Source organism: Bacillus cereus group sp. BfR-BA-01360, from assembly GCF_022663595.1.
GTDB lineage: Bacteria > Bacillota > Bacilli > Bacillales > Bacillaceae_G > Bacillus_A > Bacillus_A cytotoxicus.
This window is the reverse complement of the sequence record NZ_JAKUFV010000006.1, coordinates 57,672-115,342: the sequence shown is the minus strand read 5'-3', so window position 1 is coordinate 115,342 and position 57,671 is coordinate 57,672. Positions and strand designations below refer to the sequence as shown.

The following is a 57,671-nucleotide window of genomic DNA, read 5'->3' as shown; positions in this document are numbered from 1 at the left end:
CTAACACTCGTAAACTTAAGAGCTGAGGTACGTAGTCACTACTTAAAGGGTTAGGACCTCTCTGGACTAACTTTCCCCCGTGGTAGTGGAGCAAGCCAAATTGCAAATTAGTTTTCAATTCGAACAGTTAGATTAAATTTATAAGGGGGAACTGTAGAATGGATACTATGGACACTATGGGTCGTCACGTAATCGCTGAACTTTGGGATTGCGATTTCGACAAGCTTAATGATATGCCGTTTATTGAACAATTGTTTGTGGATGCAGCGCTAAGAGCTGGTGCTGAAGTACGTGAGGTTGCCTTTCATAAGTTTGCACCGCAGGGTGTAAGTGGAGTTGTAATTATTTCGGAATCACACTTAACAATTCACAGCTTTCCAGAACACGGCTATGCGAGTATTGATGTTTATACTTGCGGGGATCGTATCGATCCAAATGTTGCTGCAGAATATATTGCAGAAGGCTTAAATGCGAAAACGCGCGAGAGCATCGAGCTTCCTCGAGGTACAGGTAGCTTCGAAATTAAGCAAAGAGAAACAAAAGCTCTTTAAAAAAGGACATAATTGATTTAAAATGTAAAGAGGTGTATAATACACCTCTTTTTTTAATTTATATAAAATAAGTTTAAAGTGGTAAGCACAGATAAATAAGTTATATAATGTGGATATATATTTACGTGTAGAGAAATGAAAAAGAGTAAAGATTATTTTGTAAGGGAGTGAATACGTTGCGTTGTCCATCCTGTTTTCATAATGGTACGAGAGTGCTGGATTCACGTCCAGTAGATGAAGGACGCTCTATTCGAAGAAGGAGAGAATGTGAAAGTTGTTTAAACCGATTTACAACATTTGAACGAGTGGAAGAACCACCTCTTATTGTTGTAAAAAAAGAAGGTACACGAGAAGAATTTAATAAAGAAAAGATTTTACGTGGCTTAATTAAAGCTTGTGAAAAACGACCGGTATCTTTAAAGCAATTGGAGGAAGTAACGCAAAATGTAGAGCGTGAGCTTCGGAATCTAGGAATATCGGAAGTAAAAAGCGATATGATTGGTGAAATTGTGATGGAAGCATTAAGGGATATCGATGATGTTGCTTATGTACGATTTGCTTCAGTATATCGCCAATTTAAAGATTTAAATGTGTTTATTGAAGAATTAAAAGATATACTGCAAAAAGAGAGAGAATAAGACGAGGTTTTCACCTCGCGCTGATTGGGTATTATGGCCCGTTATCTTCCTTGTTTCTCTCTAAATCTTAAGGTGGGAGTTTTACTGCCCTAAAATAGCGGGACAAAAATCTGATTTGCGAATAACGGGACAGGAGAGCTAGAAGCGTAAGCTAATAGCTCTTTTTCACTAAGAAGTTCTATAAGGTGAACACATGGTAGATGTTAGGGTAGAATGGATGAAAGAAAGGAATTTCAAGGATGGAAAAACAGTCATGGATGGAGCTATTGCCAATTGATCGTTATAAAGTAAGCGCAAAAGGGTTGTTGCATAGCTATGACCGGAAAGTATTAACCATGCTATACCAACCTTTAGTAGGTAGCAAAGCTTTTAGTTTATACATGACACTATGGGGGGAGTTGGAACAAGATCGCTTGTTTGGTAAAGAGAATACGCACCACTCTCTTATGGTAACCATGCAAATGCAGCTTCCTGAAATATATGAGGAACGAAGAAAGCTAGAAGCAATTGGGCTTTTAAATGTCTATATCAAAAAGGAAAAAGACATTCGTATGTTTATATATGAACTGCAACCACCATTATCTCCAAAACAGTTTTTTGATGATATTGTTTTAAGTATTTTCTTATACAATAGGTTAAGTAGAACGAAGTACAACCAAGTAAAAAAATATTTCTTAGAAGAAACGTTTGATTTTACTTCATATGAGAATATTACGCATTCTTTTAATGATGTATTTGGTTCGTTTAATCCAGAACAGTTTGAACATGTACAAGAAGAACTTCGTATTCCAAAGGTAACAGTGATGCCGAAAAATGAAACAGGAAATGCACCTGCAATTTGGAATGATTTCTTTGATTTTTCACTATTTGTTGAAGGATTATCGGCGCTTGTTCCTAAAAAATCAATTACAGAACAAGTTCGTGAATGCGTGATTACACTAGCTTATGTATACGGAGTGGATGTGTTATCCATGCAAAATATTGTTCTTGGTGCAATGACGGAAATGCAAACAATTGATATGGAACGTCTTCGTAAAGGGGCTCGTGATTGGTATCAATTTGAACATGGACAAGCACTTCCGGTATTAAGTGAACGTGTACAACCTCATTCAGCACGAACAATGGCGGAGAAAGAACCTTCTACGCAAGAAGAGTTGTTAATAAAACAATTAGAAGAAATTTCACCAAAGCAGTTATTAAAAGAAATTTCAGGTGGCGCAGAGGCAACAAAGGCAGATTTACAAATTGTAGAAGATGTTATGTTGAATCAAAAATTAGCACCGGGAGTTGTGAATGTTCTTATTTATTATGTAATGTTGCGTTCTGATATGAAACTTGCTAAAACATATGTTGAAAAGATTGCAGGTCATTGGGCAAGGAAAAAAGTAAGCACAGTATCAGAAGCGATGGCTTTAGCGAAAGAAGAAAATCGTCAATATCAAGAATGGGCGGAGACAAAGAAAAAGGGACGTCCATCGACAAAAACAGTACGAAAAGAAATGGTACCGGATTGGCTGAAAGCAGAATCAAAAGAATCATCGTCAGATAAGAAAAAGGCAAGTTCAAAACGAAAAACGAACAAGCTAGAAGAAGAACGAAAGAGATTAGAAGAAGAATTGAAAAAATATAAGCGTGATTAATAGAGGAGAATGAACGCTCTTTGAGGTGAAAGAATGGAGCATATTCAAAATTCATTTGCAAAATTAATGCAAAATGAAAACTTTAAAAATAGATATGAAATATTGAAAGCAGAAGTTATGGAACATCCGCGTGTAAAGGCATTTATTGAAGAACATAAAGATGAAGTAACAACTTCCATGATCGAGAGAAGTTTAGTGAAACTATATGAATACATTGGCCAAAGTGTTGGGTGTGCGGATTGTCCGAACTTAGAATCGTGTAAAAATATCATTCAAGGATATGAACCGAAATTAATTATTCAAGGTAAAATGATAGACATTCAATATGATCGCTGCGTTCGACAAGTGGCTTACGATGAGAGAAAGAAACAAGAAAAGTTAATTCAAAGTGTATATATGCCAAAGGATATATTGCAAGCTTCTATGTCTTCGCTTGATTTATCAGATGGAGATCGTTTTGAAGCGATACGTGCTGCCAATGAATTTTTAAATGCATATGAACCAGGGAAAAAGGTGCAAGCACTATATTTCTATGGGCCATTTGGTGTAGGGAAAACATTTATTTTAGGAGCAATTGCAAACGAATTAGCGCAGCGAAAGATAAGCTCGATGATTGTCTACTTACCGGAATTTTTACGCGAAATAAAAAGCTCATTACAGAACAATACAATTAGCGAGAAAATTGATGCGGTGAAATATGTACCGGTATTAATGCTAGATGATATTGGAGCAGAGGCGATGTCGAGCTTTGTACGTGATGATGTCCTAGGTGCGATATTGCAGTTCCGAATGCTAGAGAACTTACCAACGTTTTTTACATCTAATTTTGATTTTAAACAATTAGAACATCATTTAACATATACGCAACGTGGAGAAGCGGAAGAGATGAAAGCGGCTCGGATTATGGAACGGATTAAATACCTAGCAAAACCTGTTGCAATTGGTGGTAAGAACCGTCGTCATATGTAAACATATCTCATACCTATGATATGAGATTGCAACGATTCGGATCAAGAATACGAGTTGCGAAGCAAATCGTGACAAAAAGAGTAAGTGGATGCTTGCTCTTTTTTTTATTAAAGCAACCAAAATTCATATGAGCTTGTATCATTTTTTTCCCCTGCCCTTAATATATATAAAATTAGCAAGAAATATCGAGCGAAGAGTAAAAGCTTTCCGGATGGTAGACTCTTTCGCTTCTTCGTAAGAGAAGGCTTTGTTTGGAACGGGGATAAAAGGGGGGACAAAAGTGATTGAAATTTGTTTCGAAGAAAAAAATGAAGCTGTATATGTATATCGACAACTTATGAAAAGGACGGAAGCTTTATATAAAGAAACGAGTATTTATGTAAGTGAAAAGAAAGTAGTAATCCATATTCCGATATGTGAATCGAACTATATTAGAAAAGTTCTGATTCCAGTGCTTCTTTATTTTATTGTGAATATTAAACAAAATGAATGGCTCCGTACGATTTTGAAAGAGAAGTTTTTTTATGAGGATCAAGAAGAGTGTCGCCAAATTTTACATATGGCACATGAGATTTTAAAGGGGAAACGAAAAGGAGTCGCACAAGATTTAACGCAGAAAGAGATGGAGTCTCAAGTTGTTTCTTCGTTAAAAGATTGGCTAAGAGACCCTTTATCCTTTTCATTTTCATCCTACGTTCAATTTCGTCTTCGCGCATATAAAGAGAGGATCAATCGACTCGCTATAGTCGCGATTGATGAATATAAAATGGAGCAGGAATATCAAATGTTTATTGAAATGCTAAGGCAACAAGTAAGTAATAGAAAATCCCGATTGTCTTGTTTGCACCTTGTATTTGATGAAAGTTTTATTTTTTATAATGAAAAAGGAGTACGTTTAAAACAAGAGAAATTAGTGCAGTATATAGATGAAGATTTAGTAAATCAAAAAGATATCTATGTTGATACGAAGGTAATTGCACCGCTTTTGTCGATTGCACCAAAAAAGATTTATTTGTACGCAAAGGAACAGGATCACAATGTGATTATTACCCTGCAAAATGTATTTCAGGAAAGGGTGCAGTTGTATGCATTACATGAATTTGAGCACAATATGAAAAAAATAAAAAATAAGGGTGACGCCCTTGATTTTCTAAGTTTTTGAGCATATAATTACCTACATAAACGAAATATATTGAAATGTCACGATGAGGACATGAGTAATTTACTACGATTTTCAGAGAGGGAAGTATGAAGGTGTGAGCTTCCTAATACGGGTTTATTACTTACCACCTCTGAACTTTAGCAGTGAACGTTTGTCTAGTAATTGCTAACGGACAACACCGTTATGTTGAACTTGAGCAATTAACAGTTTAGTTAATTGGAACAAGGGTGGAACCACGAATTCAACACTCGTCCCTTTTATGGGGATGAGTGTTTTTTATTTTGAGAAGAAGAGGAGTGACCAGTGATGGCAGATGTAGTTAAAATTACTTTCCCTGATGGAGCTGTTAAGGAGTTTCCTAAAGGAATAACAACTGAAGAAATCGCAGCTTCTATTAGCCCAGGCTTAAAGAAAAAAGCTGTGGCTGGAAAATTGAATGATGAGATGCTTGATCTTCGTACACCAATTGAAAAAGACGGTGCAATTTCAATTGTTACATTAGATTCTGAGGATGGTTTATATATTTTACGCCATTCAACAGCTCATCTATTAGCTCAAGCGTTAAAACGTTTATATAAAGATGTGAAGCTTGGTATTGGACCAGTAATCGAAAACGGCTTCTATTATGATATTGATATGGAAGAAGCAATTACCGTTGAAGATTTCCCAAAAATTGAAAAAGAAATGCAAAAGATTGTAAATGAAAACTTAGAAATTGTTCGTCATGAAGTGCCTCGCGCCGAAGCTCTTCGTCGTTATGAGGAAATTAATGATGAACTAAAATTAGAATTGATTAACGACCTTCCAGAAGATGCTGTTATTTCAATTTATGAACAAGGCGAATTCTTCGATCTTTGCCGCGGTGTGCATCTTCCATCTACAGGGAAGATTAAAGTGTTTAAATTGTTAAGCGTTGCAGGTGCTTACTGGCGCGGTGATAGCAACAATAAAATGCTACAACGTATTTACGGTACTGCATTCGTGAAGAAAGCAGAATTAGATGAACATATGCGTATGCTTGAAGAAGCAAAAGAACGTGATCATCGTAAATTAGGTAAAGAGTTGAAATTATTTACAAATAATCAAAAAGTGGGACAAGGTTTACCTCTTTGGTTACCAAAAGGTGCAACAATTCGCCGTATTATTGAGCGCTACATTGTTGATAAAGAGGTAAGCTTAGGTTATAACCACGTATATACTCCAGTATTAGGAAGCAGAGAACTTTACGAAACTTCTGGTCACTGGAATCACTATCGTGATGGCATGTTCCCATCTATGCAGATGGATAATGAAGAATTAGTTCTTCGTCCAATGAACTGTCCTCATCATATGATGGTTTATAAAAACGACATTCACAGTTATCGTGAATTACCAATCCGCATTGCAGAACTTGGAACAATGCATCGTTATGAAATGTCTGGTGCGTTATCTGGACTACAACGTGTACGTGGAATGACTTTAAATGATGCACATATCTTCGTCCGTCCAGATCAAATTAAAGAAGAGTTAAAACGTGTTGTGAACTTAACTTTAGAAGTATACAAAGACTTTGGTTTAGAAAATTATTCATTCCGTCTATCTTACCGCGATCCAGAAGATACTAAAAAGTACTATGCGGATGATGAAATGTGGGAAAAAGCACAAGGAATGTTAAAAGAAGCAATGGACGAAATGGGACTTGAATACTATGAAGCTGAAGGTGAAGCGGCATTCTATGGTCCAAAACTTGATGTTCAAGTTCGTACTGCACTTGGAAAAGACGAGACACTGTCAACAGTTCAATTAGACTTCTTACTTCCAGAGCGTTTTGAATTAACTTACGTTGGTGAAGACGGAAAACAACATCGTCCAGTAGTTATTCACCGAGGTGTCGTATCTACTATGGAACGATTCGTTGCTTTCTTAATTGAAGAGTATAAAGGTGCATTCCCAACTTGGTTAGCACCAGTTCAAGTACAAGTTATTCCAGTTTCTCCGCAAGTGCACTTAGACTATGCGAAGAAAGTGCAAGAAGAATTGCAACGTGCTGGTATTCGTGTTGAAGTAGATACACGTGAAGAAAAAATTGGTTACAAAATCCGTGAAGCACAAATGCAAAAAATTCCATACATGCTTGTAGTAGGTGATAATGAAGTTGCTGAAAATGGCGTGAATGTACGTAAATATGGTGAACAAAAATCAGAAACAATTGCATTAGATGCCTTTGTTGATATGATTAAAGTTGAAGGGAAACGATAAGAAAGTCGCGGCATGCCGCGACTTTCTTGCTGAATACATATAGTAATGAAATGATACTAATCATAAAAAAGTATTGCATGTATTCGTGTTGTTTGTTACAATGTTTCTTGTTGTTAGGAAAACGTGTCTTCTTGACAGACATTATATCCTATGGTAAACTCATCAAGGATAATAGAATATTGTTTTGTAGAGCAAGTAGAAGCACCCGCTTCTCACCTGATTGACGCATTCGCAGTTAACAGGTAAATGTATTTCTTACGTAAGATAGTACAAGTGTGGGTGTCGTATGCCCGCACTTTTTTTGTTCGGGTTCTATGACTGCAAACATATTCTGAGAAAATCTTGGAGGTGGCTTACTATTAGCAAGGATATGATGATTAACGAGCAAATTCGTGCTCGTGAAGTACGTTTAGTTGGTGCAAATGGTGATCAACTTGGTATTAAGTCTCGTAATGACGCTTTAGATATGGCTGCAAATCTTAATCTTGATTTAGTATTAGTTGCTCCAAATGCGAAACCGCCAGTATGCCGCATTATGGATTATGGTAAATTCCGCTTTGAGCAACAAAAGAAAGAAAAAGAGCAGCGTAAAAATCAAAAAGTAATTAGCATGAAAGAAGTTCGTTTAAGTCCAACAATTGATGAACATGACTTTAACACAAAACTTCGCAACGCTCTTAAATTTTTAGGTAAAGGCGACAAAGTTAAAGCATCTATTCGCTTTAAAGGACGTGCCATTACTCATAAAGAAATCGGTCAACGTGTCTTAGATCGTTTCGCGGAAGCTTGTGCTGAAGTAGGAACAATTGAATCTAAGCCTAAAATGGAAGGACGTAGCATGTTCTTAATTTTAGCACCGAAAAACGATAAGTAATAGATAGAGGAGGAAATACCTATGCCTAAACAAAAAACTCATCGCGGCGCTGCAAAGCGTTTCAAAAAAACTGGATCTGGTAAACTTAAACGTGATCACGCTTATACTAGCCACTTATTTGCAAATAAGTCTACAAAAGCGAAACGTAAACTACGTAAAGCTGGTCTAGTAAGTGCTGGTGACTACAAACGTATCCGTCAAATGCTTGACAACTTAAAATAAGTTCGGTTGATATATAGAACACACTAGGAGGTAATATTATGCCAAGAGTAAAAGGTGGTACAGTTACTCGTAAACGTCGTAAAAAAATGATTAAATTAGCGAAAGGTTACTACGGTTCTAAACATACTTTATTCAAAGTTGCTAACCAACAAGTAATGAAGTCTTTATTATATGCGTTCCGTGACCGTCGCCAAAAGAAACGTGACTTCCGTAAATTATGGATCACTCGTATTAACGCAGCAGCTCGCATGAATGGTCTTTCTTACAGCCGCTTAATGCACGGTTTAAAACTTGCTGGTATCGAAGTTAACCGTAAAATGCTTGCTGACTTAGCTGTTCATGACGAAAAAGCTTTCGCTGAATTAGCAACAGTTGCAAAAAACAACTTAAAATAATTGCTTGAAAACCTTAGAAGATTTTCTTCTAAGGTTTTTTTATGTGTTCCTAAGATTAACCTATCTGGAAATGAAGAAAAGAAGTAGATATATGAAAAAGGAGCCTTAGTAGAGCTCGCAAAAAACTTGATGAGGAAGAAAAAGTAGAAGCGATGATAGAAACACGTCATCTTGATGGAATAAACGGAAAAATGTGTATAAATTTTATAATTATGTAATAAAACGTCAAGAGGGACTTCTCTAACTTTTTTATTGCTTCTGAAAGGTATCTTTTCTAGTAGAAACGACACTGTTATAATGTAAAGATAATATAGAAGTATTATCATATCATTTACTGATGATTGAAATGTATTCATGATTTAAGGACAAGATATTTCATAAGGGAATAGAAAGCGAAATAGGTAATAAGGGTAGGGCTTTTAGCTTATGTGAAATATGAGATGAAACAACATTGTCTTTGTGCGATGTTAGAGGAGGACGATGGAATGGATTTACTACAGCTATTTAAATTGCAAAAAGAATTAGATGATCATATTACAAAAGAACATGACTTACAGCCGAAGAAGCTATTAAAAGAAAAAATGTTAGCGCTCCTTGTTGAAATTGGAGAACTTGCAAATGAAACGCGTTGTTTTAAATATTGGAGTACAAAGCCAGCATCTGAACGTGAAGTCATACTAGAAGAATATGTAGATGGTTTACATTTTATTTTATCAATTGGTATTGATTTAGGAATTGATAAGAACTTTCTATTTTATAAATGTGCACAAACGAATAAAACACAGGTGGAAAGTTTCTTAGACACATATGCAAAAGTAATTCGTTTCACGGATCAACCGTCTATTACAAACTATATCGAATTATTTACAAGCTATCTTCGTCTTGGACAAGTTCTTGAATTTAGTCAAGAAGAAATTGAAAAAGCATATTTGGATAAAAATAAAGTGAATCATCAACGTCAAACGCAAGGATATTAATGGATGAAGGCTTATAATCAGTGGAGCATAAAGAAAATCTCCACTGATTAAAGTTTCACTTTGTTTTTTTGAATATTTCAATTTACTTATTATATAATAGGTTAAATGAAGAAAAAGGAGGGATTGACAATGCAAAAGTTAGATAAAACATTGACAATGCTGAAAGAACTAACAGATGCGCGCGGTATTGCGGGAAATGAGCGTGAGCCACGTGAAGTAATGAAAAAGTACATTGAACCGTTTGCGGATGAACTTTCTACAGATAATTTAGGAAGTTTAGTTGCTAAAAAGGTAGGAGAAGAAAACGGTCCGAAAATTATGGTAGCTGGTCATTTAGATGAAGTGGGCTTTATGATTACACAAATCGATAATAAAGGTTTTCTTCGTTTTCAAACGGTAGGTGGCTGGTGGTCACAAGTTATGCTTGCACAGCGTGTAACAATTATAACGTGCAAAGGGGATATAACAGGTGTAATTGGTTCAAAACCACCACACATTTTATCAGCAGAAGCTCGTAAAAAACCAGTTGAAATTAAGGACATGTTCATCGATATCGGTGCTTCTAGCAAAGAAGAAGCAATGGAATGGGGCGTACGACCAGGAGATCAAGTTGTACCATATTTCGAATTCCAAGTGATGAAAAATGAAAAACTGCTGCTTGCAAAAGCGTGGGATAACCGCATTGGTTGTGCTATTACGATTGATGTATTAAGACAATTAAAAGATGAAAAACATCCAAACATTGTATACGGTGTTGGAACAGTTCAAGAAGAAGTAGGACTGCGCGGTGCGAAAACGTCAGCAAACTATATTAAACCCGACATTGCGTTTGCAGTAGATGTTGGAATTGCTGGCGATACACCGGGAGTAACAGAAAAAGAAGCGCAAAGTAAAATGGGAGATGGGCCACAAATCATTTTATATGATGCATCTGTCATTGGTCATACTGGGCTTCGTAATTTCGTAGTGGATGTTGCTGATGAGCTAGATATTCCATATCAATACGACTTTGTAGCTGGAGGCGGAACTGATGCAGGGGCGATTCATATTTCTGTAAATGGTATTCCATCTATGGCAATTACAATTGCAACTCGTTACATTCACTCTCATGCTGCTATGTTGCATCGTGACGATTATGAAAATGCAGTGAAACTCATTGTAGAAGTGATTAAACGTCTTGATAAAGAGGCTGTACATAATATTACATTTGATTAAACAAAAAGCGAAGAGATGTCTCTTCGCTTTTTGTTATTTAAAAAGGGCGCTCTAATCCAGCTGCAGTATGTACTCCTAAAATGATTAAACGCGTTAATTGAAGTGCCATAAAGTGAGGTGTGTAAATCATTCCCTTTTTGAGCCAAGACATAATGATGCCAAGGTGAGCGCCAGTGATATAGCTAATAAGAATATCACGTGGAACGATAAGTTTTTCATCATTTGGCTGTGCGATGGATAAACTTAAAGTTAAATGAGTTTGAATGGTTTTCATCATTTTATATGCATAATTGCCAGCTGCTTGATCACCGAGCATAACGCGATAAAACTTTTCGTTTTTTGCGATATGTTCAAATAGAGCTAAAAAGCTTGGGTGTGGTGAATCAAATGTGAGCTGAAAATCTTCTTTATTTCGCTTTTTTGGTTTAATTGCTTCAGTTAGTGTTTCTAACATTTCAGTAATCGTTTTTTCAAGCAGGTCGTATTTATCATGATAATGACTATAAAAAGTAGCACGATTAACAGGAGCGCGTTCCGCAATGTGCTGCACGGTTACATTTTCAAAACCTTTTTCGCCTACTAAAGTAATAAAAGCATCCTGTATGAGCTGTTTCGTTCGTTTTACACGTGGATCATTTGTATTTTTAATAGACATTTTTGTTTCTCCTTGTTGAGTTTTATTTATTTAATCAACATATACATAATTAAATGTTGGGTAAACAACATATATGCTTAATTTGTCGGTTGTAGATTTGAAATAATTATTTATAATTATAAACGATATTCCTTTAGAAAACAGCACCACTCGTATGATGGATAGAAAAGCTTACTTTATCATGCAAAAGGTGTGCTTTTTTTGTTTAATTGTTAATATAATTAATAATTAAACAATATAAACAAAAGGATAGAAATCGTTTAGAGAAAAATTATATTCGATATAAGGAGAGAAAAGCAATGAATCAATTTCGAAGAATGGTGATGATCAACATCATCACATTAATCGTATTAGTTGGCGGCGGTATCGGTGGTTACTACTACTACAACCAATCCGAAAACTATTTAAAGACAGAGAATGCGAAAATTGATGGGAAAGTAATTCCAATTGCATCACCAGTAGCAGGGAAATTAACAGAATGGCAAGCAGAAGTAGGTAAAAGCTACAATGAAAATGATAAACTAGGTGCCGTTACGACATCAGGTTCAAATGGTGAACAAACAATGGATGTGACAATTCCACAAGGTGCAACAGTTGTACAATCTAATGCAACAACAAATGCTTTTGTTGGGGCAGGTAGCCCAATTGCATACGCATTTGATATGAATGATCTATGGGTAACAGCAAACATTGAAGAAACAGATATTGATGATGTACAAAAAGGACAAGAAGTAGATGTATATGTTGATGCGTATCCTGATACAACATTAACAGGAAAAGTAGAACAAATTGGTTTAACAACAGCAAATACGTTCTCGATGTTACCATCAAGCAATTCAACAGCAAATTATACAAAAGTGACACAAGTAGTACCGGTTAAAATTTCTTTAGACCACAGTAAGTCAGTAAATATTGTTCCTGGAATGAATGTGACAGTTCGTATTCATAAATAAGGGGGGGAGATAAAATGTCCTCATCTTTAATAGTAGGATATGCTATATTTTGTATTATCGTCTTCTTCCTGGTAAATCGTCTTTTTAGAAAGAAAAAAACAAACGCGGGAGAAGAGAAGGTCCCAGCCGTAAGTAAAATAGAAACGAAGCAACCGGAACAAAAAGCTTCCAATCTTGTAGAATTAGAAGCAGCTAAGAAAGAAGTACCCAAAAAGCATTTGCCAATAGAAAATGTAAATGTAAAAGCAGTTGTGACAGTATTGATTCTTGGCATGTTTGTTTCGATTTTAAACCAAACGATTATTAATGTTGCTTTGCCACCATTAATGAATGAATTTAATGTCTCAACTTCAACAGCGCAATGGTTAATTACAGGATTTATGCTTGTAAACGGGATTTTAGTCCCAATCAGTGCCTTTTTAGTATCGCGCTTTACGTATCGTAATTTATTTATAGCAGCAATGGTATTTTTTACAGTAGGTTCTATTATTTGTGCTATATCTGGAAACTTTACGATGATGATGATAGGCCGTGTAATTCAAGCAGTTGGTGCAGGTGTTTTAATGCCAATTGGTATGAATATTTTTATGACACTGTTCCCTCCCCATAAGCGAGGAGCTGCGATGGGATTATTAGGGGTAGCGATGATTTTAGCACCAGCTATTGGACCGACTGTAACAGGTTGGGTCATTGAAAATTACAGCTGGAACTTAATGTTCTATGTGATGTTTGTGATTGGCCTAATCATTACTTTATTATCATTAAAATTCTTTACACTAGCACAGCCAGTATCGAAAGCGAAATTGGATTTATTTGGTGTAATTAGCTCAAGTATTGGACTTGGTAGCTTATTATATGGATTTAGTGAAGCCGGCAATAATAGTTGGAGCAGTACAGAAGTTGTTGTTTCTCTGATCATCGGTACAATTGGTCTTGCATTGTTTATTTGGAGAGAAATGACGACGGATAATAAAATGTTGGATTTACATGTATTTAAGTATCCAACATTTACTTTCACATTGTTAATTAACGCAATTGTAACAATGGCGCTATTTGGAGGTATGTTATTACTTCCTGTCTATCTGCAAAATATTCGTGGTTTTACGCCAATTGAATCCGGTCTACTGCTTCTTCCAGGATCATTAATTATGGGGATTATGGGACCGATTGCAGGGAAACTATTTGATAAGTATGGCATTCGTCCCTTAGCAATCATTGGGTTAGCAATTACAACATATGCAACATATGAATTTACGAAATTAACAATGGAGACACCATATAGTGTAATCATGAGAGACTACATCATACGTTCAATCGGAATGTCGTTTATTATGATGCCAATTATGACAGCTGGTATGAATGCGTTGCCGATGAAATTGATTTCGCATGGTACAGCAACACAAAATACGTCAAGACAAGTCGCCGGTTCAATTGGTACAGCGATTTTAATTACAATTATGACGCAGCAAACAAACTATCACGTAGCAGATTACGGAAATATGTTAACAACGACAAATCCGATTTTAGTTGATAAAGTACACGGAATGGGACAAAGCTTAGCAGCTTTAGCTGGTTCCGCACAAGCTGGAGATGTGATGAGTACGCAACTATTATACGGACAAATTTCAAAGCTATCTGCAATTAACGGTATTAATGATGCGTTCTTAATTGCAACCATATTAGCGGGTATTGCCTGGGTATTATCATTCTTCTTGAAATCAGGTAATAAGCCAAATCGAAAAGCAGGGAATTAATGTCCCTGCTTTTTTATAGTTAATCTGTAACGAGAAGTTGATGAGCAATAACTGTAAACGATTCTGTTATATAGAGAATGAATTAGGTAGGGACATCAAATAATAGAAAATAGCACCTAACATTCCTGTAGAAAAAATAATGAATCCCATATTGCGTATACTTTTCACTTTTAATTGTATGCCATTGACTCCTGCTAACAAACCAGTTAAAGAGAATAGAATCCAATATAGAACGGTTGGAATACGAAGAAATTTATCACTATCAATCCCCATGCCCCAGAAAACAAAAGGGAGTACCACAAAGGAAAAAGAGAGCAATCCCATTAAGACCACGAGTAACTTCCGATAATTCACGCCTGCTATTATTAAAAACATTCCACCAATCACGCCTGACATTACGAGGATAGGCATAAAGAAAATCCATACAAAAGCCAAAATATCCATATAAAATCTCCTTCTAGTTAATAAGTTATATTTTACAATGTTAGGGTTATTTTAGATATGATTAAAAATAAATTTATTTTTATGATAAAAATGCTTGTAGCATTTCCAAGAGATTCATATAGAGTAATTGTCTTTTTATTTGAAATGCCTTCAGTATAAATCGCCAGTGGGAGTAATATAAATAAGCCGCTTAGTAGTCCTGTTCCAAAAAAGATAAAACAGGAAAATAATAAAAGAGGTATCGCTATGCAGTGATACCTCTTATTTATTGACAAATTTGCGCTATTTTTTTATTGGATTTCGTTTGTTGTGTTTGTAATTCACGCTCTACCATTTGATCTAATTGTTGAATAGCTTTCAATGCTTTTTCATAAGAAATTGTTCGGTAATGATGTGCTCCACCCGGCTCTTCATCTGCTTCATCCGCCCATTTAATAACCTGTTGAAGAGGTGTTCTTTCAATCTCTTGCTTTACTAGGAAAGAGTCTGTATGCAGAAGAATCGCAATGGAAATTTCTTTTGCAAGTCTAGGGTGTTCTCCTAATCGAATCAACAATTTATGAGCTCTTTCCGCTCCTTTAATTGCATGGATATCATTCTTTTTATATAATTCATAGTCCCATTTTCCATCGCTATACCATGTATGATGTCCGATGTCATGAAGAAAGCCAGCCTTTGTTGCCGCATCGACTGAGGCGTGATGCTTTTTCGCTAAGTGAAACGCATGATAAGCGACGGCAATCGCATGAACCATTCCAGAACGGCTTACGTACTTTTGTGTAATATGATGTTCGAAAATTTGTTCAAGTGTAACGTGGCGCATAAAACATTTACTCCTTTTTTAACCGATTAAAATATATTTTGAACATTGTACTCCATTAAGCAGTATTAGTAAAGTAGAAAGATTTAGAGGAAAGAGACGGGCTTTTATTATTTTTAGTAGTAATAAGATGACGGAATTTGTCGACTGGTCGATATCTTGTGTCGAATCGCCGATATATTTGAAAAATCGCCGATATACGATGATTTTGTATACAAGGTAAAAAACACCTGTCTCCAAAAAAAATTTTTTTTGGAGACAGGCTTGTGATATTACTTATTTTTTAATCCTTGTTCTAGTGTTTCGAGCATATCGTGCCTTTCATTTTCATCTGCATTTTTCCAAATTACTTCAAATAAAACACCAAGTCCCGGTAACATTTTTTCTTCGCCGCTTTGAATAGCGTCAACAATCGTTTCTTGTAATTGATCTTGTGTATTACCAGCTATATTTGCTAATACTGCCCCGCGTAAATTAAAGTTCATTTCAGTCACCTCATTTTCGGAATTGAAACTGCCATTAGTTTTTGTTCTTTTTTATGTAAATATGTATGAAAAATAGGCTATAATGAGAAGACAAGAAGAGAGGGAATGCATAGAATGAAAAATATTGATTCAGTAAAAAATCCGCGTGTGAAGCAGTGGAAAAAGTTACAAACAAAAAAAGAACGCGATAAGAAAGGACTATTCTTTGTAGAAGGATTCCATTTAGTAGAAGAAGCTTTAAAAGCAGACATTGTTACAGAACTTATCGTTTCAGATCAAACGGACCTTCCGAAAGATTGGATCGTTTCTGATGTCGAAATGTATATTGTCCCTGAACCGATTGTAAAGGTGCTTAGGGAAACAGAAACAACACAAGGTGTATTTGCAGTTTGCGAGAAACAAGAAAAAGAAGTAGAGCTTTCAAATGGGAAATTTCTTTTGCTCGATGGTCTTCAAGATCCAGGCAATTTAGGGACAATTATTCGCACGGCTGATGCAGCAGGTGTTCATGCTGTTGTACTTGGAGAAGGATGTGTAGACGCTTATAATAGTAAAGTGCTCCGCTCTACACAAGGCTCTATTTTTCATTTGCCAGTTGTCAAAGGGAATTTAGAAGAATGGATAGACAAGTTAAAAACACATAACGTTCCTGTATACGGAACAGCGCTAGAAAATGGTGTTCCATATGGCGAAATAACACCAACAGGAAGTTTCGCATTAATTGTAGGAAATGAAGGAAATGGTGTGCACCAAGATATTCTTGCAAAATGTGATCAAAACTTATATATTCCGATTTATGGCGGGGCCGAGTCGCTAAATGTAGCAGTAGCTGCTGGAATTTTAACGTATTATTTACAAAGCCCGGTTGCGAATCGTTAAAAAACTTCTTATAATAAGTTGAACATATAATAAAAAGAATAGAATGAAAAACATTGATAGAGAAGAGTAACTTTCAAAATCGCCATATAGGGAGAGAATGCCTTAGACTGAAAGCATTCTTATGGTAGACGGAAGTGAATTCACCTCTGGAGTTGACGCCAGGACCATGTATATGTAAAGGCGTTCCGGTCAGAATTGATCGTTATAACTAATGAAGTGGACAGACTTGTTCTGTCAATTTAGGGTGGTACCGCGAATTTACCTCGTCCCTTTTTGGGAGCGAGGTTTTTTTATTTTTAAAATTAGGAGGGTTCCAAATGGAAGCACGTTTAAAAGAGCTAAAGCAAAAAGCGTTAAAGCTTATTGAAGAAGCAAAAGAGCTAAAGAGTTTAAACGACGTACGCGTAGCGTATTTAGGTAAAAAAGGCCCGATTACAGAAGTATTACGCGGCATGGGGAAATTATCCCCAGAAGAGCGTCCACGTATGGGAGCATTAGTAAATGAAGTGCGTGAAGCAATTCAAACTCGTCTAGAAGAAAAAGTGAGCAACTTAGAAAAAGCAGTAATGGAAGCGAAACTAGCTTCTGAAACAATTGATGTTACACTGCCAGGTCGTCCTGTTGAAACAGGTTGTCACCATCCGTTAACAGCTGTTGTTGAACAAATTGAAGATGTATTTATCGGTATGGGTTATGAAGTAGCTGAAGGAACAGAAGTAGAAAAAGACTACTACAATTTCGAAGCATTAAACTTACCGAAAGATCACCCAGCACGTGATATGCAAGATACATTCTATATTACAGAAGAAACGTTACTACGTACACATACATCTTCTGTGCAAGCACGTACAATGGAAAACAATAAAGAAAAAGGTCCGATTAAAATTATTTGTCCGGGTAAAGTATATCGCCGTGATGATGATGATGCGACACACTCACATCAGTTCATGCAAATTGAAGGTCTTGTAATTGATAAAAATATTCGTATGAGTGATTTGAAAGGTACACTTCAAGTATTCGTGAAAAAGATGTTCGGTGAAGATCGTGAAATTCGTCTTCGTCCAAGTTTCTTCCCATTCACAGAGCCATCTGTAGAGATGGATATTTCTTGTATGATGTGTCATGGTAAAGGTTGCGGCACTTGTAAAGGAACTGGCTGGATTGAAATTTTAGGCGCAGGTATGGTTCACCCGAACGTACTTGAAATGGCTGGTTATGATTCAAAAGAATATCAAGGTTTTGCATTCGGTATGGGTGCAGAGCGTATCGCAATGTTGAAATACGGCGTAGATGACATTCGTCATTTCTATACAAATGATGTACGTTTCTTACAACAATTCAAACGAGCGTAAGGGAAGGAGAGGATAAGTATGTTCGTATCATATCGTTGGTTACAAGAGTATGTAGATATTAAAGATGTAACAGCACAAGAGTTAGCAGACAAAATCACGAAAAGTGGTATTGAAGTAGAAGGCGTTGAAGTACTAAATAAAGGTGTAAAAGGTGTTGTAGTCGGTCACGTATTAGAATGTGAAAAACACCCAGAAGCTGATAAATTGAGTAAATGTTTAATCGATATCGGTGAAGAAGAGCCCGTACAAATTATTTGCGGTGCTCCTAACATTGCAAAAGGATTAAAAGTACCAGTTGCGAAAGTTGGCGCTGTTCTTCCTGGTAACTTCAAAATTAAAAAAGCAAAATTACGTGGTGAAGCGTCTCATGGTATGGTTTGTTCTCTACAAGAGCTTGGCATTGATGCGAAACTAGTTGCAAAGGATTATGCAGATGGTATTTTCATCTTCCCAAGTGACGTTGAAGTGGGGGCGGATGCACTTGAAATTCTAAACTTACACGATGAAGTTCTTGAACTTGGTTTAACACCAAACCGTGCGGATTGCTTAAATATGTTAGGTGTTGCTTATGAAGTAGCTGCTATTTACGGTCGCGAAGTAAAACTTCCAGCTATTGATTTACAAGAGTCAGCAGAAAAAACATCGGATTATATTGCTGTGAGTGTAGAAGCAAAAGAAGAGAATCCATTATACATTGCAAAAATGGTGAAAAATGTAAAGATTGGTCCGTCGCCAATGTGGATGCAAACACGTCTTATGGCAGCTGGCATTCGTCCGATTAGCAATGTAGTTGATATTACAAACTACATTTTAATGGAATATGGTCAACCATTACATGCATTTGATTATGATAAATTAGGTTCAAAACAAATCGTTGTTCGTCTTGCAAAAGAGGGCGAGAAGATTCAAACATTAGACGATCAAGAACGTACATTACAAGCACATCACCTTGTGATTACAAATGGAAACGAAGCAGTAGGTATTGCAGGTGTAATGGGCGGGGCAAATTCTGAAGTTACCAATGGTACAGTCAACGTTCTAATTGAAGCTGCATACTTTACAAGTCAAACAGTGCGCCGTGCATCAAAAGATTTAGGTCTTCGCAGTGAATCAAGTGCACGTTTTGAAAAAGGAATTGACCCAACACGCACGTTTGAAGCGATTCAACATGCCGCTGCTCTAATGGTGAAATACGCTGGTGGTGAAGCGTTAGAAGGTGTAGTAGAAGTTGATAACCTACAAGTAAAAGAACATACAGTATCAATTACAGTAGAAAAAGTCAACCGTGTATTAGGTACAGACATTACTGCAAGTGAAATGGGGACAATTTTCACAAACTTAAAGTTTCCATTCACAGAAGTAGAAGGAGCATTCCATATAAATGTACCGTCTCGTCGTCCTGACATTACAATTGCAGAAGACTTAGTGGAAGAAGTGGGACGTCTGTATGGATACGATCATATTCCAGTAACACTTCCAAAAGGTACAATGACACGTGGGCAGTTAACAGAAGCACAAACAAAACGTCGTAAAGTGCGCCGCTTCCTAGAAGGGGCTGGCTTATACGAAGCAATTACGTACTCATTAACAAGTGCGGATCAAGCGAAACAATATATCGTTGAACCAAATGAAAAAACTCCTGTGAACTTGGCACTTCCAATGAGTGAAGAGCGTAGTCAGCTTCGTTTAAGTTTAGTACCACAATTGTTAGAAGCAGTTTCTTACAACCTTGCTCGTAAAAATGATAGCGTTGCTTTATATGAAGTAGGTTCTATCTTTTTACCGACAGCAGAAGGAGAGCTTCCAAAAGAAGAACAGCATCTTGCGGGTGTTATGACAGGTCTTGCTCTTCATCATGCATGGCAAGGTGAAAAGAAAGTGGTTGACTTCTTTGTTGTAAAAGGAGTATTAGAAGGATTATTTGACGTACTTGGCGTTACAAATCATATCACATATACACCAGCCAAACGTGAAGGTATGCATCCAGGTCGTACAGCTGATATCTTATTACATGGCGAAGTAATTGGTTTTATCGGTCAATTGCATCCAGAAGCACAAAAACAATTAGATGTAAAAGATACATTTGTATTCGAACTCTCTCTTGTAAAACTATTTAGTGCAGAGGTAGAAGAAACGTATTACTCAACAATTCCACGTTTTCCATCTATGACACGTGATATGGCTGTTGTTGTAGCAAAAGATGTAAAAGCTGGTGAAATGAAGAAAGTTATTGCAGAAGCGGGCGGAGAACTTCTAAAAGAAGTAACGTTGTTTGATCTATACGAAGGTGAAAAAATGGAAGAAGGTAAGAAATCACTTGCATTCTCTATGAATTACTTTGATCCAGAACGCACATTAACAGACGAAGAAGTAACAGAAGCACATAACCGTGTATTAGCAGTGGTAGAAGAGAGATTTGGTGCGGAGTTACGTAAATAATAAAAAAATTGCCGGAATCAATCCGGCAATTTTTTTATCTCGCTATTTTAGGGCAGTAACAGCCGGGTTGGTGAGAGCTCATCATCAATGGGGATGAAGCTCCCCGCTGATTAAAATTTTACCTTATATGAATGATGTTGGGCAGCTATTTTTCTATATCGAATCAACAATAGAAAAATAGCTGATATATTTTCTGACGTCTTGCATCTTTCCCGCGAATGTAGTACATTAATTTTAGTTTAACAAAATGAAAGACGATGATAAGGAAAAGTAGTATATACTATAATCCATAGCGAATCAGGGACGGTGAGAGCCTGGTGAGGCGGTATATATGAAGAACACCTTGGAGTTGCTAACCGAAATTGAATGTTACTGTTCAAGAGTAGACTTAGACGGGAGTCCGACCTGTTACAAATTGGAAAGTATGGATTACATACGAATGAAAGTTGGTCTTTATGACAAATTGGGTGGTACCGCGAAGTTTAACCTTTCGTCCCTTTATGGATGAAAGGTTTTTTTGTATTTAAATATTCGTAAAGGAGACATTCACTATGGAAAACACATTAGTAAAAAGTCTGTACAGAGAAACAGATAAATATGTAGATCAAAAAGTGCAAGTATCTGGTTGGATTCGTAACTTACGTGATTCAAAAGTATTTGGCTTTATCGAATTAAATGATGGTAGCTTCTTTAAAAGTGTACAAATCGTTTTTGATACAGAATTAGATAACTTTAAGGAAATTACAAAATTACCGCTTAGCTCCTCTATTAGAGTAGAAGGGAAGTTCATTGCAACACCTACTGCAAAACAACCATTTGAAATTAAAGCAGAAAAAATCGAAATTGAAGGCTTATCAGATTCTGATTACCCACTTCAAAAGAAACGCCATACGTTTGAATACTTACGTACAATCGCTCACTTACGTCCAAGAACAAATGCATTCTCTGCAACGTTCCGTGTGCGTTCTATCGCAGCTTACGCGATTCATAAGTTCTTCCAGGAGCGCGGCTTTGTCCATGTTCATACACCAATTATTACTGGTAGCGATACAGAAGGTGCAGGTGAAATGTTCCGCGTAACAACACATGACATGAACAACCTACCAAAAGGAGAAGATGGACAAGTAGACGATTCGAAAGACTTCTTCGGTAGAGAAACAAACTTAACAGTAAGTGGTCAACTTCCTGCTGAAGCTTATGCATTAGCGTTCCGTGATGTATATACATTCGGACCTACATTCCGTGCGGAAAACTCAAACACAACTCGTCATGCAGCTGAGTTCTGGATGGTGGAGCCGGAAATTGCATTTGCTGAACTGGAAGATGTAATGGATCTTACAGAAGATATGCTAAAATATGCAATGAAATACGTGTTAGAGCATGCACCAGAAGAAATGGAATTCTTCAACAAATTTGTTGATAAAACAGTTCTTGAGCGCATGAACAATGTCATTAACTCTGACTTTGGTCGCATCACATACACAGAAGCAATTAAGGTACTTCAAGAATCAGGTGCTGACTTCAAATACCCAGTAGAATGGGGCATTGATTTACAAACAGAGCATGAAAGATATTTATCAGAACAAGTCTTTAAACGTCCTGTATTCGTAACAGACTATCCAAAAGATATTAAAGCATTCTACATGCGTATGAACGATGATGGTAAAACAGTAGCTGCTACTGATCTTCTTGTTCCTGGCATCGGCGAATTAATCGGCGGAAGTCAACGTGAAGAAAGAATGGATGTTTTAGTAGACAGAATCAAAGAATTAGGCATGAAAGAAGAAGACTACTGGTGGTACTTAGAACTTAGAAAATACGGCGGTACAAAACACGCTGGATTCGGTCTAGGCTTTGAACGTTTCTTAATGTACATCACTGGTATGGGGAATATCCGTGACGTAATTCCATTCCCAAGAACGCCAGGTTCTGCGGAGTTTTAAAATATGAAAAAAGCGAGAGGAAGGCCCTCTCGCTTTTTCGTATAGATTTTTATTGAAAAGCAAAAAGTAACGTGAAGGGGTGAATAGGAATGAGTAAAAAGGTGAAAAAAGATCCTTCACGAGCAGTTTTAGGTTCTCCAGAAGTAGAAGGGCAAGGAACAACGACGCATGAAACAGGTGCTTATAAAGTACCTTCATCAAATAAGAAACAGAAGCGAAGTTAACATATAAAAGGAGTCATTCGTTCGAATGACTCCTTTTATATGTTTTTATTTTTATTTCTTTTATCATTTTATCTATGTCTTTGTCTAAGTGTTCAAAATAGAAAAACCATAATAAGCTAACGAACAAGCAATATATCGCCATAATGCATAGACTATCTGTTATATTTTCCGTAAGAGGTTTAGAAGTGAAAAGGATGCCTCAGATAAGGGAAATAATAAAGTAAGTAAGAGGACTGATAAAATGGACGAGTATGTATAGTGATTTTTTTACTTTCGTATGAGTCATTTCACATGGCTCCTTTTTATTCAAAATATCCATTTAAACTGAATAGTTTTTTATCGTTGCTGTCTTTCCTTAGTTGTTATCAAGATGTTATTTTTTAATAATATCTTCAAGCTCATTGCAAAATTTTTTAAGTTGTATTGGGTTATGAATCAATGTTTGGGCATCATATTTACTAATATGTTTTCTCACTCGGAATTTTAGTAAAACAGATCTTCCATATCGTTCCAATATTGAATTGAACTCGGGGTGTTCATTTAGTAATCGTATGTTCTCACGAATCTTTAATTGTTTTTCGTATGGATTTCCTATCAAAATGTTTAAAATTATTTGTAAAAATAGCAATGAAATCACCCTTTATATATGAGTTTAAAGTTGTGGGTATTTCTGTATATTCTAATTATAACAAAAAATAAAAGAGAAAAGAAATAAGACTTCTTTTCTCTTTGTTTAGTTCGTTTACATATTGTCGATACTAAAATATAGCTATTTTTTCAATAAACGAAACGCTTTTTCTGTATTAGCAAAGTGAAGCTTCACAAATTCAGGAAGACGCTCTTTTCCTAATTTTTGAATGAGTTTAGCGGCAGCAATATCCACTTGTTTGCCTGCACCTTTTGGAAGTTGCATACCTGCTTTTTTACTGAGTTCATCAAATTGTTTTACGAATGAATAACGAGCTAGAATAGATGCCGCTGCAACAGCTAAATGTATACTTTCGCCTTTGGTAGCAAAATAAACATTGTCACGCTGTACCTGTTTTTGGTTTGCTAAATATTTATAGTATGTATCAGGTTGTGTGAATTGATCGATTAAGATACCGTCTGGTTTTGTCGGTGCAATTTTCGCTAATAAGTTGATAATCGCTTTATTATGCAGTAAAGCTTTTAGTTTGCCCTGGTTGTTTCCTTTATCAAATAGCTCGTTATATTTTTCATTATGAAGCACGAGAGAGCTATAAGGAATGACGGTAAGAAGTTGTTTTGCAATGGCAGTAATTTGAGCATCATTTAAGTTTTTAGAATCTTTTACACCAAGTTCTTTTAAAAGTGGAATTTGTTTTGCATCTACATATGCAGCAACAACTGTCATTGGTCCAAAATAATCTCCAGTACCTACTTCATCAGAACCAATAATCGACATTGTTCCAATTAAAGCGGGCGGAGCGAATCGATGTGCGTGTACTGTTTTTTTTGCAGGAGATGCTGGTAATTGGACAAGATTTTTCCAGCGTGCTGCTTCTTCCATAGCACGTCCACCTTGAAACATAACTTTTCCTGATTTATAAGCAGTAATTGTACAAGATGGTACTTTCGCGATAAAGATACCGCCTTGCGGAACTGTTGGACTGATTGCTTGTTTGTATTGGTTTTTCATCTCTTCAATGACTGTAGAACTTGTTTGTAATACGATAGAATTTGACAAAATGGTCGCTCCTTTTTCAATAGTGTTATTTTTATCATATCGGATTATTCTTTCTGTTTCCATATTGGGAAAGTTCATGGTATGATAAACTTTAGGATTCTGTACGTGATTGGAGGCCGGTGAGTTGTCACAACAAAAGGGAAAGAAAAGTCGAATTAATGTAGAAATCTATGGTCAACAGTACTCAGTTGTTGGCGATGAAAGTACAAGTCATATCCGCATGGTAGCAGCGATTGTGGATGATAAAATGCGCGAACTCAATGCCAAGAATCCTTCGCTTGATACGAGTAGACTAGCGGTATTGACGGCGGTAAACGTCATACACGATTACATAAAATTAAAAGAAGAACATGAAAAACTGAAAGAAAGTATGAGACAAAAAGGAATGGAATAACATGATTGATATCATTATCATTTTATTGCTTGTTATGGGATTTTTCCTCGGTTTAAGAAGAGGATTTATTCTACAACTTGTAAAGTTAACAAGCTTTATTATCGCATACCTTGTTGCATACTGGTACTGTAAAGATTTAGCGCCAGCGTTGGCGAAAATGATTCCGTATCCGTTTGATAAAAATGTATCCGTTCCAGAATGGATTGATGCAAACAATATTGAGGCAGTATTTTATCAAGCAATTGCGTTTATTATACTGTTCATTGTTACAAAGATTGCACTTTCCTTACTTGGTAATTTGTTAAATATGTTTGCGGAAATACCAGTGTTAAAGCAAATTAATGCATTTGCTGGAGCAATTCTTGGTTTTTTAGAAGTATACATTATTTTGTTTGTTTTAATTATTATTGGCACGATTCTTCCGATTGAACAAGTGCAAACACCATTACAAAAATCATCAATTAGCAAAATAATTGTAGACGATACACCGATTCTTTCTGAAAAGGTGAAGGAACTATGGCAGACAGGTAGCAGAGTATAACTTCTCTTTTTCGGAAAGAGAAGTTTTTTTCTATGAAGGAAAGGCGGGGAACGTATGAAAGTAAATAAAAAACAAGTGATTAAATTATTAGAAACAATCGCCCTTTTTATGGAATTAAAAGGCGAGAATCCATTTAAAATATCCGCATTTCGTAAAGCGGCAGCAGCATTAGAAAGTGATGATCGCAGCCTTTCTGAAATTGAAGATTTCACAAAGATTCCAGGCATCGGAAAAGGAACTGCAGCAGTTATTCAAGAATATATGGAAGCTGGAACGTCCGAAGTATTGCAGGAGCTTGAAAAAGAAGTGCCTAGTAGCTTATTGCCATTATTAAAACTTCCAGGACTCGGTGGTAAGAAAGTGGCGAAACTTTACAAAGAACTGGGCGTTGTTGACATGGAAACATTAAAGCAAGCTTGTGAAGAAAAGAAAGTACAGGAGCTTGCTGGGTTTGGGAAGAAGACGGAAGAGAAAATATTAGAAGCAATTGCGCAAGCTGGTTCTCGTCCTGAACGTTTACCGATTGCAATGGTACTTCCTATTGCCGGGGAAATAGAAGAAAAATTGTCGAACATTGCAGAAGTCATTCGTTTTTCGCGCGCGGGTAGTTTGCGCCGCGTTCGGGAGACTGTGAAAGATTTAGACTTCATTATTGCAACGACAGAACCAGCAGCAGTACGTGAACATTTGCTGCAATTTGATAATATGATTGAAGTGATTGCAAGCGGTGATACAAAAGTATCTGTTCGCCTGCAATATGAATATGATATTTCAATTGATTTTCGCCTTGTGAAACCTGAGGAATTTATTACAACGCTTCATCATTTTACAGGTTCAAAAGATCATAACGTAAGAATGCGTCAGATTGCAAAAGATAACGGTGAAAAGATCAGTGAGTATGGTGTGGAAAATTTGGAGACAGGTGAAGTGAAAACATTCGAAACAGAAGAAGAGTTTTTTGCTCATTTCAACCTTCCGTTTATTCCGCCAGAAGTGCGCGAGGATGGAAAAGAGATTGAACTCATTAAGGAATATCCAAACTTAATTCAGTTCTCTGATATACAAGGTGATCTCCATATGCATACAACATGGAGTGATGGTGCTTTTTCCATTGAAGAGATGGTACAAGCATGCCGCGCGCGTGGGTATAAATTTATGGCAATTACGGATCACTCTCAATATTTGAAAGTAGCGAATGGCTTAACGAAAGAGCGACTTCGTGAACAAGCAAAAGAAATTGAGCGCATCAATGCGAAATACCCAGATATCACAATTTTACGTGGGATTGAAATGGACATACTGCCAGATGCGACATTAGATTTTGATGATGAGGTATTAGCGGAGCTTGATTATGTAATTGGTGCGATTCATTCCAGTTTCTCACAAGATCGTGAAACAATTATGAAACGTTTGCGCACCGCAATTGAAAATAAGCATGTAACAATGATTGCTCATCCAACAGGACGTCTTCTTGGACGCCGTGAGGGCTATGATGTAGATACAGATTTATTAATTGAGCTCGCAAAAGAAACAAATACTGTTTTAGAATTAAATGCAAATCCGAACCGTCTAGATTTAAGTGCGAAATTATTAAAACAGGCACAAGATGCTGGTGTGAAAATCGCAATTAATACAGATGCTCATACACTTGAGATGTTAGAGGATATGGAAACAGGTGTAGCGGTAGCGCGCAAAGGTTGGATTCAAAAAGATACTGTGATTAACACATGGGATATTGAACGTTTATTAGATTTTATTAAACGTAATAAGTAACACAAGGGGGACAGGCAACTTATGTTAGAACGAACGTTGCGTGTATTAGAATATGACAAAGTAAAAGAACAGTTACTTGAGCATACAGCTTCTTCGCTTGGCCGAGATAAAGTAAAGCGCCTTATGCCAAGCACAGATTTTGAAGAAATTGTGGAAATGCAAGATACAACTGATGAGGCGGCGAAAGTGATCCGTTTAAAAGGACATGCACCACTCGGCGGGATTTTTGACATTCGATCGAATGTAAAGCGTGCAAAAATAGGAAGTATGCTGAGCCCGCATGAATTACTGGATATCGCAAGTACGATGTATGGCAGCCGTCAAATGAAACGATTCATTGAAGATATAGTTGATAATGGCGCTCAGCTTCCGATTTTAGAAACTCATGTTGCGCAAATTGTCTCTTTATATGATTTAGAAAAGAAAATTACAGGCTGTATTGGAGATGGCGGCGAAGTACTCGATAGCGCCAGCGATAAATTGCGTGGTATTCGCAATCAAATTCGTACAGCGGAAAGTCGCATTCGTGAGAAGCTCGAAAATATGACGCGCTCTTCAAATGCGCAAAAGATGTTATCAGATGCCATTGTAACGATTCGTAACGATCGCTATGTAATTCCGGTTAAGCAGGAATATCGTGGCGTATATGGTGGCATTGTTCATGACCAATCTGCATCAGGACAAACGTTATTTATTGAACCGCAAGTCATCGTGGAACTGAATAACGCCCTGCAAGAAGCACGTGTGAAAGAGAAACAAGAAGTAGAACGTATTTTAATGATGCTTACGGAAGAAGTAGCAGCAGAAGCTGATATCGTACTAGCAAATGTCGAAGTGATTGCGAATCTTGATTTTATCTTTGCGAAAGCTTTGTATGCGAAACGAATGAAAGCGACAAAACCGATTGTCAATAATGAGCGTTATATGGAGTTACGCCAAGCACGTCATCCGCTTATCGATCCAAAAGTGATTGTGCCAAACGATATTGTGCTTGGTAAAGACTTTACAACAATTGTCATTACAGGTCCGAACACAGGGGGGAAAACCGTTACGTTAAAGACGGTTGGAATATGCGTATTAATGGCACAGTCTGGTCTTCATATTCCCGTACAAGAGGAATCGGAAATATGCGTATTTAAAAATATTTTTGCTGATATCGGTGACGAGCAATCCATTGAACAAAGTTTAAGTACATTCTCTTCCCATATGGTTAATATTGTCGATATTTTAGAGAAAGCTGACTTTGAAAGCTTAGTGCTATTTGATGAATTAGGTGCTGGAACAGACCCGCAAGAAGGGGCAGCTCTTGCCATTTCTATCTTAGATGAAGTACATAATCGCGGTGCACGCGTTGTTGCAACAACGCACTATCCAGAATTGAAAGCATATGGATATAATCGTAATCAAGTGATTAACGCAAGTGTGGAATTTGATGTGAATACATTGAGTCCAACTTACAAATTATTAATTGGTGTACCAGGACGTAGTAATGCTTTTGAAATTTCGAAGCGCCTTGGATTATCTGAACGCGTAATTAATCGTGCTCGCAATCATATTAGTACAGATACAAATAAGATTGAAAATATGATTGCGAAATTAGAAGAAAGCCAAAAGAATGCAGAACGTGATTGGAAAGAAGCAGAAGAGCTTCGTAAGCAGTCTGAAAAGCTTCATCGCGAATTGCAACGTCAAATTATTGAATTTAACGAAGAACGTGATGAACGATTATTAAAAGCGCAAAAAGAAGGGGAAGAAAAGGTCGAAGCTGCGAAGAAAGAAGCAGAAGCGATTATTCGTGAACTTCGTCAATTGCGTAAAGCGCAGCTTGCCAATGTGAAAGATCATGAATTGATTGAAGCGAAAAGTCGCCTAGAAGGGGCAGCGCCTGAGCTTGTGAAAAAGCAAAAAGTAAAAGTGAAAAATACAGCGCCAAAACAACAGTTAAGACCAGGCGATGAAGTAAAAGTATTAACGTTTGGCCAAAAAGGTCAACTTCTAAAAAAAGTAAGTGATAGTGAGTGGAACGTTCAAATTGGGATTCTGAAGATGAAAGTAAAAGAATCTGATATGGAATATATTAATACACCAAAGCAGCTTGAGAAAAAAGCAGTTGCAACAGTAAAAGGACGGGACTACCATGTTTCTTTAGAACTGGATCTTCGCGGTGAACGTTTTGAAAATGCGATGATGCGTGTTGAAAAGTACTTAGATGATGCACAGCTCGCTAACTATCCACGTGTATCAATCATTCACGGTAAAGGAACAGGAGCGCTTCGACAAGGTGTACAAGACTACTTGAAGAACCATCGCGGTGTGAAAAGTTTCCGCTACGGTGATATGGGCGAGGGAGGCCTTGGCGTTACAGTTGTCGAATTAAAATAGCAAAAAGCCAAATAAAGGGGTAAACCGTTATGTTTATGGACAAACTTGCAAAAGTATTGTTAGCATGTTGCGGCATATTTTTGGTGATTGGGGTTATTTATTTAATGGTTTTTGCAAAGTAAAGAAGTGTCAATCTCGGCATCATACTATGCTTTGAGATTGATGCTTTTTCTTTTTGGACAATCTATAAGAAAAAGGAATAGACAATGAAAATTAATCAATTTATAAGTGAAGCCCTCTCTTGTTCAAGGCGAGAAACAGATCGTCTTATTAAAGCTGGGCGCGTTGCAATGAATGATAAAGTTTGTACGCATGGTGTACTTGTAAAACCCGATGATGTTGTCACGGTTGATGGGAAAGTTATTGAAAAAGAAGAAAAAGAAAAAGTATATATAGCTTTCCATAAACCAGTTGGCATCACTTGCACAGCTGCGAAACATATCGAAGGGAATATTATTGCTTATATCAACTATCCCGAAAGAATCTTTCCAGTTGGCCGTTTAGATAAAGCATCAGAAGGATTAATTTTACTAACAAACGATGGGAAGATTGCCAATCAAATTTTACATGGAGATCATGGACATGAGAAAGAATATGTCGTAACTGTTGATAAGTCGTTTACGGATGGGTTTATTCATGGCATGAGTTGCGGTGTGAAAATTAAAGATGGAATGACAAAGCCTTGTAAAGTAACGCGAGTAGATGACTCTACATTTCGCATCGTTTTAACACAAGGAATGAATCGACAAATTCGGAGAATGAGCCGTGCTTTTGGTTATACAGTAACAAAACTAAAGCGCGTTCGAATTATGAATATAAAATTAGGTGAGCTTGAGGTTGGAAAGTGGCGCTATCTTACCGATGAAGAGTTACAAGAGTTACGAGGAGCATTATAGGGAGAGTTGTTTGCTCCGTATGTTTTTTGTCAGAAACAATAAAACTGTTGCTTTTTTTTAAAATACCCCATATAATAAAAAACAACAAGTTTCGACAATATATTTTGTAAAAGTAATGATGAGGACATGAGTTATTTTTTACGATTCTCAGAGAGGGAGGTCTTAGGCTGTGAGCTTCCTAATACGAAAAGATAAACTTACCACCTCTAAACTTCAAGAGTGAACTGCATGTGCATTGTAATTCTTGGCGGATAAAACCGTTATCAATTTACACGAGCTATAAAATGGATTTTTTTATTATACATTCATTTTATTAGAATAAGGGTGGAACCACGATTTCAACACTCGTCCCTTTGTTAGGGACGGGTGTTTTTTGCGTTCTTTTGTAAAGAAAGTACGATATGGAAAAGGGGATGTAATGAATTTTGTTTCTGAATATTCTGTTTATTTAGGGAGGTAAATGAAAGTGAAGTCATCTTTAAAGGTATCTGAAATATTTGCAATTAGTTTAATGTTATTTGCACTTTTCTTTGGTGCAGGAAATATGATTTTTCCACCAGCATTAGGACAAGGGGCTGGAACAAATGTATGGATTGCGTTATTTGGGTTTGTCATTACAGGTGTGGGACTTCCGTTATTAGGAGTCATCGCAATCGCCTTAAAGGGAGATATTAATAAACTGGCCGGTCGTGTACATCCTTTATTTGCACTTGTTTTCATTGTTGCGATTTATTTATGTTTAGGTGTATTTGTAAGTGTACCACGTACAGGCACAGTTGCTTATGAAATGGCAGTTGCTCCATTTTTGCCAACTGAAGTAGCTGGTGCACAGTATCCACTTGTTATATTTACATTTATTTTCTTTGCCGTTACATTTTATTTAGCATTGAATCCATCAAAACTAGTGGGACGCATCGGAAAAGTATTAACACCAATTTTATTAGCAATTATTGTGATTATTGTTGTGAAAGCATTGATTTCTCCAATTGGAGAGTTTCGTGCACCAACTGAAACTTATAAAGACCCACTTTTCAAAGGATTTATTGATGGATATTTAACATTAGATGGATTAGCGGCGCTTGTTTTTGGAAATGTCGTTGTGAATACGTTAAAAGGAAAAGGTGTTACAGATAAGAAAAGGATTGCACGAGTGACAATTATTGCAGGGATTGTTGCTGCGCTTGCCTTATTTCTTATTTACTTAGCGCTTGCTTATTTAGGAGCGTCTAGTGTTTCTCTTGGAATGGGGGAGAACGGTGGTGTTATTTTAACGAATATTGTTCATCATTTATTTGGTGAATATGGAACTTTATTACTAGGTGTAGCAATCACAGCAGCATGTTTAACAACATCTGTTGGAATCGTTGCAGCGTGCGGAGAGTTCTTTTCAAAACTATTACCAAAATTTCCTTATCAAACAGTCGTTTTTATTTTCTGTGCATTAGCATTTATGGTGGCAAATCTTGGGTTAACACAGCTCATTGCATTAGCATTACCAATTTTAATTACATTGTATCCAATTGGGATTGTGTTGATTATCTTATCTCTTGTGGAAAATTATATTCGGATTCCATTAGCGATGTACGTAGGAGGGATGATAGGAGCGTTTGCAATTAGTCTGTTCGATGGTTTGCACAATGCGAATATTGAGATTGCAACACTTGCACCTATTTTAGAAAAAATACCACTTTATAGCGTTGGAATGGGCTGGCTAATTCCAGGAATCATTGGTATGTTTGTCGGATATGTTGTGTCTATGTTTCAAAAGAGGGCAGTTGTGATAGAGGAGTAAGCGACGAGAGTATTCTGAAAAAGGAGCTCGTTGTACTTACAAAGTGATAATATGGTATAGTGAAACGAGGCTTTTTTTCAGCCTCGTTTTTCGTGCTTCCTAATCCATTAGAAAGCATTTAAGTAGAAAGGAAGTCATTATATGAGATCTGAAGTAGCTGTGAAAATAAAACCAAAATTTACAAAACAATTGAAAAGTGGCTATCCACTTATTCTAAAAGAGGCAATTCAAAATGTAAATGACATACAGGAAGAAGGAACGATTCTTAATATATTAGATGAGAAAAATCAATTTCTTGGAAAAGGATATTACGGTAAGCAAAATAAAGGGTATGGTTGGATTTTAACGAGAAAAGAGAAAGAACGCATTGACCAAGCTTTCTTTGAACGAAAAATAAAATCAGCGTTGCATAAGAGAAAAGGTTTTTATAAATCAAATGATACGACAGCATTCCGTGTTGTAAATGGTGAAGGTGATGGTCTTGGCGGTGTAATCATTGATTATTATGCTGGGTTTTATGTGATTAGCTGGTATAGCGAAGGGATATATTCCTTTAAAAATGAAATCATTGGAGCTCTTCAAAAGGTAGCAAATGTCAAAGGAATCTATCAGAAGAAGCGCTTTGATACAAAAGGAAAATATATTGAAGAAGACGACTTTGTAGTAGGAGAGCGTGGTGAATTCCCCCTTCTCGTCAAAGAGAACGGTGTAAACTTTGCGGTGTATTTAAACGATGGTGCAATGGTAGGCGTATTTTTAGATCAGCGTAACGTTCGAAAACAAATTCGTGATACGTATGCAAAGGGCAGAACTGTTTTAAATATGTTCTCTTATACAGGTGCTTTCTCCGTATTCGCGGCCCTTGGAGGAGCAATCAAAACAACAAGTGTCGATTTAGCAAATCGCAGTTTAAGTAAAACAATTGAACAATTTAGCGTAAATGACATTGACTATGAAACACAAGATATTATCGTTGAGGACGTATTCCATTACTTTAAATACGCAGCAAAGAAGCAGATGAAGTTTGATATGGTTGTACTAGATCCGCCAAGCTTTGCACGTTCGAAAAAATATACATTTAGCGCAGCAAAAGACTATAAAAACTTATTAAAAGAAACAATTGCCATTACAGAAAACAACGGGATTATCGTTGCTTCTACAAACTGTAGTACATTTGATATGAAAAAATTTAAAGGTTTTATCGATACAGCTTTTAAAGAGATGAATGGTAAGTATAAAGTTTTAGAAGAACATTCCTTGCCAGAAGATTTCCGTACAATCGATCAATTTAAAGAAGGTAACTATTTAAAAGTAGTCTTTATTAAAAAGTTTAAAGGATAATAATAAAAAAGAAGCTCATTTACAATTGAGCTTCTTTTTTATTGCACAATATGCTGCACGCGGCCAACTTGTCCGTCTTTCAATCGAACTTTAATCCCGTGTGGATGAGATGGTGCGTTTGTTAAAATATCTTTTACAATCCCTCGAGTGAGAGTACCAGTCCGTTGATTTTTCTTTAAAACAATATCTACTTCTAGATCAGGTGAAATATTCGCTCGTTTTTGTCCGTTCATTTATACACCTGTACGTCTACGTTGATTATTTGGCTTTTTTGTTTGTTGACTTTGTAACTTCTTTGTTGCTAGGTCTTTATTTTTCAGATTTTCTCCACCTTTATTTTCTTGCTTTTTCTTCGCAAGTTGCCCGCGCATTAAATCCGCCAAGCTTACTTTTTTATTCTCTGACATAGTGAGTCTCCTTTATATAAAGTACATTACAAACATGAGCTGTAAATTTCATCATATCATTGTTACAGAAGGAAAGGAAGTTGGTTTGCACATTCATATAATTCTTTCCACTTTATAACAGTTACGATACAATGAAATTGTTAATATTTGTAAAAAGGGGATAGGAGCATGTCACGTCATATTTTATTAATAGAAGATGACATTTCGATTCAAGAAATGGTCGAGAAATATTTATCAAAAGAAGGATTTCAAGTTACATTTGCTTCTGATGGAGAAGAAGGCGTTGCGAAATTTTTTCATGGATCATTTGACTTGATTATTCTTGATATTATGATGCCAAAGCTAGATGGTTTAGAAGTTGTGAGAATTATTCGCGAAAAAAGCGCTGTACCGATTTTAATGATGTCCGCAAAAGATACAGATATCGATAAGGCGGTGGGGCTAGGACTTGGTGCAGATGATTACATTTGCAAACCATTCTCTATGATTGAATTGGCAGCGAGAGCAAAGGCAAGTATTCGAAGATTTACAAAGTATTCAGCTACGGAGCAAAAAGAAGAAATGATTGAGATTGGTGATTTGAAAATAGATCCGATTAACTTCACTGTGTATAAAAAAGAAAAACAGTTAAAACTTACTTTAAAAGAATTCGAAATTTTGAAATTGTTCGCAAGGAATCAAAATCGTGTATTTACAAAAGCGCAAATATATAATCTCATTTGGAATGAAGAATACTATGGCGATGATAATGTTATTAACGTTCATATGAGAAGATTACGTGAGAAAATTGAAACAGATCCATCCAATCCAGAATATATTAAAACATTATGGGGAATTGGCTATAAGTTGGAAGTGATGTAGCATGTTTTCTCTGCTCATGATTGTTATTTTTATATTATTAGGTGTCATTTATTTTCAATATAGAATAGGGAAAAGCAAGAGTGCGAATATACGTTATACGTATGAAAAATTAGAGAATATTATAAAACAACAAACCGGTGAGAAATTATTAGTTGTAACGGATGATAAAGAACTACAACAATTATTAGTAGCAATTAATCATTTATTAGATGCGAAACAAAAAACGAATGCGAATCATGCGAAGGTTGAAATTTCGATGAGAAAGATGCTTTCTAACATTTCTCATGATTTGAAAACGCCGCTCACTGTTATTCTTGGATATACGGAAATGTTAAATAAAGATAAAACGATGAATAAAGAAGAACAACACATACTGTTAGAAAAGGTACATGTAAAAACGTTAGAAGTAATGGAACTTATTCATAAATTCTTTGATTTGGCGAGATTAGAATCTGGAGATAAAGCAATTGAAATAACAAAGGTGAATATGAATGAAGTGTGCCGAGAAAAAATTTTAACGTTTTATGATTTGATAACGACTAAAGGGTTTGAGGTACATATTGATATACCAGAGAAAAATATGTATGCATTTGGGAATACAGAAGTATTAGGTCGTGTGTTAAATAATTTAATATCCAATGCCCTTACGTATGGATATGATGGAAAAATACTTGGTATTACGTTAAGCGATGATGAACGATATGTATATGTTGATGTATGGGATCGCGGTAAAGGAATTAATGAATCACATATTGATAAAGTATTTGAGCGTATGTATACGTTAGAGGATTCAAGGAATCGACTATATCAAGGTAGTGGTCTTGGACTCACAATTACAAAACGACTGGTAGAAGCTTTAGGGGGAGAAATTCATCTTTTTAGTAAGCCATATGAAAAAACAGTATTTACGATTATGCTGAGAAAAATCGATTTTTAGCTTGTAGAAATAGGATTCTACAAGCTTTTTTAAGCGTAAGGAAGGGGTAAGAAAAAAGAGACCTTCATTGTCTATGCTAGAGATATAAAGGAGAAAATGAAATGACATATATATTAAGAACGAATCAGTTAACAAAGGTGTTTCAAGGAAAAGAAGTAATTTCGGACGTAAATATGCATGTGAAAAAAGGGGAAATTTACGGGTTTTTAGGACCAAATGGTGCCGGTAAAACAATGATTATGAAAATGATTGCAAATTTAATGAAACCAACGAGCGGAGAGATTGAAATTTTTGGCGAGAAGTTAACAGGTACATCATATGAAGTGTTAAAACGTATGGGAATGATGATCGAGTACCCTATTTTTTATGAAAAATTAACAGCTCAAGAAAATTTATATCTTCATTGTGAATATATGGGTTACTATGATAAGAATGGAATACAGCAGGCGTTACATCTTGTCAATTTACAAAACGTGGAGAATAAGAAAGTAAAAGACTTTTCATTAGGGATGAAACAAAGATTAGGAATTGCAAGAGCCATTTTAACGAAGCCGGAGTTACTAATTTTAGATGAACCAATCAATGGTTTAGATCCAGTCGGGATTAGAGAATTACGCGACTTATTAAAAATGCTTTGTAAAGAATATGGAATTACTTTATTAGTCTCTAGTCATATTTTAGGAGAAATGGAGCAAATGGCAGATACAATTGGGGTCATTCAAAATGGAAAATTGCTAAAAGAAGTTTCAATGAAGAGTATTAATGGAAAACAAACGGAGTATATTGAAATTTCGGTTCCAGATGTGAAGCGTGCAGCTTACATGTTAGAAAATAAACTTTACATAACGAATTACAAAATAATGAGTGGAAATGTGATTCGTGTGTATGAAATGACCGTGATGCAGCAAGAAATTTCTAAAACGTTAATTATGAATGATGTGGAAATTGAAAGTATAAACAAAAAACATAGTTCATTAGAAGAATATTTTTTAAATATTGTGAATGAAGAGGGGATTCGTGCTTCATTTAATGAGATTTGAACTTATAAAATTTAAGTTATGGCCGATTATAAGAGGGGCGTTTATTGCGATATGTGTTTTTTCTCTACTTGTAATATTACTTATGTTTGATGGTGAGTTTACACATTATGATGAAGTATTTAGATTCATTGATATTTTTATGAGAGGAATCTATATCATATTTGGCGCGAGTTTAATTGCAAAATTTATTCAAGAGTTTCAAACGAAAACAATGCCGGTTATGTTTATGTACCCAATTAATCGAAAGAAAATGCGGATGGCTAAAATATGTATTATTATGATCGTTACCTTGCTTCTTATTCTCATTTCTGAAGGGATTGTTTTTTGCCTTTTTTTATATATTGAATTTATATAAACCAGTTATTACAGAATCACTCACGCCAGCAATTGTTAGTAAAAACGCCATTATGCTATTTGTAAACGCAGTAGCAGTAACGGGAATTAGCTTAATTCCCGTTTACTTCGGGATGAAGAATTATTCAGTTCGTACAACGTTTATATCAGCAATCATCATTATGTGTCTTGTAACGTCAAGTATAAACGGTGAATATTCTTTGTTTCATATTATCGCGATTCCTCTTGCGCTAGCTTGTGTAGGATTGCGTATAGAGCGATAAGGAAAATTGAACAAGTAGATTTGTATAAATAAAAGAAGTGTATGAGAAAATCAGTGGTTTACTTTAAGTATTGTTTTGCTAGGAATAGGAGATGTGTTCAGAATAATAAATTGAAGCAAGGGGGCTGATTATGGATTTGTTGGTACTTAATCTAATAGGCGGGGTTATAGCCCTTTTAATCGGAGGAATTTTATATTACAGACGCCCTGAGCAGAAAGCTTTTTTACTTTTAATGGCGATAGGGGGAGTAGATATCATTATAACTGTAATGAGAATGCTTTTAAAATAGAAGCAGGGAGGGAAGAAAATGTTGCAACTTATGAAGCTAGAAATGAAGAAATGTAAGCTTGGGTGGTATGTGAAGGGGGCGATCATCGCAAATATAGTGATGGTTGCGATGTTGTTTCTTGCAAGCTATGTGTCACAAATTGAAGGAGATGTAGAACTAAGAAATTCTCAAATGATGCTTTCAATGGCTAGTGCAATGGTGCGAGGAACATTTATTGTCTTTGCAGGAGTATTAATTGCAAAACTAGTAATTGAAGAATATAAAAACAAAACAATATTACTTATGTTTTCGTATCCAATTAATCGAAAGAAAATCATTGCTAGTAAGCTATTAATCACGGCAACGCTAACGTTTGTAACAGTTTTATTATCCAATATTTTTGTAATAGGTGTCTTCTTTATTTTGAATCGTTATATGCTAGTTATTCCGAATACAATAACGGTAGCGGAGTTGATGCAAGAAGGGATAAAAGTGATTCCTTTTGCCATTGCAGCTGCAGGAACAGGTTTAATTCCATTGTATTTTGGTATGCGTAAATATTCTGTTCCAGCAACGATTGTGTCTTCCTTAATTGTTGTAATGATTGCATGTCAAAGTCAACCAGAGTTCTCATTAGCAACCTTTTTTCCGCTTCAATTCGCACTTGCGGCTATTGGCATTATGATTGCTTATTATGGAATTAGAAATATTGAGAATGAAGATGCGCTGTAAAGTTTCACATGAAACAAGTTACAGAAAAAGACAAGGTTCTCAATCGAGGCCACTGAAAAAGTGGTTACTTTGAGAAAATAACACGCATTTTATCAATATGTTGAAATTAAAAAGGATCCCATAACCTTTATATAGTAGGTGGTGGGATCCTCTTTCTTATGAAGTGGAGTTTTTCAGTGCCCTCTTCTCAATCCCTTGTCTTTTTCCATTATTACATTTTGGGAGCTTCCATTCCTGCAGCTGCCCATTCTTCCTTTGCAGGGCCGTAAATACCAGGAACTTTCAAATCGGCTTGGCGCATAAGTACAGTCATTTGACCACGATGATGATTTTGGTGGTTGATTAAAGTCATTAAAAAGATAGAATTAGGCATTGGACGCCCAAAGAAGTCATTTATTGTAGCTAAATCTTTATCAGTCCACTGTGTTTGAATCGCTTCAACAAATGATGCATTTACTTTACGATAATTCTCCGCAATTGCTTTTGCTGAAGTTGGTACAGGATAATCTTTTGTCTCCCCTTCAAACTGTAAACCTGTTCCTGATAGAATGACCGGAACGGCCGTAACGATATGCCAAGCAACTCTACCTAAAGTCCAATGATCAGGCGTAATTTCTTGTGTTAACGATTCATCAGTTAATGTCTCTAATACTTTTTGTGTAGAATCAGCCTCATATTTCCATGTTTTTAAAAAGCCCTCAATTGTTTGAAACATGTTATCCCCCCCTATGGTTATTTAAATGATAAATTCACGAGAGAAGACGTTTTTCCTTCTTTTTATTTTATCCTGTAAAAGCCCGATTGGTGAGGGCTCATAATCAGTGGGGAATGAAGAAAAACCCCACGAATTAAAGGTTCACTTTATGTCACTTTGCTACAGTGTGTACATACATTTAGGAAGCAATGTTGAAGAAGAGTGAATTCGTTAAAAAAAGACAAAAGTACAAGCAAAATAAAATTTGCTGCATGTAATAACTATTAGGATATGGGGAATAAAGTGTTGCGTATCAAAGATTGGTTGTAGACCGAATCAGTTAATGTTTTATTCGGTTACGAAAGTGTATGTTAAAGATAAAAAATGAAGGAAGGAATCACCATGTCTCAATGGTACAATCATTTTCATACAAATTGTGGTTGTAATAAAACAACATATATTCATTCGTGCTGTTTTAGCTGCGATGGGACGGTTCCTAAAATTGGTCCAACCGGTCCAACGGGAATAACAGGAGCAACCGGTCCAACCGGTCCAACGGGAATAACAGGAGCAACCGGTCCAACCGGCCCGACCGGTTCAACGGGAGCAACTGGCCCAACTGGTCCAACGGGTGTTAGTGTAACGGCAACGTACGCTTTTGCCAATAATACATCTGGTGGGGCTATATCTGTTCTTCTTGGCGGAACGAATGTACCGCTTCCAAATAATCAAAATATTGGTCTAGGTATTACTGTTTCTGGTGGGAATACCGTATTTACTGTTGCAAGTGCAGGGAACTACTATATTTCATATACAATTAATATAACAGCTTCGTTATTAGTAAGTTCTCGAATTACTGTTAATGGCTCACCGCTTGCGGGAACCATTAATTCCCCACTAGTGGCAACGACTTCATTTAGCGCGACAATTATTACAACGCTTGCGGCTGGTGACGCGATTAGTTTGCAGCTATTTGGAATATTGGCTGTTGCAACTTTATCAACTACTACCCCTGGAGCCGTTTTGACGATTATTAGATTGAGTTGATTTGAAATTAGAAATATTAGGTAATGAAGTTCCCTCTATTGTAATAAATGAATAGGGGAACAAGTACATAGAGGAAAAGTATTGAATAGTTGTATAAAAGTCAGAATATTATGATTGTAACGGAGTTATGGCTATAATATAATGAAAACAATCATCGTGAATGGGCATTCATTTTATAGTTACGAAAATGAAAGGAGGAGTAGGAATGGAAAAGCCTTGGTTAAAGAATTACCCAGAGGAAATTCCACATACAATTGCTTATGATACGCAGCCTCTTCATGTATATTTAGAGCAGATGTCTTCAAGATACCCAGAAAGGAAAGCGCTTCATTTTTTAGGGAAGGATATTACTTTTTCAGAATTAAATAGCAAGGTGAGGCAGTTTGCAAACTTTATTCAGAAACTGGGAGTGAAAAAAGGTGATCGAGTAGCGATTATGTTACCCAATTGCCCGCAAGCTGTCATTGGATATTATGGAACGCTACTTGCAGGGGGGATAGTTGTACAAACGAACCCTCTTTATACAGAACGGGAGCTAGAGTATCAATTACACGATTCTGGAGCGAAAGTAATTCTTTGTATGGATTTCGTATTTCCAAAGGTTGCAAGCGTTCAATCCACTACAAAACTTGAACATATTATTGTAACTCGCATTGCTGATTTCTTACCATTTCCTAAAAACCTTATTTATCCATTCATTCAAAGAAAGCAAACAAATCTCATCGTAAAAGTTGAAGAAAGTCATATGATTCACCTATGGAATTCAGTCGAAAAAGAGCGTGATACAGCGGTAGATATGCTTTGTGATCCTGAAAATGATTTAGCCCTTTTACAATATACGGGGGGGACGACAGGATTTCCAAAAGGAGTTATGTTAACGCATAAAAATCTTGTATCGAACACTTTAATGGGAATTCATTGGTTATATAATTGTGTAGAGGGGGAGGAAGTTGTTCTTGGTGTGCTGCCGTTTTTCCATGTATACGGAATGACTGCTGTGATGAATTTAAGTATTATGCAAGGGTATAAAATGGTACTCATTCCAAAGTTTGATATGAAAATGGTTTTTGAAGCAATAAAGAAGCATAAAGTTACACTATTTCCAGGAGCTCCGACCATTTATATTGCCCTTTTAAATAGTCCGCTTCTAAAAGAATATGATATATCTTCTATTCGTGCTTGTATTAGTGGTTCTGCTCCATTACCTGTAGAAGTACAGGAGAAGTTCGAAAGGATTACTGGTGGTAAATTAGTAGAAGGATATGGACTGACAGAATCATCACCAGTTACTCATAGTAATTTTCTATGGGAAAAACGTGTGCCAGGAAGTATCGGTGTTCCGTGGCCAGATACAGATGCCCGTATTGTATCGCTTGAAACAGGAGAAGTATTGCCACCAGGTGAAATTGGTGAGATTGTGGTCAAAGGGCCTCAAATTATGCAAGGGTATTGGAATAAACCTGAAGAGACAGCAGCAGTGTTGCAAGATGGCTGGTTGCATACGGGTGATGTTGGTTATATGGATGAAGAAGGTTTTTTTTATGTGAAAGATCGTAAAAAAGATATGATCGTTGCCAGTGGTTTTAATGTGTACCCACGCGAGGTAGAAGAAGTATTATATGAACATGATAAAGTACAAGAAGCGGTTGTAATCGGAATTCCTGATCCATATCGCGGTGAAACTGTAAAGGCTTATATTGTCTTAAAAGAAGATGAAGTTTGCTCCGAAGAAGAATTGGATCGATTTGCTCGTAAATATTTAGCTGCTTATAAGGTCCCAAAAGTATATGAGTTTCGAAGTGAATTACCAAAGACAACAGTTGGTAAGATTTTACGACGAGCTCTTATTGAAGAAGAGCAAAAAAAGAAAGAGGATGAACAAACGGGCTAAGGCCCTTTCTTTTTGAAAATATAGGATTGACAATGTTTCAAATAGTCAGTAATATTAAAATATGAATGACTACTCATTCAGTCATCTTCTTGAAGGGGACAGTAAAGTGAAAAAGAATAGACCAAAATATAATCAAATTATTGATGCTGCAGTAATTGTGATTGCAGAAAATGGATACCATCAAGCGCAAGTTTCTAAAATTGCAAAGCAAGCTGGCGTAGCTGATGGAACAATTTATTTATATTTTAAAAACAAAGAAGATATATTAATTTCCCTATTCCAAGAAAAGATGGGAGAATTTATCGAAACAATTCGTCAAAAAACAGCAGGAATTGAAAGCGCTGTAGAGAAGTTATTTATGTTGGTAGAAATGCACTTCTTGCTGTTATCACAAAATGATTCTCTTGCTATTGTTACACAACTAGAGCTTAGACAATCCAACCAAGAACTACGCCTTAAAATAAATGAAGTACTAAAAGGATACTTACAAGTCATAGATGAAATTTTAGAAACAGGTATAGGACAAGGAGAATTTAGAGCGAATTTGAATGTTCGTGTAGCAAGGCAAATGATTTTTGGAACAGTAGATGAGGTTGTGACCAATTGGGTAATGAGCGATCATAAATATGATTTGGTCGCACTTTCAAAAACGGTACATGAGCTACTTGTTTTAGCTTGTGGCTATCGTCAATAATGGGAGGGATCAAGTTGAAATTCCTATCTGTAACAGTTGAAGACCATATTGCAGTGGTAACGTTCAATCATCCACCAGCTAATGCAATGTCTTCGCAAGTCATGCATGACGTAACTGAATTAATTGATCAAGTTGAAAAAGACGACAATATTCGGGTTGTTGTTCTTCATGGGGAAGGTCGCTTCTTTTCTGCAGGGGCAGATATTAAGGAATTTACTTCTGTTGAGGACGCAAAGCAAGCGACAGAGCTGGCGCAGCTTGGACAAGTTACATTTGAGCGCGTAGAAAAGTGTTCAAAACCAGTTATTGCAGCAATTCATGGAGCGGCACTTGGCGGTGGTCTTGAATTTGCTATGTCTTGTCATATGCGTTTTGCAACTGAAAGTGCCAAGCTTGGTTTACCTGAGTTAACATTAGGATTAATCCCTGGATTTGCAGGAACACAGCGATTACCTCGTTATGTTGGAAAAGCAAAAGCTTGTGAAATGATGTTAACAAGCACGCCGATTACTGGCGCACAAGCATTAGAATGGGGTCTTGTAAATGGAGTGTTTTCTGAAGAATCCTTGTTAGAAGAGACGATGAAAATTGCAAAACAAATTGCAGGGAAAAGTCCTGCAACAGTTCGTGCTGTGCTAGAGTTATTGCAAACGACGAAATCACCCCAATATTATGAGGGTGTGCAACACGAAGCGCAAATCTTTGGAGAAGTATTTACAAGCGAGGATGGAAGAGAAGGTGTAGCGGCATTTTTAGAAAAACGCAAGCCTTCATTTAGCGGTAGGTAGTACATTATTTTTTTAATATAAATTAACAGAATATTTAAATTGATGAAATCTTTCTAAAAAATAAGGGGGTAAATGGAATGAACATCTACGTACTCATGAAACGAACATTTGATACAGAAGAGAAAATTGTAATTAAGAATGGTGCAATTTATGATGGCGAAGCAGAATTCATCATCAACCCTTACGATGAATATGCGATTGAAGAAGCCATTCAAGTAAGAGATGCACATGGCGGTGAAATTACAGTTGTAACAGTTGGTGGTGAAGAGAGCGAAAAAGAACTTCGCACTGCGCTAGCAATGGGTTGCGACAAAGCGGTATTAATTAATATTGAAGATGATGTGGAAAATGGCGATCAATTTACAACAGCAAAAATACTTGCGGAGTATTTAAAAGATAAAGAAGCAGATTTGATTTTAGGTGGAAACGTAGCGATTGATGGTGCATCTGGACAAGTTGGTCCTCGTGTAGCGGAAGCGCTAAATATGCCATATGTAACGACAATTACAAAGCTTGAAATTGATGGTACAAAAGTGAAGATTGAGCGCGATGTTGAGGGAGATACTGAAGTGATTGAAACATCGTTACCGCTTTTAGTAACTGCGCAGCAAGGTTTGAATGAACCTCGTTATCCATCACTGCCAGGTATTATGAAAGCGAAGAAGAAACCGCTTGAAGACATAGAATTAGATGATCTAGATTTAGAAGAAGAAGATGTGGAGGCAAAAACAAAAACAATTGAAATCTACTTACCTCCTAAGAAAGATGCAGGTAAAGTGTTACAAGGCGAGCTGCAAGATCAAGTAAAAGAACTTGTATCATTGCTCCATACAGAAGCAAAAGTAATCTAATAAAATACGAAATTATATATACAGGAGGGAAAATCTATGGCTCGTAAAGTATTAGTAATGGGTGAGGTTCGTGATGGATCACTACGTAACGTTTCATTTGAGGCAATCGCAGCAGCAAAAACAATTGCAGAAGGTGGTGAAGTAGTTGGCCTTCTTATTGGAGAAAGTGTTGCTAGTTTGGCAAGCGAATTGATTCATTACGGTGCAGATCGCGTTGTGACAGTTGAAAGTGATACATTAAAATCATATACATCCGATGGTTATGCACAAGCATTTTTAGCTGTACATGATGAAGAAAAACCAGAGGGGATTGTATTTGGACATACAGCACTTGGAAAAGACTTATCGCCGAAATTAGCTGCAAAACTAGAAGCAGGACTTGTGTCTGATGTAACTGCTTTAGAAATTGCTGGCGGTAATGTTGTATTCACTCGTCCAATTTATTCTGGTAAAGCATTTGAGAAGAAAATTGTAACAGATGGTATATTGTTTGCAACGGTGCGCCCAAACAATATTACGCCGCTTGAAAAAGATGAGTCGCGTACGGGAGATGTATCATCTATTACAGTTGATGTAAAAGATTTGCGTACGATTATTCAAGATGTTGTTCGTAAAACAGCAACAGGTGTAGATCTTTCAGAAGCGAAAGTAATCGTTGCCGGTGGACGTGGAGTGAAAAGTGAAGATGGTTTTAAACCGTTACAAGAATTAGCTGATGTTTTAGGAGGGGCTGTTGGAGCATCTCGTGGAGCTTGTGACGCAGAATATTGTGACTATTCATTGCAAATTGGGCAAACAGGTAAAGTTGTTACACCAGATTTATACATTGCATGTGGTATTTCCGGTGCGATTCAACATTTAGCTGGTATGTCTAACTCAAAAGTAATCGTTGCAATTAATAAAGATCCAGAAGCAAGTATTTTTAAAGTAGCTGACTATGGCATTGTTGGTGACTTATTTGAAGTTGTACCACTTTTAACAGAGGAGTTTAAAAAGTTAAAAGTACATTCTTAATTCGATGATCTTTGCGTTTCAAGTGAATGACCCTTATATATAAGGAAATGTGGGAGATTTCTTGTCTCTCACTTTTTTATATGTATTTCTATATTTTTGTATAGTATAAAGGCACATTTTTTTGTTACAATACATAACGATACATAATATTCGCCACGTATATAAGATAATGATATACTCTTGGTAGAATACACTTGAAGGAGGAAATGAAATGGCAATTGTAAACGCAACTGACCAAAGCTTCGCAGCCGAAATAAGCGAAGGTGTTGTATTATTAGATTTTTGGGCACCATGGTGTGGACCTTGTAAAATGATCGCTCCTGTATTAGAAGAAATTGATGCAGAATTAGGCGATAAAGTAAAAGTAGTAAAAGTGGATGTTGATGAAAACCAAGAAACTGCTCGTCAATTCGAAGTAATGAGCATTCCAGCTCTTTTCGTCTTAAAAGATGGTAAAGTGGTTGATCAAGCATTAGGTTACAAACCAAAAGAAGCGTTAGTAGAATTAGTTTCTAAACACTTCTAAAAAGAAAAGCGTTGCCCTGTTGGCAGCGTTTTTTTCTTTTCATTAAAACTATTTTCCATTCATTTGTTTTAAAAAGTTCGGTCATTTGAAAACCAAACCCTTCTCCTATAATAGAGTCCATGCCACAATGAGGACAAATAGCTGTATTGTTGTTATCCACAATTTCTATTGGGTGGAAATTTTTTAAACAATAAAAATAGCCACATATGCAATCCTTTTCTAAGTAAGTTCTATTATGAGAGGAAAAATAGTGAGCATTCATGAACTATTTTTCCATTTTTATTTTCATTCTCCTTCTTCTTCTTTTTCTTTTTCTGATATACTCATTACTTTATCTCGCTATTTTAGGGCAGTAAGACTCTCATCTCAAGATTTAGAGAGAAGTAAAGATAAAGAGAAGCCTTACAGCTCAATTGCTTCATCTAATAATGAGCGGAGGAGGAAGAAAGATCCACTCACTAAAGTTTTTCTTTATATGTGAATTATTTTTTAAATCCATTGTGTGTCAAGCAGAAGGAAAATTCAGCATCATTTGCATGTAACATTATAAATAGAAGAGATTTTCCTTTTTTCTTATTTTCCGTTACAATGAAAGAACGTATGTTGGGGAGTGACAGAGATGTTCCTCTTTATAAATAGCGATGATACATATGGAGAATGGAGGTATGAGAGTGCACGAACATTTAAAAGAGAAGTTAGCAATTTTACCAGACCAACCAGGTTGTTATTTGATGAAGGATAAGCAGGGAACGGTCATATATGTCGGAAAGGCGAAAGTATTAAAAAATCGTGTGCGCTCGTATTTTACCGGTTCACATGATGGGAAGACACTTCGTCTTGTTGGGGAGATTGCTGACTTTGAATACATTGTGACTTCTTCCAATTTAGAAGCACTTATTTTAGAATTAAATTTAATTAAAAAGTATGATCCGCGCTATAATATGAAATTAAAAGATGATAAAACATATCCGTTTATTAAAATTACTGGAGAGAAGCAGCCGCGTTTGCTAATTACGCGAAAGGTGAAAAAAGACAAAGGAAAGTATTTTGGTCCTTATCCAAACTCACAGTCTGCACATGAAACGAAAAAATTACTAGATCGTATGTATCCGCTTCGTAAATGTACAAAAATGCCGGACAAAGTATGCTTATATTATCATATGGGGCAATGTCTAGCGCCTTGTGTAAACGAAGTAACAGATGAACAAAATAAAGAAATCGTTGATAAAATTACAAAATTTTTAAATGGTGGGCATAAAGAAATTCGTTCAGAATTAGAAGCGAAAATGTATGAGGCATCTGAGAAATTGGAATTTGAACGGGCGAAAGAACTGCGCGATCAAATTGCTCATATGGATGCAATTATGGAAAAGCAAAAGATGATTATGAATGATATTGTAGATCGTGATGTATTTGGATATGCAGTAGATAAAGGGTGGATGTGCGTGCAAGTCTTCTTCATTCGAAAAGGGAAGTTGATTGAGCGCGACGTTTCTATGTTTCCGATTTATGATGAACCAGAGGAAGGGTTCCTAACATTTATTGGCCAATTTTATGAGCAAAACAATCATTTTAAACCGAAAGAAATCGCCGTGCCAGGAAGTATTGATCCTGAATTAGTAGAGCGTTTTTTAGAAGTGGATGTAACGCAACCAAAGCGTGGGAAGAAAAAAGAACTTGTTGAACTGGCAAATAAAAATGCGAAAATTGCTTTAGAAGAGAAGTTTTATTTAATTGAACGTGATGAAGAGCGTACAGTAAAAGCAATTGAAAATTTAGGAGAACGGTTAGGAATTGACACACCGTATCGGATTGAGGCCTTTGATAACTCAAATATTCAAGGAGTAAATCCTGTATCGGCAATGATTGTATTTATTGATGGAAAGCCTGCGAAAAAGGAATATCGTAAATATAAAATCAAAACGGTTCAAGGCCCTGATGATTATGAATCGATGCGAGAAGTTGTGCGTCGCCGCTATACAAGAGCATTAAAAGAAGGATTACCGCTTCCTGATTTAATTGTTATTGATGGCGGGAAAGGGCATCTTGCGGCGGCAAGTGATGTTTTAGAAAATGAGCTTGGATTATATATTCCGATAGCTGGACTTGTAAAAGATGAGAAGCACCGAACATCTCATTTAATCATCGGAGATCCACCAGATCCTGTTATACTAGAAAGAAATAGTCAAGAATTTTATTTATTACAACGAATTCAAGATGAGGTACATCGATTTGCGATTACATTCCATCGGCAGCTGCATGGAAAGTCAGTTATTCAATCTGCTTTAGATGGAATTCCAGGAGTGGGAGAAAAGAGAAAAAAAGTATTGTTAAAGCATTTTGGTTCCTTGAAAAAAATGAAGGAAGCTTCTGTAGGGGAATTTGTTGAAGCGGGAATACCGCAACATGTAGCAGAAACCATTTATTCTTATTTAACGAACAACAAGACATTGTAGTTTACAATGTCTTCTATTTTTTGTTATAATTCCGTAATATTCTGAAATATGTGAATGATATATAAATTGTAAAGCAGTCAACTAAACATATATGTCTAGCTGACTGTTAGTAGAGAGATTATACTTCAATGATGTCTTTTACATCCCATTTTACAAGGAATGTGATAGAATCCGAACGCTTCTTTTGCTCTTCATAGGATTCGGCAACAACATTTCGTTGCCTTTGAATTTGTTCAGCAATAAAGCCAGCTTCTAATTGATAAGAAGAATGGCGTTTTTGTTTTTCACGTTCTATGATAAGTGGGCCAGTTAGCTGAAAATGCATTTCTCGTCGTTTATGCTCGATGATACTTAAAGTACCCCAGCCAGCTTTTTCAAAAAAATGAATCATTTCTTCAATTGTTTCTAGTGGGTATTTTCTAGCTAAGTTTCTACCAGCCCAGTATAAAATTTCATTTAATTCTTTACCAATTAAATCAGATAATAATTCTTCGCGAAGTAGCTCATAAGCGAATGCGTTCAAAGAAATATCCTGTAAAGATTCTACATCGACTTTATTTTTGCTCACAATATTCCCCTCTTTCTATAGGGATTATTATATAACATTTCTCGCTTATAAAAAACAGCACTTTCTACGGGAAAATATGAATATATAGGAAGAAAAAAAGAATTGGCAAATTATATGCAAATTATGTATACGTTTTCTTGACGCTTCGACAAAAATAGGAGTAAAATGAACTTGGTATCAAATTATGCTGAAATATTTCGAATAATTTTTTCAGTTTTTCTTATAGCAGTAGTGAAAAAACATTATTGTTATAAACTATTCTGAAAGCAGCAGTCAAACATTCAAGGGGGGTAATGGGGACATGAAAGGCCGCGAGTATACGTTTCGTAAGTGGCACTCATTAATGGGAGTCATCCCGGTTGGTGTCTTTTTGACGCAACACTTAGTAGTAAATAATTTTGCAACAAGAGGAGCAGAGGCTTTTAACAAAGCTGCTCATTTTATGGAGCTCCTTCCATTCCGGTATGCGCTAGAGATTTTTGTCATCTTTTTACCGATACTGTACCATGCAATATATGGATTATATATTGCTTTTACAGCTAAGAATAATGCAATATCATACAGCTATTTCCGCAACTGGATGTTCGTTTTCCAAAGAATCTCAGGTGTTATCACTCTTATCTTTATCTCCTGGCATGTTTGGGAAACTCGTATTCAAGCTGCGATGGGACAGCAAGTGAACTATGATATGATGGCGAATATTTTAGGAAATCCTGTTATGTTTGGTTTCTATTTAGTTGGGGTTGTATCAACAATTTTCCACTTTGCAAATGGGCTATGGACATTCTGCATTAGCTGGGGAATTACAGTATCACCACGTTCGCAACGTATCTCTACTTATGTAACTTTAGCAATTTTCTTAGGTTTATCTTATGTAGGTGTGAGTGCATTATTAGCGTTTGTTGATCCGCAGCTAGCAAATCAGTAAGGAGTGGGAGATCATGAAAGGGAAACTTATAGTAGTCGGCGGTGGCTTGGCTGGCTTAATGGCAACGATTAAAGCGGCAGAAGCAGGAGTAAACGTGGAATTGTTTTCTTTAGTACCAGTAAAACGTTCGCATTCTGTATGTGCCCAAGGTGGTATTAACGGTGCCGTAAATACGAAAGGTGAAGGGGATTCTCCATGGATCCACTTTGACGATACAATTTATGGTGGGGACTTTTTAGCGAATCAACCACCAGTTAAAGCAATGTGTGAAGCAGCACCTGGTATTATTCATTTAATGGATCGCATGGGTGTTATGTTCAACCGTACAGAAGAGGGACTTCTTGATTTCCGTCGTTTCGGTGGAACGCAACATCATCGTACAGCATTCGCTGGTGCAACGACTGGTCAACAGTTATTGTACGCATTAGATGAACAAGTGCGTCGTCATGAAGTAGCAGGACTTGTAACGAAATATGAAGGTTGGGATTTCTTACGAGCTGTTATTGATGATGAAGGTGTATGCCGAGGAATCGTTGCACAAGATTTACAATCTATGGAGATTAAAAGTTTCCGAGCTGATGCCGTGATTATGGCAACAGGGGGCCCTGGTATCATCTTCGGAAAATCTACAAACTCTATTATTAATACAGGTACAGCAGCATCAGCTATTTATCAACAAGGTGCATATTATGCAAATGGTGAGTTCATTCAAATTCATCCAACAGCAATTCCTGGTGATGATAAATTACGCTTAATGAGTGAATCTGCACGTGGTGAAGGTGGCCGTGTTTGGACATATAAAGACGGTAAACCGTGGTATTTCTTAGAAGAGAAATATCCTGCATATGGAAACCTTGTACCTCGTGATATCGCAACACGTGAAATCTTTGACGTATGTGTGGAACAAAAACTAGGTATTAATGGTGAAAATATGGTATATCTAGATCTTTCTCATAAAGACCCGAAAGAACTAGATATTAAACTTGGTGGAATTATTGAAATTTATGAGAAGTTTACAGGTGATGACCCTCGTAAACTACCGATGAAAATCTTCCCAGCTGTTCATTACTCAATGGGTGGATTATGGGTAGATTATAAGCAAATGACCAATATTCCAGGTTTGTTTGCAGCAGGTGAGTGTGATTATTCTATGCACGGAGCAAACCGACTTGGAGCAAACTCTTTACTATCTGCAATTTATGGTGGTATGGTAGCCGGTCCAAGTGCAATTGAATATATAAAAGGTCTAACAAAAGCATCGGATACTGTTTCATCAGCTGTCTATGAACAAAATGAATTGATCGAAACAGAGAAATTTAACAATATTTTATCATTAGATGGTAATGAAAATGCTTACATTCTTCATAAAGAACTTGGAGAATGGATGACGGATAATGTAACGGTAGTTCGTGAAAATAAAAAACTACTAGAAACAGATGATAAAATTCAAGAGTTAATGGAGCGTTATAAACGCATTAACATTAACGATACAGCAAAATGGAGTAACCAAGGTGCTTCATTTACACGTCAACTTGCAAATATGCTTCAATTAGCACGTGTTATTACAATTGGGGCATATAACCGTAATGAAAGTCGGGGAGCACATTATAAACCAGAATTCCCAGAGCGTGATGACGTGAACTTCTTGAAAACAACAATGGCGAAATTTGATGGCGAAGGAAATGCACCAGCATTCCATTATGAAGATGTTGATATTTCATTAATCAAACCGCGTAAGCGTGATTACACTTCAAAACATGAAGTAGCTTCTAAGGGTGAAGAGAAGGGGGATAAACAACATGCCTGAGAAAACAATCCGCCTCATCATTACACGACAAGACGGACCGAATTCACAGCCATATGATCAAGAATTTGAAATTCCATATCGTCCTAATATGAACATTATTTCAGCGCTTATGGAAATTCGTCGTAACCCAGTTGATGCAAAAGGAAATCATACGACTCCAGTTGCATGGGATATGAACTGTTTAGAAGAAGTGTGCGGCGCTTGTTCTATGGTGATTAATGGTAGACCACGACAATCATGTACAGCGCTTATTGATAAATTAGAGCAACCAGTTCGCTTACAACCGATGAAGACATTCCCTGTTGTACGTGACTTACAAGTTGATCGTAGTCGCATGTTTCATGCGTTAAAACGGGTAAAAGCTTGGATTCCAATTGATGGTACATATGATTTGGGAGCGGGACCAAGAATGCCAGAGAAAAAACGCCAATGGGCATACGAACTTTCAAAATGTATGACTTGTGGAGTTTGCTTAGAATCATGTCCGAATGTAAATAGCAAATCTGATTTTATCGGGCCTGCACCATTGTCACAAGTGCGTTTGTTCAATGCACATCCAACTGGTGAAATGCATAAGGCAGATCGCTTACGTGCCATTATGGGTGATGGTGGACTTGCTAACTGTGGTAACTCGCAAAATTGTGTACAGTCATGTCCAAAAGGGATTCCGTTGACAACATCCATTGCAGCTTTAAACCGTGATACAACAATTCAATCATTTAAGGATTTCTTTGGTAGCGATAATAACTATTAATAAATATTGCCTCTTCGATTTGAAGAGGCAATATTTATATAGATGCTTTTTTGAACTGACTTTAAAATTTTCTGTTTATTCAAAAAGGAGAGTTGATTATGAAGCAAATTTCGTATATCGAAGATTTTGAGAAATGGGAATGTGGTTTTTCATTTTATATTCCTGTGAAAGTTCGTTTTGGTGAAACCGATATGTTTGGCCATATGAATAACAGTGTAGCGTTTACGTATTTTGAAGAAGCTCGGATTGAATTTTTTAAAGAGCTTGGTTTTATGCAAGAGTGGACGCATAAGTCATCTGAAACAATGATTGTAGTTGCGGATCTTCAGTGTAATTTTTTGAAGCAAATTTTCTTTGATGAACACTTAAAAGTATATGTAAAAGCTGGAGCAGTGGGAAATTCATCATTGGACTTACACTATATGGTGAAAAATGAGTCTGGAGAAATTTGTTTAGTGGGCCGTGGAGCAATGGTACAAGTGTCTAAGAAAACAGGAAAAGGAGAATCATGGTTTAAGGAATGGAAGCAAAAATTATTGCAAAAATAAAGAGAGCGATTTCGCTCTCTTTATTTTTTATCATCCATTGCTTCTTCTAATGTTAAGTGGTGTTTATATAAGTATGTAGCATACGGATTCCCAACATAGCGTAGATGCCATGGCTCATATGCGTATCCGGTTATATCTGTTTTATCTTCTAAGTATCGAATGACAAAGCCGAATTTATGAGCGTGTGCTGCAACCCATTTCCCTTCTTTTGTATCTCCGAAAATAGGTTCTAATTGGTATTTTGCTGATTTAGAACTAATATCCATTGCAAGCCCAGTCTGATGTTCGCTTGTTCCAGGAATTGCGCTAACAGCTTCAGCTTCAGCCTTTCCTTGGCGTTTAATATATGTGTTATGTAAAGATTGTTGCCGTTTATAAGAGCGATATCCTGAAACAGCTATTAGTTCTAATCCATCTTCTTTTGCAGCTTGGAACATGTTCTCAAGGGCGATGGCAGCATTTTTACGAAGTAATGTTTTTTCTTTATCTTTAGGAGAGGTAAAGGGAACATTTGGTTTTATTAAATCTTTCGGTATATGGCCATCTGGTAATTTGCGATGTTTATTCACTAAGACAAGTGGTGAATCTGGGTTTGTAACGAGAGAAAAAGTACCATCTATTTTTTGAGCTGTATGAGCTGCTTTTGGAAAGGAAGGAATTTCTTCATTTGAATGTTTCACATGCTTTTGATCATCGACTGCTTTCACTTCATTTCGCATGAATGAGTGAGAGCTGAAATAAGCGAAGGATGTGATGCCGATTATAGCGGTAGCGGTAGAAATAAAAACTATTTTTTTCATAAAGATGCTTATTCTCAGTCCTTTCTTCTTAAACTTATATTGTTTTTATTATAAATCTAGTTTGTAGAAAAAGAAATATAAGAGTCGTAACGTAATAGAATTGCAAAGAAAATGTCAGAAAATGTTTGAATATGTAGTTTTTTTTAGAATAATATTTCTAAAATCTTTCGTGAAATTGATTTTTTATGTAATATATATACATAAGAAGATGTAACGATTATTGAGAGTGGATAACTTCTTGGATAAGCTAGGAGTGAAAGGGAATGGATTTTGCAACAATTATTGGAATTATATTAGGTTTGGTTGCAGTAATAGTAGGGATGTTCTTTAAGGGAGCTGAGGTAGCAGCTTTATTAAACCCTGCTGCAGCACTTATTATTTTTGTTGGAACAATAGCAGCGGTATGTATTGCATTTCCAATGAATCAATTGAAAGGAGTTCCGAAGTTATTTAAAGTTCTTTTTGGTTCAAATAAAAAGGATTTAAGCTATGAACAATTGTTAGAGTCATTTGTTCAATGGACATCCGAAAGTCGGAAGTACGGTATTTTATCTTTAGAACAACAATTAGATGGCATTCAAGATGAATTTCTATTACGTGGTATGAAATTTGTTATTGATGGTGTGTCGGCTGAAGATTTAGAGCGAATTTTAGAAGCTGAATTGGAGGCAATGGAGGAACGTCATGCAAAAGGTGCGGCTATATTTTCGCAAGCTGGTACATATGCACCGACGCTTGGGGTTTTAGGAGCTGTAATTGGCCTTGTAGCTGCTCTAGGTAATTTAACCGATATTGAGAAGCTAGGGCATGCGATTTCAGGGGCATTTATCGCAACCATTTTTGGTATTTTTTCAGGGTATGTATTATGGCATCCATTTGCCAATAAGTTAAAGCAAAAATCTGCAGCAGAATTAGAAAAGAAACGATTAATTATCGATTGTTTATTAATGTTACAAGAAGGTACATATCCATTTATTATGAAAAATCGTATTTTAGGCGCACTTTCTGCTTCTGAGCGTAAAAAGCTAGAAAAAGGAGCGGAACAAAATGAGGAGTAAAAAGAGTAGAAAAGGGAAAAAGAAAAAACATGAGGAACATATTGATGAAACATGGCTTATTCCATATTCTGATATGTTAACGTTGTTATTTGCCCTTTTTATTGTTTTATTTGCTATGAGTAGCATTGATGCAGCGAAATTTAAACAGATGGCTCTTTCTTTCCGAAGTGAACTAGCAGGGGGAACTGGGAATAAAGAGTTTTTAAGTGACCAGAAACCAAAAAAGAAAGAAGAGTTATCAACAGACAGTTTGGAAGCTGAAAATATTAAAAAACAAGCAACAGAAAAAGCTGAAGCAGAAGTAAAACAGCGAGAAATGAACGAATTAAAAGCTGTACAAAAAAGTATTGATCAATATATTGAGGAAAGACAATTATCATCTTCTTTTAAAACAAAGCTAACGGAACAAGGCTTGATGATAACGATATTAGAGAATGTATTATTTGATTCGGGCAAAGCGGATGTGAAACCAGAATCGCTAAATATTGCGAACGAGATGTCTCATTTGTTACTTTCAGCTGCTCCACGTGAAATTACGGTATCAGGTCATACAGATAATGTACCGATAACCAATTCTCAATTTTCGTCAAACTGGGAATTAAGTACACAGCGAGCTGTAAATTTCATGCAAGTGTTGCTTCAAAATAAACAGTTAGACCCAGCGAAATTTAGTGCCACTGGATATGGGGAATATCGTCCGGCTACTTCAAACGATACATCGGAAGGGAAAGCAAAGAATCGACGTGTAGAAGTGTTTATCTTACCTTTACAAGGAACGATAAAGTAGGAGAATGTCTTCAGTTTAAAATATGGTAGATAAAAGAAAAGGATGGTGAAAGCCATCCTTTTCTTATTTTTCATCAAATGATTGTAAGCTGTTTCGACGAATTTTATCTTTCTCTGTATTGGGTTTTTTGAAGTTGCAAATAATTGATTTTATATTATATAGTAAAATATAATATTTGTATAAAACATTATATATTTGTGTGATTATAATTGATAATAGGTAGTTTTCGATTTGCAATTTTAAATGAATGATGGATAAATTAGGTATATGAGAATAAAATATCATGATAGAGAAGGGGAGGAGTTATCATTTGAGTTTACAAATACAAAAGTTAACAAAAATATTTGGCGAATCAAAAGCAGTTAATCAATTACATATTTCATTACCGAAGGGAGAAGTATTAGGATTACTTGGCCGAAACGGTGCAGGAAAAACAACGACGATCAAAATGCTTCTCGGTTTATTAACGCCGAATGAAGGATCCATTACATGGGATGGGAAAGCCATTTCTGAAAGTGGTGTAACGATTGGGTATCTTCCGGAAGAAAGAGGATTGTATACAAAAAGTAGAGTAGTGGATCAACTTCGCTATTTTGGTAGATTAGAAGGAATGACGAAAAAAGAAGTAGACCGCGCGATTGATCGCTGGTTAGAAAAACTCGCGATTCCAGAATATAAATATAAAATGGCAGGAGAGCTTTCAAAAGGAAATCAACAAAAAATACAATTAATTGCTGCACTTCTTCACGATCCAGAGCTTCTTATTTTAGATGAGCCATTTAGCGGGCTTGATCCAGTTAATGCTAGTATGCTCGCAAATATAATTGAAGAGCAAATACAAAAGGGAAAAACAATTATTTTATCAAGCCATCGTATGGAACAAGTGGAAGCGTTTTGTCAACACGTCTGTATTTTAAAGAAAGGGGAAGCGGTTGTAGAAGGGAAACTAAGCGACATAAAAAAAGAATACGGTTTTCGTAACTTAACAATTGAAGATGTGATAGAAAATGAACAGGCATTGCAAGCCTTACATATTTCGTACGAAAAACAACAAGGATTGCTATATGTGAAAGTCCATGATGATGCAGAAGCTTTAATGATTTTAAAGAAATTGCAGGAACAAGGTATAAGCTTAAGACAATTTAAAATGTTAGAGCCGACGCTAAACGAAATATTTGTAGAAAGGGCGAAATAGTGATGCGTAAATTTTCTCATGTATTCTCATTTTATTTTAGGGAATCATTTCTTTCTAAAAAGACATTAATTACGAGCGGTATTTTATTTTTACTTATATTTGGTGTCTTTGCTTTTAATCACTTTGCATTTGGTGGAGATAAAAGTAAGGATAAAGATAAGATTGCAATTGTAGTAGAAACTTCTACTTATAAAGTACAAGAAGATGAATTGAATAAATTGTTACCAGATGCGAAGGTGAAATTGGGTACGAAAGAAGAGTATGATAAGTTACATAAGCAAGTTGAAGAAGGCGATTTAGATGGGTTGTTTCATATAACAGAAAAGAATGGAATCCCAGAAGTGAAATATATATATAGTGGATTTCCGAACGAAGCAGAATCTGCGGTTATAACAAAGTATTTCAAACAACAATATACACAAATAACGATTACTACGAATAATATTTCACCGGATGTAGCACAGAAATTACAGGTGGAAATTCCACTAAAAGAAGAAGCGATAAAAGATCGTGCGAGCATATTTGGTATCGGGTATTTCTTTACATTTATACTATACATGTTTATTCTCATGTATGGGAATGCGATTGGAACGAGTATTGCATCCGAAAAGGCTTCTCGCGTTATGGAAGTTATGATTCCGAAAGTAAAACCAATCATATTGATGTATGCAAAGGTTATAGCAACAATTGCAACGGCCTTATCCCAGCTATTAATTGCAGCTTGTGGATTTTTCATTCCATATGCAA

At 36.3% G+C, this 57,671-nt stretch carries 59 protein-coding genes, 1 pseudogene and 5 other annotated features (1 of these 65 only partly in view); of the genes and pseudogenes, 48 read left to right on the top strand and 12 right to left on the bottom strand.

Going from position 1 to position 57,671, the window contains the following annotated elements:
- The first annotated feature begins 167 nt into the window (after nt 1–167).
- The 11 genes from speD to MR056_RS08075 all read left to right on the top strand — a co-directional run bounded on the left by speD (nt 168) and on the right by MR056_RS08075 (nt 10,881).
- On the top strand, nt 168–551 hold the full coding sequence (gene speD / locus MR056_RS08125; protein WP_176371956.1) for an adenosylmethionine decarboxylase: 384 nt from the start codon (nt 168–170) through the stop codon (nt 549–551).
- Between the two features lie 176 nt (nt 552–727).
- Nucleotides 728–1,189: a transcriptional regulator NrdR gene (gene nrdR / locus MR056_RS08120; protein ID WP_012095725.1), complete on the top strand. Its 462-nt coding sequence runs from the start codon at nt 728–730 to the stop codon at nt 1,187–1,189.
- Between the two features lie 239 nt (nt 1,190–1,428).
- Nucleotides 1,429–2,829: a replication initiation and membrane attachment family protein gene (locus tag MR056_RS08115; RefSeq protein ID WP_012095724.1), complete on the top strand. Its 1,401-nt coding sequence runs from the start codon at nt 1,429–1,431 to the stop codon at nt 2,827–2,829.
- A 33-nt stretch (nt 2,830–2,862) separates the two neighbouring features.
- Nucleotides 2,863–3,798 (top strand): primosomal protein DnaI, encoded by a 936-nt coding sequence (dnaI, locus tag MR056_RS08110; protein WP_012095722.1) that lies wholly within the window; start codon nt 2,863–2,865, stop codon nt 3,796–3,798.
- A gap of 280 nt (nt 3,799–4,078) precedes the next feature.
- On the top strand, nt 4,079–4,960 hold the full coding sequence (gene ytxC / locus MR056_RS08105) for a putative sporulation protein YtxC (RefSeq protein ID WP_048724075.1): 882 nt from the start codon (nt 4,079–4,081) through the stop codon (nt 4,958–4,960).
- A 31-nt stretch (nt 4,961–4,991) separates the two neighbouring features.
- Nucleotides 4,992–5,219: a binding site (T-box leader), on the top strand.
- A gap of 47 nt (nt 5,220–5,266) precedes the next feature.
- Nucleotides 5,267–7,198: a threonine--tRNA ligase gene (gene thrS / locus MR056_RS08100; protein WP_012095720.1), complete on the top strand. Its 1,932-nt coding sequence runs from the start codon at nt 5,267–5,269 to the stop codon at nt 7,196–7,198.
- Nucleotides 7,199–7,385: 187 nt separating this feature from the next.
- Nucleotides 7,386–7,506, top strand: a sequence feature (ribosomal protein L20 leader region).
- A 62-nt stretch (nt 7,507–7,568) separates the two neighbouring features.
- Complete coding sequence (gene infC / locus MR056_RS08095; RefSeq protein ID WP_109090154.1) at nt 7,569–8,072, top strand: translation initiation factor IF-3; 504 nt, start codon at nt 7,569–7,571, stop codon at nt 8,070–8,072.
- A gap of 21 nt (nt 8,073–8,093) precedes the next feature.
- Complete coding sequence (rpmI, locus tag MR056_RS08090) at nt 8,094–8,294, top strand: 50S ribosomal protein L35 (RefSeq protein WP_012095718.1); 201 nt, start codon at nt 8,094–8,096, stop codon at nt 8,292–8,294.
- Between the two features lie 38 nt (nt 8,295–8,332).
- Nucleotides 8,333–8,689: a 50S ribosomal protein L20 gene (gene rplT / locus MR056_RS08085; protein WP_012095717.1), complete on the top strand. Its 357-nt coding sequence runs from the start codon at nt 8,333–8,335 to the stop codon at nt 8,687–8,689.
- A gap of 485 nt (nt 8,690–9,174) precedes the next feature.
- Nucleotides 9,175–9,666 carry a dUTP diphosphatase gene (locus MR056_RS08080; protein WP_041810065.1) on the top strand — a complete coding sequence of 164 codons (492 nt, stop codon included), beginning with the start codon at nt 9,175–9,177 and terminating at the stop codon, nt 9,664–9,666.
- Between the two features lie 129 nt (nt 9,667–9,795).
- Nucleotides 9,796–10,881: a M42 family metallopeptidase gene (locus tag MR056_RS08075; protein WP_012095715.1), complete on the top strand. Its 1,086-nt coding sequence runs from the start codon at nt 9,796–9,798 to the stop codon at nt 10,879–10,881.
- 37 nt (nt 10,882–10,918) lie between these two features.
- Here MR056_RS08075 and MR056_RS08070 read toward each other — a convergent pair whose 3' ends face one another.
- On the bottom strand, nt 10,919–11,536 hold the full coding sequence (locus MR056_RS08070) for a TetR/AcrR family transcriptional regulator (protein ID WP_012095714.1): 618 nt from the start codon (nt 11,534–11,536) through the stop codon (nt 10,919–10,921).
- A gap of 299 nt (nt 11,537–11,835) precedes the next feature.
- Here MR056_RS08070 and MR056_RS08065 point away from each other — a divergent pair, with 299 nt between their 5' ends.
- The gene (locus tag MR056_RS08065) at nt 11,836–12,489 is read left to right on the top strand and encodes an HlyD family secretion protein (protein ID WP_012095713.1); all 654 of its coding nucleotides are present in this window, start codon (nt 11,836–11,838) and stop codon (nt 12,487–12,489) included.
- Nucleotides 12,490–12,503: 14 nt separating this feature from the next.
- Nucleotides 12,504–14,243 carry a DHA2 family efflux MFS transporter permease subunit gene (locus MR056_RS08060; protein ID WP_012095712.1) on the top strand — a complete coding sequence of 580 codons (1,740 nt, stop codon included), beginning with the start codon at nt 12,504–12,506 and terminating at the stop codon, nt 14,241–14,243.
- A gap of 66 nt (nt 14,244–14,309) precedes the next feature.
- Here the strand turns inward: MR056_RS08060 and MR056_RS08055 are convergent, their stop codons facing one another.
- From MR056_RS08055 to sspI, 3 genes are all read right to left on the bottom strand, one after another.
- Nucleotides 14,310–14,687 carry a hypothetical protein gene (locus MR056_RS08055; protein ID WP_012095711.1) on the bottom strand — a complete coding sequence of 126 codons (378 nt, stop codon included), beginning with the start codon at nt 14,685–14,687 and terminating at the stop codon, nt 14,310–14,312.
- 265 nt (nt 14,688–14,952) lie between these two features.
- Nucleotides 14,953–15,510, bottom strand: a complete 558-nt coding sequence (locus MR056_RS08050) for an HD domain-containing protein (RefSeq protein WP_012095710.1) — start codon at nt 15,508–15,510, stop codon at nt 14,953–14,955.
- A gap of 269 nt (nt 15,511–15,779) precedes the next feature.
- The gene (gene sspI / locus MR056_RS08045) at nt 15,780–15,992 is read right to left on the bottom strand and encodes a small acid-soluble spore protein SspI (RefSeq protein WP_012095709.1); all 213 of its coding nucleotides are present in this window, start codon (nt 15,990–15,992) and stop codon (nt 15,780–15,782) included.
- Between the two features lie 114 nt (nt 15,993–16,106).
- On the opposite strand from sspI, the gene MR056_RS08040 reads away from it, so the two are divergent.
- From MR056_RS08040 to MR056_RS08020, 5 genes are all read left to right on the top strand, one after another.
- Nucleotides 16,107–16,871 carry a TrmH family RNA methyltransferase gene (locus MR056_RS08040; RefSeq protein WP_012095708.1) on the top strand — a complete coding sequence of 255 codons (765 nt, stop codon included), beginning with the start codon at nt 16,107–16,109 and terminating at the stop codon, nt 16,869–16,871.
- 44 nt (nt 16,872–16,915) lie between these two features.
- Nucleotides 16,916–17,145 (top strand) — a binding site (T-box leader).
- 43 nt (nt 17,146–17,188) lie between these two features.
- Complete coding sequence (gene pheS, locus MR056_RS08035; protein WP_012095707.1) at nt 17,189–18,223, top strand: phenylalanine--tRNA ligase subunit alpha; 1,035 nt, start codon at nt 17,189–17,191, stop codon at nt 18,221–18,223.
- Between the two features lie 18 nt (nt 18,224–18,241).
- Entirely contained in the window at nt 18,242–20,662 is a 2,421-nt protein-coding gene (gene pheT, locus MR056_RS08030) for a phenylalanine--tRNA ligase subunit beta (RefSeq protein ID WP_012095706.1), read from the top strand.
- 248 nt (nt 20,663–20,910) lie between these two features.
- Nucleotides 20,911–21,163 (top strand) — a binding site (T-box leader).
- Nucleotides 21,164–21,213: 50 nt separating this feature from the next.
- The gene (gene asnS, locus MR056_RS08025) at nt 21,214–22,605 is read left to right on the top strand and encodes an asparagine--tRNA ligase (RefSeq protein WP_012095705.1); all 1,392 of its coding nucleotides are present in this window, start codon (nt 21,214–21,216) and stop codon (nt 22,603–22,605) included.
- Nucleotides 22,606–22,694: 89 nt separating this feature from the next.
- On the top strand, nt 22,695–22,829 hold the full coding sequence (locus MR056_RS08020) for a YuzL family protein (protein ID WP_012095704.1): 135 nt from the start codon (nt 22,695–22,697) through the stop codon (nt 22,827–22,829).
- Between the two features lie 13 nt (nt 22,830–22,842).
- Here the strand turns inward: MR056_RS08020 and MR056_RS08015 are convergent.
- Together MR056_RS08015 and rnhC are read right to left on the bottom strand one after the other, a co-directional pair.
- Nucleotides 22,843–23,115, bottom strand: a pseudogene (locus tag MR056_RS08015) (hypothetical protein).
- Between the two features lie 483 nt (nt 23,116–23,598).
- Nucleotides 23,599–24,537, bottom strand: a complete 939-nt coding sequence (gene rnhC / locus MR056_RS08005) for a ribonuclease HIII (protein WP_041810062.1) — start codon at nt 24,535–24,537, stop codon at nt 23,599–23,601.
- 124 nt (nt 24,538–24,661) lie between these two features.
- Here rnhC and zapA point away from each other — a divergent pair, with 124 nt between their 5' ends.
- The 7 genes from zapA (at nt 24,662) to MR056_RS07970 (ending at nt 33,656) form a co-directional block, all read left to right on the top strand.
- Nucleotides 24,662–24,931, top strand: a complete 270-nt coding sequence (zapA, locus tag MR056_RS08000) for a cell division protein ZapA (protein WP_041810059.1) — start codon at nt 24,662–24,664, stop codon at nt 24,929–24,931.
- Nucleotide 24,932: 1 nt separating this feature from the next.
- Nucleotides 24,933–25,472 carry a CvpA family protein gene (locus MR056_RS07995; protein WP_012095700.1) on the top strand — a complete coding sequence of 180 codons (540 nt, stop codon included), beginning with the start codon at nt 24,933–24,935 and terminating at the stop codon, nt 25,470–25,472.
- A 54-nt stretch (nt 25,473–25,526) separates the two neighbouring features.
- Entirely contained in the window at nt 25,527–27,245 is a 1,719-nt protein-coding gene (polX, locus tag MR056_RS07990; RefSeq protein WP_012095699.1) for a DNA polymerase/3'-5' exonuclease PolX, read from the top strand.
- A gap of 21 nt (nt 27,246–27,266) precedes the next feature.
- On the top strand, nt 27,267–29,627 hold the full coding sequence (locus tag MR056_RS07985; protein WP_012095698.1) for an endonuclease MutS2: 2,361 nt from the start codon (nt 27,267–27,269) through the stop codon (nt 29,625–29,627).
- A gap of 206 nt (nt 29,628–29,833) precedes the next feature.
- Nucleotides 29,834–30,523 carry a 23S rRNA pseudouridine(2604) synthase RluF gene (locus tag MR056_RS07980; protein ID WP_012095696.1) on the top strand — a complete coding sequence of 230 codons (690 nt, stop codon included), beginning with the start codon at nt 29,834–29,836 and terminating at the stop codon, nt 30,521–30,523.
- Between the two features lie 106 nt (nt 30,524–30,629).
- Nucleotides 30,630–30,879: a binding site (T-box leader), on the top strand.
- A 110-nt stretch (nt 30,880–30,989) separates the two neighbouring features.
- The gene (gene brnQ6 / locus MR056_RS07975) at nt 30,990–32,315 is read left to right on the top strand and encodes a branched-chain amino acid transport system II carrier protein BrnQ6 (protein WP_041810571.1); all 1,326 of its coding nucleotides are present in this window, start codon (nt 30,990–30,992) and stop codon (nt 32,313–32,315) included.
- 141 nt (nt 32,316–32,456) lie between these two features.
- A complete protein-coding gene (locus MR056_RS07970) occupies nt 32,457–33,656 on the top strand; it encodes a class I SAM-dependent rRNA methyltransferase (protein ID WP_012095694.1) in 1,200 nt (399 codons plus the stop codon).
- A gap of 38 nt (nt 33,657–33,694) precedes the next feature.
- Here MR056_RS07970 and MR056_RS07965 read toward each other — a convergent pair whose 3' ends face one another.
- Both MR056_RS07965 and MR056_RS07960 read right to left on the bottom strand, forming a co-directional pair.
- Nucleotides 33,695–33,889, bottom strand: coding sequence for a YwbE family protein (locus MR056_RS07965; protein ID WP_012095693.1), 195 nt, complete (start codon nt 33,887–33,889; stop codon nt 33,695–33,697).
- Nucleotides 33,890–34,063, bottom strand: coding sequence for a hypothetical protein (locus tag MR056_RS07960; protein WP_012095692.1), 174 nt, complete (start codon nt 34,061–34,063; stop codon nt 33,890–33,892).
- Between the two features lie 168 nt (nt 34,064–34,231).
- Between MR056_RS07960 and MR056_RS07955 the strand changes: the two genes are divergently transcribed.
- From MR056_RS07955 to MR056_RS07925, 7 genes are all read left to right on the top strand, one after another.
- On the top strand, nt 34,232–34,924 hold the full coding sequence (locus tag MR056_RS07955) for a response regulator transcription factor (RefSeq protein WP_012095691.1): 693 nt from the start codon (nt 34,232–34,234) through the stop codon (nt 34,922–34,924).
- Between the two features lies 1 nt (nt 34,925).
- On the top strand, nt 34,926–35,861 hold the full coding sequence (locus tag MR056_RS07950; RefSeq protein ID WP_012095690.1) for a HAMP domain-containing histidine kinase: 936 nt from the start codon (nt 34,926–34,928) through the stop codon (nt 35,859–35,861).
- A gap of 101 nt (nt 35,862–35,962) precedes the next feature.
- Nucleotides 35,963–36,901 (top strand): ABC transporter ATP-binding protein, encoded by a 939-nt coding sequence (locus MR056_RS07945; protein WP_012095689.1) that lies wholly within the window; start codon nt 35,963–35,965, stop codon nt 36,899–36,901.
- Nucleotides 36,864–37,256 (top strand): ABC transporter permease, encoded by a 393-nt coding sequence (locus MR056_RS07940; protein ID WP_306464851.1) that lies wholly within the window; start codon nt 36,864–36,866, stop codon nt 37,254–37,256. The genes MR056_RS07945 and MR056_RS07940 overlap by 38 nt, the downstream gene beginning before the upstream one ends.
- Nucleotides 37,219–37,518, top strand: coding sequence for a hypothetical protein (locus tag MR056_RS07935; protein ID WP_235436500.1), 300 nt, complete (start codon nt 37,219–37,221; stop codon nt 37,516–37,518). The genes MR056_RS07940 and MR056_RS07935 overlap by 38 nt, the downstream gene beginning before the upstream one ends.
- A 130-nt stretch (nt 37,519–37,648) precedes the next feature.
- Nucleotides 37,649–37,807, top strand: coding sequence for a hypothetical protein (locus tag MR056_RS07930; RefSeq protein WP_087095399.1), 159 nt, complete (start codon nt 37,649–37,651; stop codon nt 37,805–37,807).
- 18 nt (nt 37,808–37,825) lie between these two features.
- Nucleotides 37,826–38,518 carry an ABC transporter permease gene (locus MR056_RS07925; protein ID WP_012095688.1) on the top strand — a complete coding sequence of 231 codons (693 nt, stop codon included), beginning with the start codon at nt 37,826–37,828 and terminating at the stop codon, nt 38,516–38,518.
- Between the two features lie 211 nt (nt 38,519–38,729).
- Here the strand turns inward: MR056_RS07925 and MR056_RS07920 are convergent, their stop codons facing one another.
- A complete protein-coding gene (locus MR056_RS07920) occupies nt 38,730–39,233 on the bottom strand; it encodes a DinB family protein (protein WP_012095687.1) in 504 nt (167 codons plus the stop codon).
- Between the two features lie 381 nt (nt 39,234–39,614).
- Here MR056_RS07920 and MR056_RS07915 point away from each other — a divergent pair, with 381 nt between their 5' ends.
- The 7 genes from MR056_RS07915 to trxA all read left to right on the top strand — a co-directional run bounded on the left by MR056_RS07915 (nt 39,615) and on the right by trxA (nt 46,023).
- On the top strand, nt 39,615–40,259 hold the full coding sequence (locus tag MR056_RS07915; protein WP_242136540.1) for a BclA C-terminal domain-containing protein: 645 nt from the start codon (nt 39,615–39,617) through the stop codon (nt 40,257–40,259).
- Between the two features lie 205 nt (nt 40,260–40,464).
- On the top strand, nt 40,465–42,150 hold the full coding sequence (locus tag MR056_RS07910; RefSeq protein ID WP_087099269.1) for a long-chain-fatty-acid--CoA ligase: 1,686 nt from the start codon (nt 40,465–40,467) through the stop codon (nt 42,148–42,150).
- Nucleotides 42,151–42,256: 106 nt separating this feature from the next.
- Nucleotides 42,257–42,844 (top strand): TetR/AcrR family transcriptional regulator, encoded by a 588-nt coding sequence (locus MR056_RS07905; RefSeq protein ID WP_012095684.1) that lies wholly within the window; start codon nt 42,257–42,259, stop codon nt 42,842–42,844.
- Nucleotides 42,844–43,632 (top strand): enoyl-CoA hydratase, encoded by a 789-nt coding sequence (locus MR056_RS07900; RefSeq protein ID WP_081428404.1) that lies wholly within the window; start codon nt 42,844–42,846, stop codon nt 43,630–43,632. Before MR056_RS07905 ends, MR056_RS07900 begins: the two co-directional genes overlap by 1 nt.
- Nucleotides 43,633–43,709: 77 nt before the next feature.
- On the top strand, nt 43,710–44,483 hold the full coding sequence (gene etfB / locus MR056_RS07895; RefSeq protein ID WP_012095682.1) for an electron transfer flavoprotein subunit beta: 774 nt from the start codon (nt 43,710–43,712) through the stop codon (nt 44,481–44,483).
- A 36-nt stretch (nt 44,484–44,519) separates the two neighbouring features.
- Nucleotides 44,520–45,497 (top strand): electron transfer flavoprotein subunit alpha/FixB family protein, encoded by a 978-nt coding sequence (locus MR056_RS07890; protein WP_012095681.1) that lies wholly within the window; start codon nt 44,520–44,522, stop codon nt 45,495–45,497.
- A gap of 211 nt (nt 45,498–45,708) precedes the next feature.
- On the top strand, nt 45,709–46,023 hold the full coding sequence (gene trxA / locus MR056_RS07885; protein ID WP_012095680.1) for a thioredoxin: 315 nt from the start codon (nt 45,709–45,711) through the stop codon (nt 46,021–46,023).
- Here trxA and MR056_RS07880 read toward each other — a convergent pair.
- On the bottom strand, nt 46,010–46,285 hold the full coding sequence (locus MR056_RS07880) for a hypothetical protein (RefSeq protein ID WP_235436503.1): 276 nt from the start codon (nt 46,283–46,285) through the stop codon (nt 46,010–46,012). The two genes, trxA and MR056_RS07880, sit on opposite strands and share 14 nt — an antisense overlap.
- A 409-nt stretch (nt 46,286–46,694) precedes the next feature.
- Between MR056_RS07880 and uvrC the strand changes: the two genes are divergently transcribed.
- A complete protein-coding gene (gene uvrC / locus MR056_RS07875) occupies nt 46,695–48,479 on the top strand; it encodes an excinuclease ABC subunit UvrC (RefSeq protein WP_041810057.1) in 1,785 nt (594 codons plus the stop codon).
- 118 nt (nt 48,480–48,597) lie between these two features.
- Here the strand turns inward: uvrC and MR056_RS07870 are convergent, their stop codons facing one another.
- Nucleotides 48,598–49,047, bottom strand: coding sequence for a YslB family protein (locus MR056_RS07870; RefSeq protein ID WP_087099267.1), 450 nt, complete (start codon nt 49,045–49,047; stop codon nt 48,598–48,600).
- Nucleotides 49,048–49,348: 301 nt separating this feature from the next.
- Here MR056_RS07870 and MR056_RS07865 point away from each other — a divergent pair, with 301 nt between their 5' ends.
- The 4 genes from MR056_RS07865 (at nt 49,349) to MR056_RS07850 (ending at nt 53,084) form a co-directional block, all read left to right on the top strand.
- Entirely contained in the window at nt 49,349–49,975 is a 627-nt protein-coding gene (locus MR056_RS07865; RefSeq protein WP_012095677.1) for a succinate dehydrogenase cytochrome b558 subunit, read from the top strand.
- 13 nt (nt 49,976–49,988) lie between these two features.
- Complete coding sequence (sdhA, locus tag MR056_RS07860; protein WP_048724103.1) at nt 49,989–51,782, top strand: succinate dehydrogenase flavoprotein subunit; 1,794 nt, start codon at nt 49,989–49,991, stop codon at nt 51,780–51,782.
- The gene (sdhB, locus tag MR056_RS07855; protein ID WP_012095675.1) at nt 51,775–52,536 is read left to right on the top strand and encodes a succinate dehydrogenase iron-sulfur subunit; all 762 of its coding nucleotides are present in this window, start codon (nt 51,775–51,777) and stop codon (nt 52,534–52,536) included. Before sdhA ends, sdhB begins: the two co-directional genes overlap by 8 nt.
- A gap of 98 nt (nt 52,537–52,634) precedes the next feature.
- The gene (locus MR056_RS07850; protein WP_012095674.1) at nt 52,635–53,084 is read left to right on the top strand and encodes an acyl-CoA thioesterase; all 450 of its coding nucleotides are present in this window, start codon (nt 52,635–52,637) and stop codon (nt 53,082–53,084) included.
- 20 nt (nt 53,085–53,104) lie between these two features.
- On the opposite strand, the gene MR056_RS07845 is transcribed toward MR056_RS07850, so the two are convergent.
- Nucleotides 53,105–53,884 (bottom strand): M15 family metallopeptidase, encoded by a 780-nt coding sequence (locus MR056_RS07845; RefSeq protein ID WP_087099265.1) that lies wholly within the window; start codon nt 53,882–53,884, stop codon nt 53,105–53,107.
- A 263-nt stretch (nt 53,885–54,147) separates the two neighbouring features.
- On the opposite strand from MR056_RS07845, the gene motA reads away from it, so the two are divergent.
- The 4 genes from motA to MR056_RS07825 all read left to right on the top strand — a co-directional run.
- Nucleotides 54,148–54,942, top strand: a complete 795-nt coding sequence (motA, locus tag MR056_RS07840; protein WP_012095672.1) for a flagellar motor stator protein MotA — start codon at nt 54,148–54,150, stop codon at nt 54,940–54,942.
- Nucleotides 54,932–55,729 (top strand): flagellar motor protein MotB, encoded by a 798-nt coding sequence (gene motB, locus MR056_RS07835; RefSeq protein WP_012095671.1) that lies wholly within the window; start codon nt 54,932–54,934, stop codon nt 55,727–55,729. Before motA ends, motB begins: the two co-directional genes overlap by 11 nt.
- 310 nt (nt 55,730–56,039) lie before the next feature.
- Entirely contained in the window at nt 56,040–56,924 is an 885-nt protein-coding gene (locus MR056_RS07830; protein WP_140388438.1) for an ABC transporter ATP-binding protein, read from the top strand.
- Nucleotides 56,925–56,926: 2 nt separating this feature from the next.
- Nucleotides 56,927–57,671, top strand: the 5' portion of a protein-coding gene (locus MR056_RS07825; RefSeq protein ID WP_087099261.1) for an ABC transporter permease. 482 nt of this gene lie beyond the right edge of the window; only the first 745 of its 1,227 coding nucleotides appear in the window; its start codon is at nt 56,927–56,929; its stop codon lies off the right edge, out of view.

Excerpts from the sequence above, each read along its gene's own strand:
- speD (WP_176371956.1), top strand. The coding sequence starts at position 168 with ATGGACACTATGGGTCGTCACGTAATCGCTGAACTTTGGGATTGCGAT.
- MR056_RS08115 (WP_012095724.1), top strand. The coding sequence starts at position 1,429 with ATGGAAAAACAGTCATGGATGGAGCTATTGCCAATTGATCGTTATAAA.
- dnaI (WP_012095722.1), top strand. The coding sequence starts at position 2,863 with ATGGAGCATATTCAAAATTCATTTGCAAAATTAATGCAAAATGAAAAC.
- thrS (WP_012095720.1), top strand. The coding sequence starts at position 5,267 with ATGGCAGATGTAGTTAAAATTACTTTCCCTGATGGAGCTGTTAAGGAG.
- infC (WP_109090154.1), top strand. The coding sequence starts at position 7,569 with ATGATGATTAACGAGCAAATTCGTGCTCGTGAAGTACGTTTAGTTGGT.
- rpmI (WP_012095718.1), top strand. The coding sequence starts at position 8,094 with ATGCCTAAACAAAAAACTCATCGCGGCGCTGCAAAGCGTTTCAAAAAA.
- rplT (WP_012095717.1), top strand. The coding sequence starts at position 8,333 with ATGCCAAGAGTAAAAGGTGGTACAGTTACTCGTAAACGTCGTAAAAAA.
- MR056_RS08080 (WP_041810065.1), top strand. The coding sequence starts at position 9,175 with ATGGATTTACTACAGCTATTTAAATTGCAAAAAGAATTAGATGATCAT.
- MR056_RS08075 (WP_012095715.1), top strand. The coding sequence starts at position 9,796 with ATGCAAAAGTTAGATAAAACATTGACAATGCTGAAAGAACTAACAGAT.
- MR056_RS08070 (WP_012095714.1), bottom strand. The coding sequence starts at position 11,536 with ATGTCTATTAAAAATACAAATGATCCACGTGTAAAACGAACGAAACAG.
- MR056_RS08065 (WP_012095713.1), top strand. The coding sequence starts at position 11,836 with ATGAATCAATTTCGAAGAATGGTGATGATCAACATCATCACATTAATC.
- MR056_RS08060 (WP_012095712.1), top strand. The coding sequence starts at position 12,504 with ATGTCCTCATCTTTAATAGTAGGATATGCTATATTTTGTATTATCGTC.
- MR056_RS08055 (WP_012095711.1), bottom strand. The coding sequence starts at position 14,687 with ATGGATATTTTGGCTTTTGTATGGATTTTCTTTATGCCTATCCTCGTA.
- MR056_RS08050 (WP_012095710.1), bottom strand. The coding sequence starts at position 15,510 with ATGCGCCACGTTACACTTGAACAAATTTTCGAACATCATATTACACAA.
- sspI (WP_012095709.1), bottom strand. The coding sequence starts at position 15,992 with ATGAACTTTAATTTACGCGGGGCAGTATTAGCAAATATAGCTGGTAAT.
- MR056_RS08040 (WP_012095708.1), top strand. The coding sequence starts at position 16,107 with ATGAAAAATATTGATTCAGTAAAAAATCCGCGTGTGAAGCAGTGGAAA.
- pheS (WP_012095707.1), top strand. The coding sequence starts at position 17,189 with ATGGAAGCACGTTTAAAAGAGCTAAAGCAAAAAGCGTTAAAGCTTATT.
- pheT (WP_012095706.1), top strand. The coding sequence starts at position 18,242 with ATGTTCGTATCATATCGTTGGTTACAAGAGTATGTAGATATTAAAGAT.
- asnS (WP_012095705.1), top strand. The coding sequence starts at position 21,214 with ATGGAAAACACATTAGTAAAAAGTCTGTACAGAGAAACAGATAAATAT.
- MR056_RS08020 (WP_012095704.1), top strand. The coding sequence starts at position 22,695 with ATGAGTAAAAAGGTGAAAAAAGATCCTTCACGAGCAGTTTTAGGTTCT.
- MR056_RS07995 (WP_012095700.1), top strand. The coding sequence starts at position 24,933 with ATGATTGATATCATTATCATTTTATTGCTTGTTATGGGATTTTTCCTC.
- polX (WP_012095699.1), top strand. The coding sequence starts at position 25,527 with ATGAAAGTAAATAAAAAACAAGTGATTAAATTATTAGAAACAATCGCC.
- MR056_RS07985 (WP_012095698.1), top strand. The coding sequence starts at position 27,267 with ATGTTAGAACGAACGTTGCGTGTATTAGAATATGACAAAGTAAAAGAA.
- MR056_RS07980 (WP_012095696.1), top strand. The coding sequence starts at position 29,834 with ATGAAAATTAATCAATTTATAAGTGAAGCCCTCTCTTGTTCAAGGCGA.
- MR056_RS07970 (WP_012095694.1), top strand. The coding sequence starts at position 32,457 with ATGAGATCTGAAGTAGCTGTGAAAATAAAACCAAAATTTACAAAACAA.
- MR056_RS07965 (WP_012095693.1), bottom strand. The coding sequence starts at position 33,889 with ATGAACGGACAAAAACGAGCGAATATTTCACCTGATCTAGAAGTAGAT.
- MR056_RS07960 (WP_012095692.1), bottom strand. The coding sequence starts at position 34,063 with ATGTCAGAGAATAAAAAAGTAAGCTTGGCGGATTTAATGCGCGGGCAA.
- MR056_RS07955 (WP_012095691.1), top strand. The coding sequence starts at position 34,232 with ATGTCACGTCATATTTTATTAATAGAAGATGACATTTCGATTCAAGAA.
- MR056_RS07950 (WP_012095690.1), top strand. The coding sequence starts at position 34,926 with ATGTTTTCTCTGCTCATGATTGTTATTTTTATATTATTAGGTGTCATT.
- MR056_RS07945 (WP_012095689.1), top strand. The coding sequence starts at position 35,963 with ATGACATATATATTAAGAACGAATCAGTTAACAAAGGTGTTTCAAGGA.
- MR056_RS07940 (WP_306464851.1), top strand. The coding sequence starts at position 36,864 with ATGAAGAGGGGATTCGTGCTTCATTTAATGAGATTTGAACTTATAAAA.
- MR056_RS07930 (WP_087095399.1), top strand. The coding sequence starts at position 37,649 with ATGGATTTGTTGGTACTTAATCTAATAGGCGGGGTTATAGCCCTTTTA.
- MR056_RS07925 (WP_012095688.1), top strand. The coding sequence starts at position 37,826 with ATGTTGCAACTTATGAAGCTAGAAATGAAGAAATGTAAGCTTGGGTGG.
- MR056_RS07920 (WP_012095687.1), bottom strand. The coding sequence starts at position 39,233 with ATGTTTCAAACAATTGAGGGCTTTTTAAAAACATGGAAATATGAGGCT.
- MR056_RS07915 (WP_242136540.1), top strand. The coding sequence starts at position 39,615 with ATGTCTCAATGGTACAATCATTTTCATACAAATTGTGGTTGTAATAAA.
- MR056_RS07910 (WP_087099269.1), top strand. The coding sequence starts at position 40,465 with ATGGAAAAGCCTTGGTTAAAGAATTACCCAGAGGAAATTCCACATACA.
- MR056_RS07900 (WP_081428404.1), top strand. The coding sequence starts at position 42,844 with ATGGGAGGGATCAAGTTGAAATTCCTATCTGTAACAGTTGAAGACCAT.
- etfB (WP_012095682.1), top strand. The coding sequence starts at position 43,710 with ATGAACATCTACGTACTCATGAAACGAACATTTGATACAGAAGAGAAA.
- MR056_RS07890 (WP_012095681.1), top strand. The coding sequence starts at position 44,520 with ATGGCTCGTAAAGTATTAGTAATGGGTGAGGTTCGTGATGGATCACTA.
- trxA (WP_012095680.1), top strand. The coding sequence starts at position 45,709 with ATGGCAATTGTAAACGCAACTGACCAAAGCTTCGCAGCCGAAATAAGC.
- MR056_RS07880 (WP_235436503.1), bottom strand. The coding sequence starts at position 46,285 with ATGAATGCTCACTATTTTTCCTCTCATAATAGAACTTACTTAGAAAAG.
- MR056_RS07865 (WP_012095677.1), top strand. The coding sequence starts at position 49,349 with ATGAAAGGCCGCGAGTATACGTTTCGTAAGTGGCACTCATTAATGGGA.
- sdhA (WP_048724103.1), top strand. The coding sequence starts at position 49,989 with ATGAAAGGGAAACTTATAGTAGTCGGCGGTGGCTTGGCTGGCTTAATG.
- sdhB (WP_012095675.1), top strand. The coding sequence starts at position 51,775 with ATGCCTGAGAAAACAATCCGCCTCATCATTACACGACAAGACGGACCG.
- MR056_RS07850 (WP_012095674.1), top strand. The coding sequence starts at position 52,635 with ATGAAGCAAATTTCGTATATCGAAGATTTTGAGAAATGGGAATGTGGT.
- MR056_RS07845 (WP_087099265.1), bottom strand. The coding sequence starts at position 53,884 with ATGAAAAAAATAGTTTTTATTTCTACCGCTACCGCTATAATCGGCATC.
- motA (WP_012095672.1), top strand. The coding sequence starts at position 54,148 with ATGGATTTTGCAACAATTATTGGAATTATATTAGGTTTGGTTGCAGTA.
- motB (WP_012095671.1), top strand. The coding sequence starts at position 54,932 with ATGAGGAGTAAAAAGAGTAGAAAAGGGAAAAAGAAAAAACATGAGGAA.